The organism is Pseudomonas sp. CH61, from assembly GCF_059429415.1.
Map to the genome: position 1 here is coordinate 6,358,143 of NZ_CM182098.1, position 57,671 is coordinate 6,415,813.

Below are 57,671 nucleotides of genomic sequence, written 5' to 3' on the forward strand. Positions count from 1 at the left end.
GAATGCCGAGCATTTCTCCGGCCTGTAACTCGGCGGGCACTTCATTTGGCCACGCCAGACAGTAACCGCCGGGGCTGTGATTGATCACTGGCAACGCGTAAGTCGGATAGTGCGGCGCGGCGTCGGTGCTGCTTTCGTCTTCGACGAGGTGGTCGTACTGGATTTCTTCGTAGGGCAAAAACTGCTCATTGTTTTGCGGTGCCGCATCGAAGGCCTGGCTCCAGCTGTCCTTTTCACCTTTGGCCACGGCGTTGCTGAAATTCGCTGCGCGGGCGCCTGGATGTTTGAGCATGTCGCTGAAACTGCGCTCGCCGCCGAGGTAGAAGTGCAGGGCGCTCATGCCCACGCACACGGTCAGATTGCCTTGGCCGACCGTGCGTTGAAAACTGCGTTCGGCAGCCTGACCCCAGGCTGCATGCAAGTGCTGCAGGGTATCGAAGCTCAGCCCGGCCGCGACGGGCAGCGGCGTTGACGTGTCCTGATGCAGCAAATGCGCTTCGATGGCATTCACCAGTGGCTGTGGATCGAAGCCAAGTAATCCACGCTGTTGCTCGCTGCGAAACATGTTGCGGTAGCGGGGGCCGGCATCCAGTTCTGAGCTGATTGCCAACAGGCCAGCGTCCGGGCTTGCGGGGTGCAGTCTGAGCAATGCACTCCACGGCTCCAGCACTTCAGCCAGGCGGGCGATCTGGTTCTGCCGCAACTGATTGCAACGGGCGCTGCCCAGCAAGAGTGCGGCGATGTAAGTCTGTTCCAGGCTCAGCTCTGTTGTCAGGCTGGCCAGATCGTCGTGCACGCGGCGGTGTTGCAGTTGTAATTCAGCGGCGCTGCGATACAGCTGATGCAGTTCGAACCACAGGTGTTCCGGCGGCGAGCTGTATAACTGCGTGGCGCGCAGCAATTGGCCTTTGAACGCATGGGCTGCCCGTTGCAGGGCCATGCTGACCAATGCTGCGCGATCGTTGCGGTACTTCGGCGCGATCCGCAGCACGATCTGTTTGTAGCCGATCGCCAAATGACTTTGCAGGGCCTGACAGAGATTGCTGATCTTGCGCGAACGCTCGTCGAGCATGATCGCCTGATGCAGGAAATGTCGCTCCAGATGCTGGCAGACGAAATACACCTCGGGGCGTATCAGCTCCAGCAGGTTGAGGCGGTTATCGCTGGGCGTGAGCAACAGATTGAGTTCGCCCAAGGCTTGATAAAGCAGGCGGGCGGTTTCGCCGATGTTGGCCTTGGGCAGGTCGGCAATCCAGCGCTTGAGGTCACGCGGAGTCGCTTCGCAAAACGACAGGCGCGTTTGCGACGGAGTTGGCGCGCTCAGGAAGGCTTGGGGGCGAGACTCACTCATGCCGTAAATGGCTCCGGCGGCGAAATGGGCAATGCCCAAAACTCTAGCAGCTGTGGCTTGTTTCGCCGGATGGCGTCAGGTTTTTTGACCGCTGGTCTGCTGGCCGGATGCCATTTCACAAGCCCTACTAGTCTCTCAGGCGTGCGATCGGAAACGCACGGTTGCACGGCCTGCCGTCAACCTCGGGCAGGTCTCCCGAAACTTCAAGGAGATGAGGTTCATGTCTAAATATGCAGTGGCAAATCAATGGGGTGGCAGTTCGGCGCCGTGGCATCCGGGTGGGACCTGGGTGTTGGGTGGGCGGGACAACCAGAATGTCGTCGCAATCGAGATCAATTCGCGCGATGACGGTAAAACGTTCACCGGCACCATGACCTACGCCGGGGAAGGTCCCATTGGCTTCAAAGCGCAACGCACCGGTCAGAACCAGTACAACGTCGAGAATCAGTGGGGTGGCAATGATGCCCCATGGCATCCGGGCGGCAAGTGGGTGATTGGCGGCCGGGACAATCAGAACGTTATCGCGTTGAGCGTCACGTCCAGTGACGGAGGGAAAAACCTCAGTGGCACCAATACCTATGTCAACGAAGGCCCGATCGGCTTCCGTGGGCAGATAGAGTAACGGCACCACCGAGTCGTATCCGCCCTTTCGCAGACGTGCGAACGGGCGGATCAGTGGCTCACAGCATTCAGGTGTTTGGCAGCGCCAGGCCTTGGCCCATCTGCACTGGCGAACCGGCGACCAGTTCTTCAGCCCATTTCACCTGATCCGGCCCGAACAGCACGATCGCCGTCGAACCCAGCTTGAAGCGACCCAGTTCAGCACCTTTCTCCAAGTGGATCGGCGCACGGGCGGCTTCGTCGTAGCGGAAGGTTTTCAGTTCGCGCTTTGGCGGGGTGACCAGACCGGCCCATACGGTTTCGATCGAAGCGACGATCATCGCGCCTACCAGTACAACGGCCATCGGCCCGCGCTCGGTGTCGAAGATGCACGCCACGCGCTCGTTGCGGGCGAACAGTTCCGGGACGTTTTCTGCGGTGGTCTGGTTGACCGAGAAGATCCGGCCCGGGATGTAGACCATTTCGCGCAGGGTGCCGGCCAGCGGCATGTGCACGCGGTGGTAGTCCTTCGGCGACAGGTAGATGGTGGCGAAGTCGCCGCCCATGAACGGCGCTGCGTTGGCCGCATCTCCGCCGAGCAGTTCCAGCACGCTGAAGCTGTGGCCCTTGGCCTGGAACACGCGACCGTGCTCGATCGGGCCGAGCTGGCTGACCGCACCGTCGGCCGGGCTGAGGATCGCGCCCGGAGTTTCGTCCAGTGGACGCGCGCCGTCTTTCAGGGCACGGGTGAAGAAGGCGTTGAAGTGCTCGTAAGCGGTCAGGTCTTCGACCAGCGCTTGCGACATGTCCACCTGGTAGCGCTTGGCGAACCATTGGGTGAAGGCATTCTTGAACCAGCGCACGCGGCACTCGGCAATGCAGCCGGCCAGACGCGACAGCAGGTGATGAGGCAGCAGGTACTGACTGAGGATAAACAGACGCTCTTTCATTAGTTGTCCTTAAAAACCTTGAATCTCGACAGGCGTGTCAGGGTGGTTGCCCCATTCGCCCCAGGAACCGGCGTAGCCCTTGACCCGCGGATAACCGAGGGACTTGGCCACCAGATAAGTGAAGCCCGACCGGTGATGGGTCTGGCAGTGGGTAATGATTTCTTTGTCCTTGGTGATCCCGAGGTCGTCGAGGATCTGCGGCATGTCTGTGCGAATACGCAGTTGACGGGCCTTGTCCATGCCGGCGGTCCATTCGAAATTGACCGCGCCGGGGATGTGCCCGGCCTTGGCGGCCAGGACTTTCTCGCCGGAGTACTCCAGCGGACCACGCGCATCCCAGATCGCCAGATCGGCAGCACCGAGACGGCTTTGCAAGTATTCGCGGGTGGCAGTCGGCTCGTCGTGCAAAGTCAGCGCAATCGGGCCGCCAGCCGCTGGTGGTACCTGGATCGACATCGGCATGCCATCTGCCAGCCACGCCGGCAGACCACCGTCTATATAGTGGTACTTGTCGTGACCGATGACGTCGAGCAGCCAGATGAAACGTCCGGCCCAGCCGCCGCCTTCGTCGTCATAGACCACGTAGACCGCGTCTTTGCGATGGCCCAGTTCACCGAACAACGCCTCCAGATCAGCTTTCGCCGGCAGCAGGCCCGGCGCCGGCGGCTGGCCGAGCTGGGTGCGTTTCGGGTCGACAAAGCGTGCGCCGGGCAGATGACCTTCGGTGTAGCGGGCAGCGCTGGTCAGATCCACCAGAATCAGTTCAGGGGAATCGAGGCGCGGGAGCAGGTCGCTCGGCTCGATGACGAGCGGCAAGCCAGAGAAGTCAGACATGTGAGGTCTCCAGGGCACAAAGGGGAGGATTGTAGCGCAGCCTCATCGGCCACGGCTGCTAAAGCTGTGCAGGGCTTTCTCGATGCACTGCGCGGTTTTGCCAAAGGCTTGCACGGTGATGTCGGCGAACGGCCCGCCGCCCTGATCGGCAACCACAATCATGATCACCCGGCCGTTATTCACCAGTGAACGCAGGAACAGATGCTCGCCGCGAAACAGCGTGCGCAGGCTCGGTGGCAGCAGGGCAGAGAATTGTGCGTTGTTGTCCGGGGTAATCCGCACTTGCGCTTGTTGTGCCAACAGCCGTTGCAGCACGCTGCTCTGGCTGACGACAAAATTCAGCGCCGCCGCTTCTTTCGGCAGCCCGGCGGTTTGATTCACGCGCAGATTCGACTGCGTGCGGTCGGCCATCAGGATCATCACCCGGCGCATGCCGCTGGCGACCAGCGCATCGCGAGCGGCGACGGTCAGGCTCATCGCATTGGTGAAGCGGCTCGGTTCGGCGAGCAGTTCGGCGCATTGGCGGCGCCATTGGCCAAGGTCTTCAGCGCTCGGCGCAGCGGCCGGCAACATACCCGCCGGCAAACGGTGCGTGCCCCATGGCCACAGTAGCGAAACCGCCGGGTGCCACAGATCGGGCATTGCATGCTGGCGTGCACTGTTGGCAGCCTGCTGGTGCAGTTGTTGCTGCACTTCGTCCATCGGGATTTGCAGGTAAAGGCTGGTCAGGTACTGCCAGCGTTCGCTGTGTGGACTGTCCCAGGCTTGTTGTGCCGACAGCGCCAGACCGTTGGCCAGCAGCACGGTGTTGGCTGGCTGATTGAGCCAGCGGCGCAGGGTCGGATCATCGTCGAGGCGGTTTTGCTGGCGCAACGGATGCTCGCTGTCACGGGCGATGCGCAGGACTTTCACCAGTTCGCGCTGTTCACTGAGCAGCAATTTATAACCCTGCTGCACCCAGATCGGCAGATGCCAGGCCTGCACCAGCGCTTCTGCGATTTTCAGCAGGCGTACACCAAACAATTGTTTTTCGACTACGCGGGCTGACTCACCCTTGTGGATAACCCGCAGCTCCCATTCTTCGAGCAATTGCGGATACGTCAGCGCCAATGGCCACAGCGGCGACAGAAACAGCAGGCTGCCCCAATGAATGTCCTGCCACAGCCGTGCCAGGCGACTGGCGAAAAAACCGTTGGCCTGTTGTGTCGCGTGCTGGCTGATCATCTGCAACTGGCGCAGGGCCTTGGGGATTTGCATCTGCGGCTCGGCGGGCAACCGCGCCAGCAGTTCTTCTGTGCGCGCAAGGCCGAGGCGATTGATCGCCACTTCAAGATTTTCCGCCGGTGCGGCCATTGTGCCGTGGGTGTGACGATTCGCCTCACGGATAATGCTCAAGGCCAATGCCGGGCTGTCCTGCATCAGGTCGGCGATGTCACGCAACGAGCTGCGGTTATCACGAATCGCCCGACAAACCTTGTCGTGAGACTCTTGCGGCACGGGCAGTCGCACGCCATCGAGCAACTTTACCCAGCCGTCGAGGGTGGTCGGTTTTGCGTGTGGGACGTTCGTTTCATTAGCCATGTCTGGAGGTGATCTTCACTGACTGTAGACGCGCCCGGCATGGGCTAAATTGGCTTTTCGCCTGAACTGGCTATAGTCTGGCGCAGTTTTGCCGATAAGTAGAAGAAGAGATTTTTTAACTTCCGAATATGACCTTGAACCCGACTTAAATAAGTACTTTCTACCTATGGCTAAAATTATCGGCATCATCGTCGTATTCGCGAGCGTGCTCGGCGGATACGTGCTCTCCCACGGCAAGATTGCCGCCCTGATCCAGCCTTTCGAGGTGATGATCATCGGTGGTGCTGCACTCGGTGCATTCCTGCAGGCCAACCCCGGCTACATGACGATGCACGTGCTCAAGAAATCCCTGAGCATGTTCAGTTCGCGCTTCAGCCACACGTTCTATCTGGAAGTGCTCGGGCTGATCTACGAGATCCTCAACAAGAGCCGCCGCGAAGGCATGATGGCTATCGAAGGCGACATCGAAGATGCTGCCGCGAGCCCGATCTTCGCCAAGTACCCGGCCGTGCTCAAAGACGAACGCATGACCGCGTTCATCTGCGATTACCTGCGCATCATGTCGTCCGGCAACATGGCCCCGCACGAGCTGGAAGGCTTGTTCGACATGGAGCTGTACAGCCTTAAAGAAGACCTCGAGCATCCATCCCACGCGGTGAACGGCATCGCCGACGCCATGCCGGGCTTCGGTATCGTCGCGGCGGTACTCGGTATCGTGGTGACCATGGCTTCCCTGGGTGAGGGCGATCAGAAATCCATCGGTCTGCACGTCGGTGCGGCACTGGTCGGTACCTTCTTCGGTATTCTCGCGGCGTACGGTTTCTTCGGCCCGCTGGCGCATTCGCTGGCCCACGATGCCAAGGAAGAGCTGAACGTCTACGAAGCCATCAAGGCCTCGCTGGTCGCTTCGGCTTCCGGCATGCCACCGTCGCTGGCGGTCGAGTTCGGTCGCAAGGTGCTGTACCCGGCCCACCGTCCAAGCTTTGCCGAGCTGGAACAAGCTGTTCGCGGTCGCTAAGTCATGGAAAATAATCAGCCGATTATCATCAAGCGCGTCAAGCGCATAGCCGGCGGGCATCACGGCGGGGCGTGGAAAATCGCCTTCGCCGACTTCGCCACGGCGATGATGGCGTTCTTCCTGGTGTTGTGGCTGCTGTCCACCGCCACGCCGGAGCAGAAGATCGCCATCGCCGGTTACTTCAAAGACCCGGTCGGCTTTTCCGAAAGCGGTACGCCGTACATCATTGACCTGGGCGGTACGCCGACTCTGGCGCCGGAAAACACCCTCAACCCGGAAGTGAAGTCGCAACCGCAGCCTGACAAGGTCACGGTCGACACCGAGCAGGTTGAAGGCATGGCCGAGCAGGTCGAGAAGGAGCGTCTGGAACTGCTCCTGCAAGAACTGCAGAACAAGGTCGACGAGAACCCGCAACTGCAGAAGTTCAAGGACCAGATCCTCTTCGAGATCACCCCGAACGGCCTGCGCATCCAGATCATGGACGCCGAGAACCGGCCGATGTTCGACTCGGGTTCTGCACGCCTGAAACCGTACTTCGAAGACATCCTGCTGGCCATGGCCGACACCATCAAAGCGGTGCCGAACAAGATCAGCATCAGCGGCCACACCGACGCCAAGCCGTACACCGGCACCGGTGATTTCGGTAACTGGGAATTGTCGGCCAACCGTGCCAACGCTGCGCGTCGTGCCTTGATCGCCGGTAGCTATCCGGATGCGCAAGTGGCGCGGGTCGTCGGTTATGCCTCGTCGGCGCTGTTCGACAAGGAAAACCCGTTCAACCCGGTCAACCGCCGGATCGACATTGTGGTGCTGACCAAGAAAGCCCAGGCGGCCATTGAAGGTGCGCAAGGTGCGGATCCGGCGAAACCGGCGGATCAAGGTCAGAACGGCGCCGCTCCGGCAGCGCCGGTTGACCCGAATGCACTGCCGGCGGATCAGCAACCGGTGCCTGCGCACGAGCTGCGCGAACGCTTGAACCTGTTCGACGACGCTGCGCCGAAACCGCCTGAGCCGGGGAGTGCGGCGCCCGCGCCTGCTGCCCCTCCAGCCACTGTGCCGGCCCCCACGCCGAAACAGTGACCGACAAAAAGCCACGGTTACCGTGGCTTTTTTGTATCTGCCTGCGTCGCAATGACCAGTCGCAGTTTTCGCAATCACGGAAGATCAGTTAATGGAAAGACTCAAAGCCTATTTTCAACGGCATGGCAACGCACCCTTCAAATTTGGCGAGGGGCGGGTCAGTGGCTATATTTCCGCCACCCTCGGGCTGTTGAGCCTGCTGGCGGTGTTCTGCTTTCTGTTTCCCGAATGGCTGACCACGGCCGAACTGCGCAAAGTCTATGACGAGCAGTTCGCGCGCACCACGCTGTTGCTCGGTCTGGTGCTGTCGTTCAGCCTCGGCACCCTGAATATCCTGCTCAACAAGCGCAAACGCTTGGGGATTACCGGTCTGGTTGCATCGGGGCTGGCGGTGTTCCTTGGGGGCACTAACGTACAAGTCAGTTCGATCGGACAGACGCCTTATTCGCTGGGGTTGGACTGGTTTGTCCTGGCGCTGCTGGTGTCGGCCATCGTGTTCATTCCTCTGGAGAAGCTCTACTCCAAGGATCCCGAGCAAAACATCCTGCGCCCGCACTGGCGCACCGACCTGACCTATTTCTTCGTCAGCCACATGCTGGTGCAGTTCATCCTGATCTTCATCACCGCCTCGTCGAGTTACATCGCCGGTTGGGCGATGTCGCCGAGCGTGCAGACCAGCGTACAAAGCCTGCCGTTGCTGGTGCAGTTTCTGCTCGCGGTACTGGTCGCCGATCTCGGCCAGTATTGGCTGCACCGGCTCTATCACGTGGTGCCATTTCTGTGGCGCCTCCACGCGGTGCATCACTCCAGCACGCACATGGACTGGCTCGCCGGCTCCCGCGTGCATTTCATCGAAATCCTGCTGACCCGCACCGGTGTGCTGGTGCCGTTGATGCTGCTGGGCTTCGCCCCGCAAGCGTTGAATGCCTACGTGATTCTGGTCGGTGTTCAGGCGGTGCTGGCGCACGCCAACGTGCGGATTAACGGCGGCTGGCTGAATTACCTGATCGTGCTGCCGCGCTACCACCATTGGCACCACGCCCGACACAAGGATTACATCTACAAGAACTACGCGATCCACACGCCGCTGGTGGACATGCTGTTCGGCACCTTCAAATTGCCGCCGAAGGAGTGGCCAGTGCGTTACGGCGTGTTCGGCAAGGAATTGCCGGGCGGGATTGTGCGTCAGCATTTGTATGCGTTTCAGAAACCTGAGCCGAAGATGGCTACGCCAAAACCGCCCGCCAGCGCTTGAGGCAAAAAAAGCCGCGAGATGATCGCGGCTTTTTTGTGTCTGTTGAACTGCAGATCTTCGTGAAGGAAGTTTCTTTCCAGTTTTGAAGAATTACCCTACATCAATCAGTTTTTTACCTTGTTAGCGTGCCCGCCAGTTCTCGCGAGCACAGACCAAGGACGGTTTGAACGCCGCGCTTTTTTCCTCTTTGCTTAAGGATAAGCGTATGTTCCGGTCGGCCAACGCGGCGCATTTTGCGTTGCAGATTCCTGCTATCCGTCACGACTTCAAGGTGCTGGCCTTCAGCGGCACCGAAGCGATTAGCACCCTCTACGGTATCCATGTCGAACTGGTCAGCGAGCACCCGGATTTCGATCTGGAGAGTTTGCTCAGCCAACCAGCGTTTCTGCAATTTGGCCACAACGGTGAAGGCATTCATGGGCGTATCGAAGACGTCCTGGTCGGTGAGGCCGGCAAGCGCCTGACCCGCTATCACCTGACACTGGTGCCGGCGTTGTATTACTTGCAGTTCAGCCACGATCAGCGGATTTTCCAGCAGCGCACGGTGCCGCAGATCATCGCGCAGGTGCTCAAGAAGCATGGCATTCAAGGTGATGCATTCACCTTTCACGTTACTGCGAACCCGCCTCGTGATTACTGCACTCAGTACGCGGAATCAGATTTTGAATTCATCCAGAGGTTATGCGCCGAGGACGGCATCGCCTGGCATCACCAGCACTCGGTGGACGGGCACCTTTTGGTGTTCACCGATGATCAAGTGTTCCTGCCCACACTCGGTGCCACGCCCTATCAACAAGACTCCGGCATGGTCGCCGAGCACTCGGTGGTCAGCCGCTTCAGTGTGCGAACCAGCACCCGCACCAGCACCGTCACCCGCCGCGACTATGACCTCAAACGTCCGAGTCTACTGCTCGAAAGTAGATTCACCGCCGAGTTCACCCCGGTGCTGGAGGACTACCGATACCCGCTACTGATCGAGAACGAAAGGCGCGGCAAGCAGTTGGCCCGACAGGCGCTGGAACGCCATCGTAGCGACTACGAATTGGGCGAAGGTCATAGCAATCAAGCGAACCTGCGTAGCGGGCACCTATTCGAACTGACCGAACACCCGCGTAAAAACTGCAATGACTTATGGCTCTTGCTCGCCGTGTCCCACGACGGCCGGCAGCCCCAAGTGCTGGAAGAGTCAGTCACCAGCGACGTCAACGCCGCCGACGGTTTCACCCAAGGCTATCGCAACACCTTCAGCGTGATTCCCGCCGAGGTGGTGTTTCGCCCACCGTTGCCAGCACCACGTCGGCCGCTGGTCTGTCAGACCGCCCGCGTCACCGGGCCGGCCCATGAGGAAACGGATTGCGATGAGTTCGGCCGCATTAAGTGCGAGTTCAATTGGGACCGCGCCGAACACAACAGTGAACGTAGCAGTTGCTGGATTCGGGTGTCGTCGAGTTGGGCCGGCGAAGGCTTCGGTTCAGTGACGATTCCGCGCATCGGCATGGAAGTCGTGGTGACCTTTCTCGAAGGTGATCCGGACAAGCCATTGATCACCGGTTGCGTGCCCAACAAGGTCAAGTCCCCGCCCTACGCCTTGCCCGAGCACAAGACCAGAACCGTGCTGCGCAGCCAAAGCTCGCCGCATACCGGCGGCTACAACGAACTGATGATCGAGGACCGTGCCGGCCAGGAAAAAATCTACCTTCGCGCCGAGCGTGATTTCGAACAACTGATCCTCAATGACAGCCACAGCCTGATCCGTCATGACCGCATCGAACAGGTCGACAACCACAGCACCAGCCTGATCAAGGCTGATGAGCGGCACACCACTGAGGGTATGCGTAACACCGTCATCGGCACCGACGACGTGCTCAGCATCAGTGGCAACAGCAGCACCACGGCGGACGGCACGCTGGTGGTTCAGGCTGGCCTGCATGCGCGCGTTACGGCCAGCCAAGTGGTGATTGATGCCGGCACGAGCCTGACGCTGACTGCTGGCGGCCATCACATCGTCATCAATTCGGGCGGGATCTTCAGCAGTGTCGTCATCGTCGAGGGTGGCGCGCCAGTGGCCGGTGTGCCGGCGCAGACGGCGTTGTCGGCAGCAGCCGAGGATATTGTCGTTGAAGCGATCCCGATGGAGGCACTGCTCAAACAAGCCATCGTCTTTCGTGAGGCGGATACCGGCATTTGTCCGGTATGCGATGCCGCCGAGAGGGCTGAAGCATGAAGTCAGATAGCCCGAACAAAGGATTGCTTCTGATCGACGGTTCTCAATATAAGGACGGCGCTGGTTGGCTTCACGAGCACTACGGTCCCGACCATCCGCAGTCGCTGTTCAACCGCACCGCTTACGAGCCAATCAGCGCTTGCGGGCCGTTTTTGCTTAACGCCTCAATCGGCAGTGCGACCCATGCCGCGTGGTGGAGCGGCGCGGATCTGCAACACGGCGTATGGCTGGCAACGTCTAAAACCACCCAGCAATTGCTGTCGATTCTGCAGCGCCGCTTACGGATCGTTGATGAGCAACAACAAGAATTCTGGTTGCGTCTGGCTGACGGCCCGGCGTTGACCCGTGCTTGGCTGGCAGAAGCGCAATGGCCGAAAGGTTTCTGGTTTGGCGTCGACAGTGTCTGGCTGAGACACGGAAACGGGCCTGTCTGCGCTTGGGAAAACCAGCATCCGGAATACGATTCGGCGCCACAGTCCAACGGGCTAACGGCGCAAATAGCCCTGTCTGAGTCACTGCTGCTGGCGCTCAGTCTGCCGGCCAATCCGGAGACAAACCCATGAGCGTCCGCAACAAAAATCGCTTTGGCACTTGTCCGCTGTTTGCCGCTGTTCTGCCATTACGTTACGCCGTCGGCCCGACGGCCTCTGTCGCCACCGATGCTCATGGTTTACCTGCGCTGAAGGGACAGTTTCCAGAGCTTGGGCCGCGCCATCCTGACCTCACTGAACACCCGCTCAACTACACCGCCCGTTTACTGCGTGACGGTTGGCTCTACGTCTGGGAAAGCAAGCCATCCAAATTGGTGGAATATCAGGTCGAAAAAGCATTGCTCACGCAAACCCCGCGTGCGGGCAAGGTGATCGATACCCGAGTCAAACCGCATCTGCTGCTGCGGGCCGGTGATCCTGCCGCATTGGTGTGGTCGCCCGTGCGCTGGAGCGAGCCGCAATATCTTTCAGCCAAAACCGATGCCGCCGTGCGTAAGCGCATCATGCGCAGTCTTGTCCCGGGCGTCGCACCGTTCAGCGGCTCGGTCGAAACCGTCGCCAAACAGATCGGCGAATATGTCGATGCAACACTTTACGGCTGGAGCGCTCAGCCTGAAACGGAGCACGCGCCTGACTGGTTGAAGGTGCAGCGGCAGATGAAGGCATGCGAGCAACAGACCTTCGCACTCATTGATGATCCGTGGGGCGTGCTGTTTGACCTCGCTGCGCTGATCCGTGTGCGCAAAACCGCGTTCGACAGCTATCAGGAGCATCATGCCGAAGAATGGGCGATAGCCGGAGTTCTCAAGTCCTTGAGCGAAAGCGACCCTCAGTTGCATGCGCAACTGCCGTCCATTACTCGCTACGACGAACTCCAGCGGACATGGAAGGATCAAGAGGCGCAGAACGAGCGATATACCGCCGACGTTCGGCGTCTGGCTCAACTCTGGGTGGCATGGTTCAACACCCTGCAAGCGACCGGCCCGTCGAGCATGGACACGGCTTGCGGCCACTTCGACATTGCCCAGGCGATTGCCCGAGAAGCCTTGGAGCTGCATTTCGCCGAAGCCTGCCTTGGGCCGGCCAATACCAGCATCGGCGCCGAGGCCATCACCTTCAACCTGGAAGGTGACAAGGCCGGCAAGCCATGGCTGCTCTGGGCGTTACTCGGGTTACCGTCGCGGCTGAGCATTGGCGAAATCAAATACATCGTGGACTTCGGCGACCTGACGCGCGACAACAAAGCGGTTGTTCAAGAGAGCGCCGACAAATTGGCCAGAGCCTTTGCCCATGCCGAAGGGCTGAACAAAGCCGCCGACAAGCTCAAGCAACACAATCCGGCGGCCAGTCTTGAAACATTGTTCTTGTCCCTCGCCCCCGTCGCCGCGCTGCAACTGCATCAGGCCGACAATGCCACGAGCAATGCCGGGCGCCTGTACATGGCGGCAGCATTGGCCCGCAGCGAGCAGCGCATTCAGACGTTGGCTGTTACGTCGCGTCATTTGGGTGAGTGGTACAGCGACTTGATGGGCACTCGGCAGACACCGCCCGCGCATTTGAATGTTGCTTCGCTTGCCAGCGGCGTGGCGGCGGGGATTCCTTTCATGCATCTGGTGCCGGCCAGCACCAAGCTGCCGCCGTTGCCGGTGAATCTGGCGGCTGGGGTTGAGTTGAGTGGTGTGTTTGATTTGAAGGGGGCGTTGAGTAAGGCGCCGGTGAAGGTTTTGGTGACGTTGGTGGCAGCGGGGAATTTTGTTTGGGCGGCGGGGCAGTTGGTTGAGAGCGGAACAACCAAAAAATGGGTGGGAGCATCTGGTGCGACGTTCGGAGTTGCTGCCGCAGGTGCGGCTGTTCTTCAGCGGGTAGCAGAGGTCGATTGGGCTTCAGCCGTTCGACAAAGCAGCAATACCTCAATTTCATCGCGTCTGCTTTTAACAAAAGCCTTAGGACGTGCAGCCGCTGCTTCAGGGTTGCAGATTGCTGTGCTAGCTGTAGACGTTGTGCTTTACGGAATAGAAGCCTTCGAGGCGTATCAAAAAGGCGATTTCGACACTATGAGGGCGAATTTGGCAATTATCAGTGCCGAGGTGTCTAGCATTGTTCTCTATGTAAAGCTTTTCCGAATTTACCGTGCCGCCCAAGCGGCCGTGTTGGCCGGCGAGATGTCAGCCATTGCAGCGGGGATGAATGTTGCACCGCATATCGCCATAAAAATACTTGGCTTTACTGTAGTAGTGGTCGCAGGTGTGGTGGCCCGACTCTACACAACAGACACGCCCTTGGAGCAGTGGGTAAAACACAGTCGTTTTGGCATCCGCCCGGACGAGACCTGGTCGAGCAGCTATGCCCAGTCCATGGACAAGTTGTATCCGATTCTCTTCCCCATCAGTTTTGAAGCTCAGCGGCTGTCGGAAATGAACCCATATCAAGGGCAAGTCACATCCACGTACCTGATGCTGAAACTGCCCGGGGAAAATGTATCGCTGACTGAAGGAATGATTCATTTCAAGGGCATCGAAGTCTGGGGCGATACCCTTGGCTACCATCCAGAGAAAACCAAAAAGGTCGAATGGACGGGTAACGACTTTGCTCTGCATATCGGCAGCCGCATTCCTGTATCACACGGCACTACTCCGTATCGCCGTGTGTACCATGAGGACGGCGTGCGGGATTTGATGCGCATCGAGGGTGAGTTGATCTATTCCCCACAAGAGGGACTGACGCTGCCCGCAGTCACCATCATGGAACGAGCATGGATATGAACAAGCCGGAACAAACTCGAAGCAGTACTTCATCCGCCGTGATCCTTGATGCAAGTATCGCCACGGGCGAGCAGCCAATGGAGCTGTTTATTACAGATGAGCACACTGAACATTACTTGGCGTTGCAATCAGGGGGGGATTCGGATCGGGGATTATGGACTGGAATATTAGGTGGAGTGGGTGGAGTCACCTGTATAGGCCTTGCCGTATTGCTGATGCTTAACGGGAAGTGGCAAGGAGTACCTACTGGTCTGATTATGTCGGCGGCATTTTTCCTGGTGCCCTTCCTTTGGGAAACACTCCGGCCGCTGCCTCTACCCATCCTGTTCAATCGCCGTACGCGGGAAGTCTATTTCGATCAAGATGGTGAACTGTTCCACACGCCTTGGGATGGAATTTTAGCTGTGGCGAATGAGTTCCAACTCGTCGGCACCCATATTGGTGGTATGCAAAGCGCTTCGCTGGAAATCCGGATGTGGAAATTTGAAGAACCGCAAATGGCCCTGATGGTCAGCCTTGGGTCACCCTTCGGTAAAAACCTGGAGATGCAAAAAGGCTTTTGGGAGTACATCCGCTCCTACATGAACAACGGCCCTTACTTTGATGAACACGGTAATCACAGTGAGTCTGATGCTTTTGTAAAAAGCCAACTCGCGGCTCGCTTCAAAATGAGCGACAGCTTCAAACAAACACTGGCAGACATCAGACAAGCTAGAAAAGACGCTGGGGGAAAGAATTATTTAAGCGGCAGCGACATGGCCAAACTGATCTTCGAGCCCATGCTCTATCCCACCGATCGGATTAAAGAATTTACCTACAGCGTTGCCAAACGTCGCTCCCGAAACCTGTGGTCAGCGCTGGTCACTGAACGCCTTAAGGACGACGGCCCCAAGACTCGGTTAGTGGATTTGGAGCAATCAAGCGCGAAGGGATGACCCCCCCCAATCAATAACTGGCGAACGAGGCAATTTCTCGGACTGCTGTAGGACGGCTCCGAGACGTATAAAGCGGGTTTTACTTCACCCATCGGCTCGCCTATAGTTCGCCCGTCACCGACGAATCGGTGATCGACTTTAGCCGGTCGTAACAGATGATGCACAAGCGCCCGTGTTGACGCGGCGCTTTTTGCTGCCTGGTATTTTGATGTCTATGGTGGCTGTGCGTGGGACACCCTCGGGTGTGCCGGATTCATCTGTCCGGTCGGCTAACCCGCGTACAGCTACCACCCAGTTTTCGTTTAGCCGCGGAAGGGAGGGAGCTTCACTTATCAGATGAGATAAAACCATGCCCGATTTTCATCCCCTTCAAGGCAATATCAGCACCACTCCCACGCTCTACATCGACACCGAAGCCAAGGCCTCGGCCCTTCTCGAAACCGCAAAGCATCGTTTGAACATCCTGCGCAACATGCTCAACAGCGTCAGTTGCCTGTGCGTCAAAGACGCCGAAGGCCATGATCTGGAACATTTCGCCAGTGTCGCGCATCTCCTGCTTCAGGACGGCTGTGACGCGCTGGATGCGTTGGGCTGGAAACTGGATAGAGTCGCGCCCGGACTTTGAAAGTAAAAAGCCGCGAGTTTCGCGGCTTTCCGATGGCAGGAGGTTTTCGATTATATTCGTGGCGTCACGAATATGATCAGATCTGATCAAAACCCCCGTCGAATCCGGTTTTTCAGTTGATCATGGAATATCTCGGCGTTGCGCTTATAGGTGCCGCTGAAAGATTCATTACTGGAGTCCAGCGTCATCGAACGCTTGCTCGACACCTCCTCACGATACGCATCGATAAAGAAATTCAGATCTTTATCCGTGCTCAACTTCGGCCACTTGTCCAGGTACAACGGCAATTCTGCGGGGCCGGTCTTGAACGAGCAGATTCGCCGATTGCTGATAGTCGCCTCACCAATTTCGAACGGCACCCACCACGACAACGCGGTTTTCTCCGAGACCACCGCCAGCAAGTGCGTGCACTCGGTGATGTTGCGGGTGATGACGCCGGTGATGTCATCGGTGGTTTGCGATTCAGGATCCAGCACGTCGAGGTAGGTTTTGATGTTGGCCTGAATCAGGCGGCTGTTGATGGCGATGGCGTGGGCGCGATCCATGTGGCGGTAGCTGATGAAGACGGGCATCAGAAGTGTCCTTTGAGGGCGAGTTCGCGGTAGTAGGCGCCGAGCGCGGTGAGGCGGCAGCCGGTGGAGTTGATGGCGGCGTAGTACATGTGTTCGGCGTCCACGGGCTCGATCAGGCTGTGGCGATTGCACATTTGCAGTTGCTTGAAGATGTCACCGTGCTCGGGATCGAACAGCGCTTCGGTGGGCTCGTAGCTGGGGTCGAGTCTGAAAACGAAGCTCGGTTCCGGGAACCAGTCCTTGAGTTTGCGCAGGGTTTCTTCGGCGATCAGCGGCGCGACTTCGCGTAGCGGCACAAACTGCGAGACATTGGTCTTGAATACCGGACGCTGTTCCCAGGCTCCCAGCGCATTGTCGACAAACGAATAGACGCTACCGGGGGTGACCTTGCCGAGCACGTTGGCAGCGCCACCATGCAGCGCTTGCAGCAACAGATCCGTGAATACACCGTGACCGCGGCTTTCCAGGGCGTACTGTTCTTTTTTGCAGGCGGTGAGAATGGTCACGCCTTCGCCGATCACACTGCTGCCACCGCGCAGGTTGCGCAAGGCGCCTGCTGCACCGGCCTGGCAGCAATCGAGAATGATGATTTTATTCTTGATGTGCGGGGCCTTGTCCGCCCATTCCAGAATGTCGCTGATACGGATACCGTCTCCGCCAGGCTGATAGTCCTGGGGAATCAGTAGTCCTTCGTCGATGCTGGTGTCGAACTGCCCATGACCGGCGAAGTACAGCAGTGCCACGTCACAGTCGCCTGAGAACAGGCTCTGGATCTGCTGTTTCATGTGTTTGAGCGTGAGTTGTTCTTCGGCCGACGTCAGCACTTTGCTGCTGAAGTTCGGGCGCCCGTTGGCGTGACGTTCCAGCACCGAAGCCATGGCCATTGCGTCGTTGTTACAACCGCTCAATGGCGAGACGTAGTCGTAGTGGTTGATGCCGATAAACAGTCCCTTGCGCATGGTTACACCGCCGTATGCAAGCGAATCGCGCTAACGATGCTGTTGGTGTTCCATGCGCATTCGGCGTTCGCGGCGTTGCGCACGACCGTGGAAATACGCTCGGCGCCGAATGGTTTGATCGCGATGATCACCTTGCCCATACGCTTGGCGATCTCGATTTCCTTGTTGATCCACTTGCTGTAAGTCGAGTACATGCCAGCCATGATCAGCACCGCCGAGCAAGGACGGATCTTGTTCTCGATGGCTTCTTCGAGCTGCCTGTCGGTCTGCGCGCCCATGATCGGGTTATGTGGCGGCACGGAAAAATTCTTGAAACTGAAATCCGGTTGCGCGCCGAGCAGACGGACCAGATTGTCGTGGGCGTGGGAGTAGTTCCACGAGTGGCTGATGAACAGGTGATAGGTCTGCATGGGGTTCCTCGAAGGTCGCGAAGGTGCGAAGGAGGACCCCAATCTAGGCATCTGGAGCTTGCCTACAAGGGTTGGGCGGTGAAAGAGAAATGTCCTGCAAGCAGGCGTGTGCGGGTCTGTCAGAAAAGTCTGACGTTTAGCGGAGTCGGGGGTTTGTCAGGCGCGGTCCGACATCCGGCAGCCCTCGGGCGAGGTGCTGCCGGTGCAGATGTTTAGTAGCCGTTTTCCGGCAGGCTAGCGATGATCGAGCGGTAGCTGTTCATGCGCTGCTGCTGCACGCGGCCATCTTCCAGGGCCTTGAGCAGTGCACAGCCCGGCTCACGGTCGTGCTTGCAGTCGCGGAAGCGGCAGGTGCCGAGCAGGTCATTGAACTCGATGAAACCGGCTTCAACGTCGGCGCGGCTGACGTGACCCAGGCCGAATTCACGGATACCCGGGGAGTCGATCAGTTCGCCGCCGCCGGGGAAGTGGAACAGGCGCGCGGTGGTCGTCGTGTGCGTGCCCTGGCCCGACAGCTCGGACAACGGCCCGACGCGGGTTTCAACCTCAGGCAGCAGGCTGTTGACCAGCGACGACTTACCGACGCCGGACTGGCCGACGAATACGCTGATGCGGCCGTCGAGCTGCTGTTGCAATTGTTCCATGCCGTTGCCGTGGTGCGCCGACACTTCCAGTACCGGATAGCCGAGGGTGCGATAAACCGCCAGCAGGGCATTGAGCGCCGGGGCGTTCTGCTCGTCGATCAGGTCGAACTTGTTCAGCAGCAGCAGCGGACGGATGCCGGCGTGTTCGGCAGCAACCAGATAACGGTCGATCAGGTTGGCGTGAGGCTCGGGCAGCGGTGCGAAGACGATGACGATCATGTCGACGTTGGCGGCTACCGGTTTGAGCTGGCCACGGCTGTCCGGGCGGCACAGTTCGGTGGTACGCGGTAGTTGCGCGACGATCACACCAATGCCCTGATTGCCAGCACGCCAGACGACGGTGTCGCCGGTTACCAGCGCGGGCAGGTTGGCGCGCAAGTGGCAGCGGAAGACCTGGCCGGCCTGATCACCGTCAACAGCTTCGACCTCGACCTGTACACCGAAGTGGGCGATCACCAGACCTGTTTGTTCCGGGCCCAGATCGCCGCCCTCAAGGGCTTCGACAGCCGAGGACTCGCGTTTGGCGGCGCGTGCGGCGCGCTCGCCCTGAATCTTTTCGATGCGCCAGTTTTGACGACGATTGAGTTGGCGTTTGGCCATGGGTGTTCCGTCTGAAGAATGCAGCGATTAGGTAAAACGGCCGCGAGTTTAGCACGCCCGGCCACCGGCCTAGGCTAAACTGCGCAGCATTGCTTAGGAGCCGAAATATGCCAACCCCGCAGAACCTGATCTGGATCGACCTGGAAATGACCGGTCTGGATCCGGAAAACGACGTCATCATCGAGATGGCCACCATCGTCACCGACAGCGATCTCAACACGCTGGCCGAAGGCCCGGTGATCGCCATTCACCACAGCGACGAAGTGCTCGCCCGCATGGACGAGTGGAACACTCGCACCCACGGCAACTCCGGCCTGACCCAGCGCGTGCGAGACAGCCGCATCAGCATGGCCGAGGCAGAAGCCGAAACCATCGCCTTCCTGGAAAAATGGGTACCGAAGGGCAAATCGCCGATCTGCGGCAACAGCATCTGCCAGGATCGCCGCTTCCTTTATACGCACATGAAGTCGCTGGAAAGCTATTTCCACTACCGCAACCTCGACGTCTCCACGCTCAAGGAACTGGCCGCGCGCTGGGCGCCGGACGTGCGCGACAGCTTCAAGAAGGGCAGCACGCACCTGGCGCTGGACGATATCCGCGAATCGATCGCCGAGTTGCAGCACTACCGCAAGCATTTCATCAAGTTTTGATGTGGTTTGTGCAGGAGCTGCCACAGGCGGCTCCTGCATTGGAACGTGTCGCTCGCACGCCGTCTTGCCAAAGCGAAATGGCTGGGTTGCGCTTACCCTGATCGACGACATCTGTTGCAATGATATTACGCTGTTCTTCCGAAGCTAACTTTATGTCGGTGTTATTGCTGCACCCGTCTGATATTAGATGTTGTGCCTTTATCTAATGTTTTCGAGCGGGCAAGCCAGTATTGATTGCCATTCGATTGAGTGAGGAAGTGGCTTTGGTGTGTTGTAACCAAGTACGCCATTCATGTTAACGCTGTGATTGCAATTTTTGTTTTCTCTTACACTTTGGGTGAGAGATCTTTCTTGGTGCATGTTATTACTGGTGCTCTATGTCTCGAACCACGGAGTGTTCGAGTTAATATCTGTCAAGGAAGAATTTTATGAGTAAAATATTGAATGCGACACCAGATCGGTCCGATGAGTCAGGTGTTGCAGATAGTATCGGTAGTTTTACCGTAAAGTTTGATGTGGGCGCATCCAGTCGCAGCAAAGTGCTATACGCCAATGGGCGCATGCAGGTTAAGGTCCAGGTTGTAGTGGCGGGTCTGGATCGCGATGGTAACGTCGTTGCTGTTTCCGATGAGGTCATGGAGAGTATTCGTCTTGTTCACTATGACAGCGGCAAAACCTTGCGCAATGGTTGGCGGGCCAGCACGGAACAGGGCCGTTTCACCTTGGCGGTAGCGCACACAGCCACTGTTATGGAGGATGATGGAAACGAGGATCCTTCGGGCCCGCGCCGGGTACGCACGTTCTGGGTGTCCAGCGAAAATGTTGAAACCATCCAGATCGGTGCTTCCATAAAGTTTGATAACACAGTCATCCGTAGTAACGGCACAACACTGTCGAGCAGGCATGACAGCAGTATCAGTCTTGAGGCCGTCCTGCCGGTCACCTATGCGATTGAGCAATTCCGTTGGGAAAATGTCTGGTATGACGGCGGGTTTAAAAATCAGCGTATTTATAAATATTACCTTGGTTTATATCCCCATGCGCAACAAGTAAAGTTGCTGGACTGGATTGCTGAGGATTCTGATGAGAACGCTGTATTTGCCTTCGGCAATGACGTCGATGGATGGAATGCAGCGTTTCAGGCAGGTATTCTGATCCGCCCGGACCGGCACACATTTAACATGTCGTTACCGTTTGTCGAGGCTTCCGGTGTGACGCCAGAGTCCATCAGTTTTATTTATCACGAGAAGGACTATGAGGTTAAAGTCAACGACCGCATCGGAGAACTGACTGTTGTCCAGGCACTGTCCCCAGCAGCACGAAATCAACCGCGCGTCGCTAGATCGGAAGTCTTCCGCTTCACCGTTCTGGATCAATTTGGCACTGAACATGCTCTGGCTATCCGCACTGACTTTAAAGAACGAAGCTTCAGGCTGGAACGAGGCTGATACTTTGATTTTTTCTAAAAGTATCGAATAGACAAATCTGCCTGTAAGCATTTGCACAAGAAACCCCGCAGTTGCAGATTTGTAGCTGTGACTCTTGATCCAATTTGTCGATTCGAAGTGACGCTGGTGGTGACTACGGCTCCCCGTTCTTTTATCAAGGACGGCGGTTTTAAATTGGTGCGAGGTTAGCGTCATCTCTGTTGGTGCCGGCGCGTAGTGGCTAAACTGCGCGCCTCATTGCCAGGATTGCCACCATGTTGCTGATGCTCTATCTGATCGCCATCACCGCCGAAGCCATGACGGGCGCCCTCTCTGCCGGGCGACGCGGCATGGACTGGTTTGGCGTAGTGCTGATCGCCTGCGTGACAGCTTTGGGCGGTGGTTCGGTGCGCGATGTGCTGCTCGGGCACTACCCGCTGACTTGGGTCAAACACCCGGAATACCTGGTGCTGACCTCGGTCGCGGCGATGTTCACCGTGTTCACCGCGCGCTGGATGCGCCATCTGCGCTCGCTGTTTCTGGTGCTCGACGCCGTCGGCCTGGTGGCGTTCACCCTGATCGGCTGCATGACCGCGCTGGAAATGGGCCACGGCATGCTGGTGGCGTCGGTCAGCGGCGTGATCACGGGGGTGTTCGGCGGCATCCTGCGCGATATCTTCTGCAACGACATTCCGCTGATCTTTCGCCGCGAACTGTATGCGAGCGTCTCCTTCGCCGCAGCGTGGTGCTACATGCTGTGTCTTTATCTGAATGTGCCCGGTGAGCAAGCCATTCTGATCACCCTGTTTGGCGGATTTTTATTGCGTCTGCTGGCTATTCGATTTCATTGGGAAATGCCCAAGTTTGTTTATAACGATGAGCATTGATACGTGTCGCAGTCCGGTGCTGTTTTGCTGAAAGTTCGCTGATGGGCTAGTGGCTTGCAAGTGTATGTTTCTTACATTTTTCACTTTGCTGTTTATTTGAAAGGTATGTAGATTTTTTGTTGGCAGCTTTCCACTGCCACTATTTAATTATATCTCTTGAAGGTAATGCATTATGAGTGAAAGCATGGACGCTACACCCGATCAGCAAACCAATCTGCCCGTTCTTGCAGGCCTTTCCAGTATGAAGGTCAAGTTTGATGCCAACGACAGTACTCGCAGCAAATCGCTGTTCGGTAATGGCCGGATGCAGCTGAAAGTACAAGTTCTGGTTTCCGGGGTAGACGCAAATGGCAACGCCATGCACGTACCGGCAGATGTAATGGAAAGTATCGAACTGATTCATTACAGCACTGGCAAGACGTTGCGCGACGGCTGGGCCGCGAGCACCGTGCAAGGGCGTTTTACCATTGAGGCACGACCTTCACTGACTGCCGGCGAGGTTCACGACGATGACCTGGAAAATGACAGCGTCCATCCTCAGGTTCGCACGTTCTGGGTATCCTCATCGAGCGCCGGGACGACCCAGGTCGGTGCGCGCCTGACTCTGAACGGTGAGAGGATTCTCAGTAACGGAACCACACTTTCCAGTGTCCACGACAGCAGCGTAACCATCGAAGCACAACCTCCTTCGGCGTATTCCATGGAAGAATTCCGCTGGTATCAAACCCGGCGCGGCAATGAATTGCCCGGCAATCGCATCTGTAACTATCGTCTGGGGCTGTATCCGCGGGGGCAGCAGATCAAGCTGATCGATTGGGTTGTAGACGGAGTCGAGGAAGGCGTTAACCATAACTTTGCGGGCGGCAACCGATTGAATGAAGCAAAAACCAATTATATGGATGTCATTCTTGTTCGCCCTGAACAACAAAATGTGACGGTGACCTTGCCGGCTAACGGAGATCCTTTTGTTTTCGCTTTTTTTCCTGACGCCCATACATGGGGTAGTGAGCATTATGGTGTAAAAATTCAGAGCGACGGAGAGTTAACGGTTGTACAAGCCCTGTCCGAGTACTCGACAAACGGGGGGAAATACAAGTACGGAAATAAACTTTATTTTGTCGCCATTGATGAGCACGGTACAGAGCATAAATTGGCGATTCGCGTGGACTTCTCTGAGCGTAATTTATATCTGGAACGAGGCTAAGTATCACTTTCACTGATGCAATTTCGGTGGATGTAGTAGATGTATATACTTTTTGCTATAGCAACTAGCGATAAGCTGTGGTGTTCACTTATCAGGTAATCGCGCCCGAAGTGCTTTTACTTATATCGATTGTTGGCCCTTCAGTTACGTAGGGCCAACACAACCACATCTCAAGGATGAGTCGTCATGACTGGCAAACCGCCAAAGGTCAAGCCTGCACCTGCCCCAACCAAAATTCGCGATTTCAGTGTCGAAGGCATTCATCGCCCACCTTCCGTTGCTTCAGCAGTGCCCCAACCGCCCAAACCGCATCGCCTGGAACCCTTGCATCCGTCCTTCGAGCCTGAATCGGTCGCAGTGACACCAGCGATCAGGGTGAGTGTGAACCCGAGGGCCTCCGCAATCGGCGAGTTCGCGAAGCATACCGCGAAGTCCTCACTGGCGGATTACTGGGTACCTGCGCACAAAAGCCTTGGCGAGATTGATGCGCAAGGCATTTGGGTAGTGCAGCAGCGTCAGTATGTCGCCGTAGCCGATGACCAGATCGTGCAAGTGGTGCTGGACGCCAAGAGTGGCCTGTTTCGCGCCACGCTGGCCAGTGAACTCAACCCCTCCGGCCCGCTATTGAAGCCGGACCGCGAGGGCCGATTCTGGGTCCCGCTGGACAGCGATGTTGCCAGCTTCACTGATTCGATATCAGTACAAACCGCACAGCTTTTTCGCCGGATGGGCCGTTCCGTGGCGCAGTTTGCCGACGCCACGGTTGCACGCCTGCTGGCAGTGAGCGGGGTCAATGAATCAGTGCTGCGCGATGTGCTCGTCAATGATCGTCCTGCGCCATTTTTACTGGAGGACAGCATCAGGCGATTCCAGCTTGATCAGATGCTTCAGGCGCAAGGACGCGGAGCCGCGCCTGAGCGGTTTAAGCGGTTCAAGGATCTGGAGGATGCCTTTGAATCCGATTGCGATGAAAACACTTTGCGGATGCGCCGGGTGTTTCCACATCTACCGAAAACGGCTGCGCTGGCGATATGGCGCAATACGAGCGCTGCCGAGCGTTTGTACATGCACAACCAACCGGGTATGCCACAGCGAGTGGCGAAAGAGGCACTGGTGGCGCTGCGAGAGATTCGCTTGGCGAGGGCCGCAGAAGGCATTTATTTAGAGGCAATAACCAACCCGGACAGTGATCGGTTAGTCCTGCATATGCTCGGAAATCTGGCGAATTGGCCGCGGCAAATGCGTATCGAGATTCGCCAAGGGGCGATGGACGGGGAGGTCCTCAGTGCTATTGGCGATGCCCGATCGCCGTTTCGTCACATACTGATTCGACAGGGTCATGGCTATGTGATTCGGAGCCGCGACGCCCAATCCCCTCAGGGATCGAAGGATCTGTATTCAACACTCTGGTTTCTGTTGTTGACCAGGGATCGTCAGTTGCTGGGTGTGACAGAAGGCGCAGGTGCGGCGTTGCAACAGTTGATCCGTGCTCAACCGTTGCCGTCACGCCAAAACGTGAGTGAATTGTTGGGGCTCGCGCCGCTGCCCGTTTTCGTTGATCCTGCCAGCGCTCAATTCAGACAAACGGGGCAATTGCGGGGGGGAGGTGACAACGATCCGGTATCGCCAAAATCCGTGGTAAAGCGTGTACGTGATCTTTATCCGCAGATTTCGGATGAGGAGATGACGACGTTTACCAAAGAACGTTTGAAGAGTGATGCCTCCGGCGTATTGACTCGCCTGGAAACAGAGCTTGCAACGTTGCGAGATGAGCTTGCGATATGGACTGCTGAAGGGGCATCACCTCATGCGCAGACGTCGGAACCAGAAGGCGCGCCTACACACGCCGAGCGACGCCAGGCTCGCGAGAAGTTCAGCGCAAAGTTGCAGGATATCTGGCAGCGCAAGTCGGTTTCGAGGTGGGGGGAAGGGGACGATCAATTTTCTCACTATGTCGATTTTTCGGGTGAGTTACCAAGGTTGTCCACGCGATTTGAGGATGTAACAGAGTTATTATTAACCGCCAATGAACCGGGTGCACGGTTAGGTGCGTTTCTTGACAGCTTCCCCAATATTCAATGTTTGGGAGTCTTTGGCATAAAAACGGAGGAATTCCCGTCAGGAATATTTCAAATGCGCCAGTTAAGCGAGCTTACGCTGGACGGGTGCTCGCTGAAACTATCCGAGGTCACAGTAGAAGGATTGTCCAGAATCGAAACGCTGACCCGGTTGAATCTGGCAAACAACCCTCTGACAGTTGCTCCGCATGTAGGCTACATGCCAGGTTTAACCGGATTGATGCTAAGCAACGCAAATCTTTCCAGCGTTCCTTCAGGTATAGATAAGCTCAGGAAACTGGGTGTCGTGGCATTGCATGATAATAATATTTCCGACGTAGGATATGAGTTGATCGAGATTCCGGATACACAGGATCTGTTCGTTGGTTTATTGAATAATCCGCTGAGTGTCGCGTCAAGGCAACGGATTAGTAATTATCTGGAAAGCGCCAGTATGGATCGAAAGGTGGAAATCCAGACGGACGATGTGGTTTCAGAGTCTGACTTGGATAGTGAGTCCTCGGAGAGCGGATTTTCGACAGGTTCAGACAGTGACTGAATATTGGTGAAAGTAACGATTCCTTTGTTTGTCAAACATAGCCAGACAAGAAATAAACCGCTCGAAGGCTCCCCTTCTGATTATTTTCAGTCTAGCTCGGAAGGGGAGCGATCATTGAGTGCTGGAACCAAAGGGGAGAATGAACGTTGTTACGCTCGGCATCATAAAGTTCACGGTTTTTGGAAGTGTTAGTGTTTATGTTGGTTATTTAGGGTGGTGTTAAAATGTTGCCTCCTCACAATTTGTCGAATGTCGCAGCTATTTTTATTTAAATCGAACCTCAATACTTTGCTGAGCCCTTAAAGGGCGAAATCTATTAATCAGCAAGGTATTGTTAAATGCTCGATGATCAAGTTGGTATTTCCCGTATTGAGGTAAAACTCGACGCAACACGGTCTGGTCAGCATAAAGTGCTTTATGCCAACGGTCGCATGCAAGTGCGTGTGTTGGTGCTGCTGCACGGGATCGATAACAATGGCGACGGCGCATCGCTGTATGGGCATCCGGCTTTGCAATCACTGCGGTTGATTGCCTATAACGGCGCTCGGCCTCTGGAGGGTGACTGGAGTGTCTCGCTGCAGGAAAATCGTTACGCCCATGAAATGTCGGGTGGTGCACCGCGGATTGCCGAAGTTCCACGTGCCACGCACAACCGGATAAGTGACGACTCTGATCCGGTGCAGATTTTCCAGTTTTGGGTTTCGGCCACCATGCCCGGGATCATGGAAGTGGCCGCCGAAATTCTCATCGATGGTGTGTTATTGCGAAGTAACGGAATCGGCTTTGACAGCAGTATTACGCTGGAGGCAGTTCCACCTAATGAATATTCGCTGAAGAGCTTTACGTTCAACGAATATGGTGGCAAGCAGCAGAAAGCGCAATATGACTGGCTTCAACGTTTTCATATCGGGCTGTATGCGCAGGGCAGACAGATTCACCTGCTTGACTGGTACAGCAGCGAGGTGAAACTTGATCCTTATGATTCCGAAGATGCGGTGCAGGTCTATGCCTCCGGAAACATACCCGGCACTCAGGATGGGCGCAGAAATTTTTACGGCTACATGGCACCCATCTACGGGTTGAAAGCAACGTTTCGCAGTCCCCTTGGCACGATGCTCGCGCCGATTAACAACGTGCCCGGACAGTTGACGTTTATTCAATACACTTCCGCGGACCTGCAAGTAGGGCGAGAAAGCGAAGGTGCATTCGAGTTTGCTGTGATTGATGAATTTGGTACGAAGCACAGGCTGTGTATCGAAGGTGATAAAGAACAGCGCGCTTTTATTCTGAGTGATTCCAAGCGGCCAATGAAACAGGTCATCTGAATTTACGATGTGGTCAGCGCTTTTTAGCTGGCCAACTTGACTTGCCCCTATCTGCATCTGGAATAAAGGAGATTTTTTCTATGGAAAGTAATTCATCTTCCGCTGTTCATTCAAACGCTTTTAACTTTGGTGAGTTTGTTTCCGGAGGCGTTGATCCGCGCACGGGCATGTACACGTGCTCTTTTTCGTTGGGAAAGTTGCACTCGGCGGATCTCAATGGTCCTGAGCTTACACTTTCAATAGGCTTCAATCCGCTCAATCAGGCGGACTCCGGTTTGGGCATTGGCTGGTCGTTGACCCTGACAAATTACGACCTGCGCAGCAAAGTCATGACATTGTCCAACGGCGAGCGTTACAGGGCTGTCGAGACGTCTAGCGGTCTGAAGTTCAAGGAAATGAAACTGCAAACGGCAAAGGTGTCAGTGACTGGAGCCGGGCGCTATGAAGTTCGATACAAGGATGGTCGGCGTGAGCTGCTCAAAGTTCTGGCTGGCACTCAAGTCGCCGTAGCGGAAAAAATAATCGCCGCGAACGGTGTAAGCATCGCGTTGAAGCACGAGTTGTTCAACCAGTTCCCCAGGTTGAGCGAAGTCCGTGACGCGAAACGATGCCTGTTGAGAATCACCCGCAATGCAGGCCAGGTCACATTGACCCGGCATCCCGATACCTCTTCCAGTTCCGCCTACAAGTTGATTTTGAAGAACGCTCGGGTAACGGCGATCGAGCTTCCGGTCGGTAAAGGTTGGGAGCTGGAATATGAAGTTATCGATGAGGCCAGCTATTTGCACCGCGTCGTCAATCCATTGCGCGGCGTGGAAATCATTCGCTACAAGCGCCAAGGTCATAGGTTCGTCAATGGCGTGGAACAGACACTGCCGTTTGTTATCGCTCACGATATCTATCCTGGCCGCGGTCAACCCAGACTCTGCAAGACCTACGCGTACTCCGACCATAACTTCCTTGGGCAGGGCCTGCTCCCGGCCAGGGATAATGACCTGGATCCGCTCTATCTGGCGCCCGGCAACTACGTCTACACCTCGGACGAGCAGTTGTTACTGAGCGGCAACGTGCATACGCGCATTAAACGCACTTACAACAAATTCCATCTGTTGGTGGCTGAGGTTACAACCTGTGGCGACGCCCAGATCGCCACCGCCACCGAGTATCACTGTTCCGTCACCAAGCCTTTCAATGAGCAGGTGGCTCAGTTCCGTATGCCGAAAGTCCATACGGTGACTCACCTTGATCGGCGCACCCAACAGCAGCGTGTGGAAACCACCGTCACCGAGTTTGATGGCGAAGGAAACTTGCTCAAGCATATTGAGCCAAGTGGGGTGATGACTTCGACGGAATTTTATCCGGCAAGTGGTGGCGATAATTGCCCGGAGGATCCGCTGGGTTTTTCCAGGTTTCCGAAAAAGAGGACGGTCACCGCTGCCGCGTCGGGTGGTACTCCGACAGTCACGTACTACGACTATGCCCTGCATCCCGCGCTGGAAGGCGCGGAACTGGCCTTCGTGTTACCGGTTGGGGAACGTTTTTTCGAAGTTGTAGAAGGTGTTGAAGTCTTGCGTTCGAAAACCGAGCGCAGTTATCTGAACTCGCCAAAGGACCCGCTCAAGCACGGGGCCACGAAAGAGCAAAGTGTCATCCTCAATGACAAAAAAACATCTCTCGAGTTTTCCTATGAGCTTGAGGGCGACAGGTTACGGGTCAAGTCCAGCACACGCGGGTTTGACGATGCGCTGCAGAGCAGTGAGAAAGTGCTTTCGACGCTGAGCGGATTACTGGTTTCAGAGGTCGGTGTCGATGGCGAGCACATCGAACATGAATACGACGCCATCGGCCGGGCAGTGCGCAAAACGGTTGCTTCCGGGAGCCCTTATGCGGCCGCTACCCAGTGGGCCTATCTGGCCGCCAGTAAACAGCAGCCGGCCACAATGGTGACCACCGATCCCGTCGGCGGTGAGCAACGAGTGAACTATGACGGCCTGGAGCGGGTGATCATTGTTCAGGAAAAGGACTGCGACCATCCCGACAAGGACGGGCTGATGCAGGCTCGCACGATTTATTCTGCCCTGCATGATCCGGTCGGTCACACGGTGAAAGTGACGCTGACCGATTGGCGTGATGGCCAGTCTTATCCGGTCAGTACCCGCTACGAGTTCGATTCCTGGGGTCAGGTCAGCAAGACGCTGCATGCCGATGGGCGTATCGAACACAGTGAGGCGAATCCGGTCCTTCGCCAGCAAACCAACTGGATCGAGGGGATGGGCAAGACACTCACCCTCGTCAATGAGTTCGGTAAACCGCTCAGCGTCGAGCGCTTCAATCGGAAGAGCAAGAGTCTGGGCAAAACCGTTTACACCTATGACGGGTACGGGCGCACAACCAGCGAAACAGATCCTGTCGGCAATACCACTCGATATGAGTACGACGTTTTTGACCGGGTAATTCGCACTGTCTTGCCTGACGCCAATGCGGTCGTGACCGAATACGCCGAGCATAGCGATGAAGGGCTATCGATCGGTATCAAGGTCGGTGACAAAGTGTTGGGGCAGCAAACTTATGACGGTTTGAGTCGTTTAATACAAAGTACCGTGGGCGGACGAAAGTCCGAGGCGGGTTATGAAGCGGGCTTCACTCAGCCACAGTGGTACAAGAGTGCTGATGGCAAAAAAACCGAATTCACTTATTTGCGCGATCTGGGCGGTTTACTGACGGAGCGCAAGGCAGGGGAGCTGGTCACCACCCTGACTTATGACAACGTCAGTGGTAATCCCTTGACCTGTACCGAAAGCGGCAGGCAACGCAGTTTTTCCTATTACCCCTCCGGGCGCGTCAAATCCGAAACCACGACCTTCGGCACGATCACCAAAGCAACGACCAGTACCTGGTCCCTGCAGGGGCGACCGATCAGCCATGTCGATGTACTCGGCTCCGAAAGCAGATCCGAATACGATAACCACGGCCGCTTGCTATCCACCTCGCACGGCTCGCTGAAAACCGAATTCCACTACGCCATCCAGACAGGTTTGCCGGACTGGACGAAAACCGAAGACACGTCGATCAAGCGGCAGATGATCACCCGGTTTGCCTATGACGATATCGGTCGTGAAACCCGCCGTACATTCGAGATTCAGGGGCAGCCTGACCAGACGCTGGAATCGATTTACACCCTCGCTGGCAAACTGGCGCAGAAAGTCTCCAGGCGTGGCACGCAACTATTGCGCGATGAACAATTCGCCTACGATGCGCGCGGGCGTCTGATCCAGTACGACTGTACCGGCAGCCAAAAGCCCCGCGATCCGTATGGCAAGGAAATTGTCCGGCAGACGTTCACCTTCGATGCGCTGGACAACATGCTTACCGTGCAGACCAGGTTCCCGCTGGGCGTGAATCTGACCACCTTCAGTTATGACAATCCCGATCCTGCACAGCTCAGCGCAGTCAAACATTCCCATGTCGACTATCCATCGGCAGTGACGCTGGAATACGACGCCAACGGCAGGATGATCAAGGACGATCAGGCGCGGACTCTGGCCTATGACGCGTTCGGGCGTCTTGAGCAATTGTCCGGCGCAGGCGGATCCGTCATTCGTGGCTACCATTACGACGGTTTCGATGATCTGGTTGAACTGTCGCAACCCGGGAAGGTGACTGCGCAGCGTTACTACTACTCAGGCCGGGTCGCCAATGAGGTGAGTGGTGAAAATTCATCCAGTGTTGTGCGTCACGGTGGAACGCTTGTGGGGCAACAGCAACTCGGTTTGAACGCCGGCGCGCAGCTGTTTGGTACCGATCAGCAGCAAAGCGTGCTGGCAACGCTGGGCAAGGAACAGCTCACCGATTGCGCCTACAGCCCGTACGGGCATCGTCCTGCCGAAGGTGGCTTGTTCAGCCTCGCTGGGTTTAACGGCGAGCAGCTGGATCCGGTGACCGGGCTGTATCTGCTGGGCAACGGTTACAGAGCCTATAGCCCGACATTGATGCGATTCCTCTCCCCCGACAGCATGAGTCCGTTCGGCGCGGGCGGATTGAATGCCTACAGTTATTGCCTCGGCGACCCTGTCAATCGTGTCGACCCTACCGGGCATATATCCTGGCAATCGATCCTGGGCATCGGGCTCGGTGTTCTCGGGGTTGTTGCCAGCGTGTTGACGATGGGCGCGGCGACGCCATGGGCAGCGGCGGCATTGGGGCTGGCGGTGACTTCAGGTCTGGCGGGTATTGCCAGCGAGGTGATCAATGAGCTGGCACCGGGTTCTCAAGCAGGCGAGATATTGGGCTGGATCAGCTTCGGTCTTGGGCTGGCTTCGCTCGGTGCAGGTTTGGCGGCGGGTGCAAAAGCTGCTGTGAATGCTGGCAGGAGGATGGCTTCGGCCTTTAGCAAAGGTCTAAGTCCCGAGGGCAAGGACACAGCCAAGGCGGCAAAACATTTCAAGAAGCCTGGAAAGGGCGCCAAGGCTGCGGCCAAAAAAGCCAAGGCGCCCGGGGAGTCAGTGCCGGATGAACCTTGGCAATTGATTGGGGCCGAGGTAGAGAATGTGCATAAAAATCATCAACCAATGGCCTTGGAATTCTACAAGCGCGTGGAAAGCAACATGTCCCCCAGACAAGCAGCGGGCTTGACCGAAATGTATTACGAGGAGTTCGGCGCAGCCGGTAATGGAAGAAAAGTAACGCATGTTTTTTTTGCGAGGTCGAAAGGACGTGGGGAGCGTATTTACCTTCTAGAGGACAGTAATACGCGAGTTTGCAAAGTCCTCCAGGCGGGCGGCCATTGGTCCGACGGGCAGACCAACGCAATAATGAGATCGGCGAAAAGTATGGATACAACGCGTATATGAGCTGCCTGAGTACTTTGCCTGCCCTTTACGGGTTTGAAGGTCTGGAGTGCCGTTCCAGTGCCCACTCTACATGCTCTCTAACCAACTCTGACGGATAATCCCGTCGCGCCTTCAACGCTTCCAGCACCGGAATCGTTGAAGGCGCGTTGCCCAGCCCCACCGCCAGATTCCTCAACCAACGCTCATACCCCGCACGCCGCAACGGCGAACCTTCGGTGCTGCTCAAGAACTTCTCCTCATCCCACAAAAACAACTCGGCCAACTCGGCGTTATCGAGGTTGTGCCGTGGCTTGAAATCGCTTTCCCCTGAAGGCTTGGCGAAACGGTTCCACGGACAGCAAATCTGACAGTCATCACAGCCGAACACGCGATTGCCGATCAGCGGTCGCAAATCCTCGGGAATGGCGCTTTTCAGTTCAATGGTCAGATAGGAAATGCAGCGCCGCGCGTCCAGCACATACGGGCCGACGAAGGCGTTAGTCGGGCAAATGTCCAGGCACGCGGTGCAGCGGCCGCAATGTTCAGTGCTGTGCGGCTCATCCACCGGTAACGCTAGATCGACAAACAACTCGCTCAAGAAAAAATAACTGCCAGCCTTACGGTTCAGCACCAGAGTGTTTTTACCGATCCAGCCCAGCCCGGCCTGTTCGGCGATGGCTTTTTCCAGCACCGGGGCGCTGTCGACAAACGCGCGGAAACCGAACGGACCGATCTGCGCCTGAATCTTGTCGGCCAATTGCTGCACACGTTTACGGATCAATTTGTGGTAATCGCGGCCCAGGGCATAACGCGACACGTAAGCTTTTTCCGGTTGCGCGAGCATTTGCGCCATTTGTGTGTCGCCGGGCAGGTAGTCCATGCGCAGCGAAACGACGCGCAACGTGCCCGGCACCAGCTCTTCGGGGTGCGAGCGTTTGCTGCCATGGGCGCCCATGTAGTCCATTTCGCCGTGGTAGCCGGCCTCGAGCCAGCGCGCGAGGTGCTGCTCATGCTCGGCCAGATCCAGGCCACTGATGCCGACTTGCTGAAAGCCCAGCTCGCGGCCCCAATCCTTGATCGATTGGGCGAGGGCGGGCAGGTCTGTGGTGATGGCGGACATGAGGCGAGAGAAACCGGAGCTGAGGTGCGTATAATTCTGCCAGACATCGGAGCCCGAAGACGCATGCCGCACACGAAAGATCAATTACCCGACGCGCTGTATGGCGCCGCACAGGTGCGCGAACTCGATGCACGGCTGATTGCCGCCGGTACGCCGGGCTTCGAATTGATGCAGCGCGCCGCGCATGCGACGTGGCGCGCGCTGGTTCGGCAATGGCCTTCGGCGACTGAACTGACGGTGCTGGCCGGGCATGGCAACAACGCCGGTGACGGTTATCTGGTCGCAACCATGGCGCAGCGAGCCGGTTGGCGAGTGCGGGTGTTGGCGGTCGGCGATCCGCAGCGTTTGCAAGGCGATGCCGCGCTGGCCCATGCCGAGGCATTGGCTGAAGGTGTTGCGGTGCAGGGCTGGCAGGCTGAACGCGAATTGCGCGGGGTCATTCTCGATGCATTGCTCGGCACGGGTCTGAGCGGGGATGTGCGCGAGCCTTACGTGTCGGCGATCAAAGCAATCAACGCCAGCGGTTTGCCGGTGATAGCCGTTGATATCCCTTCAGGTCTGAGCGCCGACTCCGGGCATGTTCTGGGCGCCGCTGTGCAGGCTGATCTTACGGTGACCTTTATCGGGCTGAAAATCGGTCTGTTCACCGGCGACGCGGCGGATCATGTCGGCCAATTGGTATTTAACGATTTGCAGGCCAGCGCCGACATTTATCGTGACATTCCTGTCATCGCCCAACGGCTCAACACGGCTAATCTTCCGAGGTTGGCGGCGCGCGCACCGACTTCGCACAAGGGCCGTTTTGGCCATGTGCTGCTGATCGGTGGCGATCACGGGTTTGGCGGAGCGATCCTGCTCAGCACCGAAACGACCTTGCGCAGTGGCGCGGGGATGGTGTCGCTGGCGACTCGTCCTGAACATATCCCCGCAGCGCTGAGTCGAGTGCCGGAAGCCATGGCGCTCGGCGCGTCTTCTGCCAATCAGTTGATGGGTTTGCTGGAGAAGGTTTCTGTGCTGGTGGTCGGCCCGGGACTGGGGCAGGCCAGTTGGGGCCGCGCACTGTTGTCGGCGGCCGCCAACGCAGCACTGCCACAAGTATGGGACGCCGACGCATTGAACCTGCTGGCCAGCGGTTTCGTTGAGTTGCCCAAGGATTGCGTGATCACCCCGCATCCGGGCGAAGCCGCGCGTTTGCTGGGAATCAGCACCGCACAAGTGCAAGCGGATCGTCCGGCGGCAGCGTTGGCATTGAGCAAAAAATATACAGCGGTTGTGGTGTTGAAAGGCGCCGGCAGCCTGATCGCGCATACCGATGGACGCCTGGCGCTGTGTCATCAAGGTCATCCCGCCATGGCCACAGCCGGGTTGGGTGATGTGCTGGCCGGTTTGACCGGTGCGCTGCTGGCGCAAGGCATGGACGGTTTTGATGCCGCGTGTCTGGCGGTCTGGCTGCACGCCAATGCCGGTAGGCAACAAGGAAAATTCGGCCGTGGGCTGGCGGCCAGTGATCTGATTCCAGCCATTCGTCAGTTGTTGGAGGAGCAAGCACCGTGTCTGAAGTAACCCTGTACCTGGCCGATGAACAGGCCATGAGCGACTTTGGCGCACGGATCGCCCGCGTGACCCAGGGCCATGGCCTGATTTTTCTCGAAGGCAACCTGGGCATGGGCAAAACCACCCTGTCGCGGGGCATCATTCGTGGCTTGGGCCACGTTGGTTCGGTAAAAAGTCCGACCTTCACTTTGGTCGAACCTTACGAAATCGGTGACATCCGCGCCTTCCACTTCGACCTGTATCGCCTGGTCGATCCGGAAGAGCTGGAGTTTCTCGGCATCCGCGACTACTTCGAAGACGACGCGATGTGCCTGATCGAATGGCCCGATAAAGGTGCAGGCTTTTTGCCAAAGCCTGACCTGACCATTACCATTAGCCCGCAAGACAGCGGGCGTTCGCTGAAAATTTTATCCCAGGGCTCGCGTGGCGAGGCCTGGTGTGCCGCTTTGGCATTGGAATCCAATTAAATGATGGGGTTAGGTATGCGCTTTCGCGCGTTGGTGGCTGCCGCTGGACTGTTGTTGATGGCAGTAACCGTCAACGCTGTGGCCGATTCGAAGGTCAACAGCGTGCGCCTGTGGCGGGCGCCGGACAACACGCGACTGGTCTTCGACCTGAGCGGCCCGGTGCAGCACAGCGTCTTCACCCTGACCTCGCCGGACCGGCTGGTGATTGACATCAACGGCGCCACCCTCGGCGCACCGCTGAATGTGCAGACCGCGAACACGCCAATCACCGCAATGCGTTCGGCCCAGCGTACGCCGACCGACCTGCGCGTGGTCATCGACCTGAAGAAGGCCGTCACGCCGAAAAGCTTCTCGCTGGCGCCGAACGCGCAGTATGGCAACCGTCTGGTGGTCGATCTGTTCGACAACCCGGCCGACGCCGCACCGCCGCCTGCGCCAACGCCGCAGGTGGCCACCGTGCCAGCGGTGCCGGTAACCCCGACCGAACCGGCGATCAAGCTGCCGCCAGCTCCGGCCGGCAAGCGCGACATTATTGTCGTGATCGACGCCGGCCATGGTGGCGAAGACCCGGGTGCGTCCGGCTCGCGCGGTCAGCGTGAAAAAGACGTGGTACTGCAGATCGCCCGCGAGTTGCAGCGTCAGGTCAACGGCATGAAAGGCTTCCGCGCCGAATTGACCCGTACCGGCGACTACTTCATCCCGTTGCGCGGCCGTACCGAGATCGCCCGCAAGAAGGGCGCCGACCTGTTCGTCTCGATTCATGCTGACGCCGCGCCGTCTGCGGCCGCCTTCGGCGCTTCGGTGTTTGCCCTGTCTGATCGCGGCGCAACTTCCGAGACCGCGCGTTGGCTGGCCGACAGCGAAAACCGTTCCGACTTGATCGGTGGTGCCGGCAACGTCAGCCTCGACGACAAAGACCGTATGCTCGCGGGCGTGTTGCTCGACCTGTCGATGACCGCTTCGCTGACCTCCAGTCTCAACGTCGGCCAGAAAGTCCTGACCAACATCGGTCGCGTCACGCCACTGCACAAACAGCGTGTGGAGCAGGCCGGGTTCATGGTGCTGAAGTCGCCGGACATCCCGTCGATCCTGGTCGAAACCGGCTTCATCTCCAACGCCAACGAAGCAAACAAACTATCGGCCTCGAGCCACCAGCAAGCGCTGGCGCGTTCGATCAGCAGCGGCGTGCGTCAATTCTTCCAGCAGAACCCGCCACCGGGCACCTATATCGCCTGGCTGCGTGATTCCGGCAAGATCGCCCAAGGCCCGCGCGACCATCGCGTTGGCCCGGGTGAAACGCTGGCGATGATCGGCGTGCGCTATCAGGTGTCGCCGGCCACGTTGCGCGCGGCCAACAACCTGAAAAGCGATGAGTTGAAAGTCGGTCAGCACCTGACCATTCCAGGCACCGAACTGGCGTCCAAAGAATGAACGAAGTGCTGAACGCGGCTGCCCGCATCGAACTGCTCAGCCCACGGCTGGCGAACCAGATTGCCGCGGGTGAGGTGGTTGAACGCCCGGCCTCGGTAATCAAGGAATTGCTGGAAAACAGCCTCGACTCCGGCGCCAAGCGCATCGATGTCGATGTCGAACAGGGCGGGGTCAAGCTGCTGCGTGTGCGCGACGATGGCAGCGGAATTTCCGCCGACGACCTGCCGCTGGCGCTGGCCCGTCACGCCACCAGCAAGATCCGTAACCTCGAAGACCTTGAACAGGTGATGAGCCTCGGTTTCCGTGGTGAAGCACTGGCGTCGATCAGCTCCGTGGCGCGTCTGACCCTGACTTCGCGTACGCGCGATGCCGATCAAGCCTGGCAGGTGGAAACCGAAGGCCGCGACATGGCGCCTCGGGTTCAGCCGGCAGCGCATCCGGTTGGCACCTCGGTGGAAGTTCGCGACTTGTTCTTCAACACCCCGGCGCGGCGCAAATTCCTCAAGACCGAAAAAACCGAATTCGATCACCTGCAAGAAGTGATCAAGCGTTTGGCGCTGGCGCGTTTCGACGTGGCGTTTCATCTGCGCCACAACGGCAAGACCATCCTCAGCCTGCACGAGGCCCACGATGATGCGGCCCGCGCCCGGCGTGTGGCGGCGATTTGCGGCTCGGGTTTCCTCGAACAGGCGCTGCCGATCGAGATCGAGCGCAACGGCTTGCACTTGTGGGGTTGGGTCGGTTTGCCGACGTTCAACCGTAGCCAGGCGGATTTGCAGTATTTCTTTGTGAACGGCCGGGCGGTGCGCGACAAACTGGTCGCCCACGCGGTGCGTCAGGCTTATCGCGATGTGCTGTTCAATGGTCGCCACCCGACCTTCGCACTGTTTTTCGAGGTTGATCCGGCGGCGGTCGACGTCAACGTCCACCCGACCAAACACGAAGTGCGCTTCCGCGACGGGCGCATGGTGCATGACTTCCTTTACGGCACCTTGCACCGCGCGTTGGGCGATGTGCGTCCGGAAGATCAGCTTGCCGGTTCCGTGACCACAGCCGTCGTGCGGCCGACAGGACTTGATGCCGGTGAGTTCGGCCCGCAGGGTGAAATGCGTCTGGCGGCCAATGCGCTGCTGGAGCAACCGCAGGCGCAACCGGCGTTCAATACGTCGTCCGGTGCCAGCGCTGGCGGGGCTTATCAGTATCAATACACGCCGCGCCCGCAATCGGCGGTGCCGCCGGCGGCTGAGGCTCAAGCAGCGTATCGCGAGTTTTTCGCGCCGCTGCCTGAGGCCAATGCCAACGCATTGCCGGCCGGTCAGGAAGATATTCCGCCACTCGGTTACGCACTGGCGCAACTCAAGGGCATCTACATTCTTTCCGAAAACGCCCAAGGGCTGGTGCTGGTGGACATGCACGCCGCTCACGAGCGGATCATGTACGAACGACTGAAAATCGCCATGGCCAGCGAAGGCCTCAGTGGTCAGCCATTGCTGGTGCCGGAGTCGCTGGCGGTCAGTCAGCGCGAAGCCGATTGCGCTGAAGAACACGCCGCATGGTTCCAGCGTCTGGGCTTCGAGTTGCAGCGTCTGGGCCCGGAAACCCTGGCGATCCGGCAGATTCCAGCCTTGTTGAAGCAGGCCGAAGCCAACCGCCTGGTCGGCGACGTACTGTCGGACCTGATGGAATACGGCACCAGCGACCGGATTCAGGCGCACCTCAACGAACTGCTCGGCACCATGGCCTGTCACGGCGCGATTCGCGCCAACCGACGCCTGGCCCTGCCGGAAATGAACGGCCTGCTGCGTGACATGGAAAACACCGAACGCAGCGGTCAATGCAACCATGGCCGACCGACCTGGACCCAGTTGGGTCTGGACGATCTGGACAAACTGTTCTTGCGCGGTCGTTGATGAGCCAGCTCCCTCCAGCGATATTCCTGATGGGCCCGACCGCTGCGGGCAAGACCGATCTGGCCATCGAGCTGACCAAGGTGCTGCCGTGCGAGTTGATCAGTGTCGATTCGGCGCTGGTTTATCGCGGCATGGACATCGGCACTGCAAAGCCTTCGAAAGAGCTGCTGGCCGAATATCCGCACCGCTTGATCGATATTCTCGACCCGGCTGAGGCTTATTCGGCTGCGGATTTCCGTCGCGATGCCCTGCAAGCCATGGCCGAGATCACCGCGCGCGGAAAAATTCCGCTGCTGGTCGGCGGCACAATGCTCTATTACAAGGCTTTGGTCGAAGGCTTGGCAGACATGCCGGCCGCCGATCCCGAGGTCCGTGCGCAGATCGAAGAAGAGGCTGCACGCCTTGGCTGGCAAGCCTTGCACGACCAATTGGCGGTCATCGATCCGGTATCAGCGGCGCGGATTCATCCGAACGATCCGCAGCGCCTGAGTCGCGCACTGGAAGTTTATCGAGTCAGCGGTCAGAGCATGACCGAGCTGCGCCAGCAACAATCTGCGCAAAGTACTGAAGCAGCCGCTTCGGGGCTGCAACAATTGCCCTATACTGTCGCGAACTTGGCCATTGCCCCGGCGAATCGTCAGGTACTGCACGAGCGCATTAAACAAAGATTCACAAATATGTTGGAACAGGGGTTCATCGACGAGGTCGTAGCCCTGCGTAAAAGAAGTGACCTGCATTCAGGGTTGCCGTCTATACGTGCGGTAGGCTACCGCCAAGTCTGGGACTACCTGGATGGCAAGCTGACGTTAGCCGAAATGCAGGAGCGCGGCATCATCGCCACGCGCCAGTTGGCCAAACGCCAGTTCACCTGGCTGCGCAGCTGGGAAGATCTACACTGGCTGGACAGTCTTGATTGCGACAATCTGCCACGCGCCTTGAAATACCTTGGGACCATCTCCATATTGAGCTGAGTCCTTGCAATTGCCGTCTATCCTTGGGGGTGTGACGGCCAAAGCCATCTGAATTACCTATTTTTATTATTGAATCCTTAAAGGAGTGCGGCACATGTCAAAAGGGCATTCGCTACAAGACCCTTACTTGAATACTTTACGTAAAGAGAAAGTTGGGGTTTCCATCTATCTGGTCAACGGTATCAAACTGCAAGGCACGATCGAGTCGTTCGACCAGTTCGTGATCCTGCTGAAAAACACCGTAAGCCAGATGGTTTACAAACACGCTATCTCGACAGTAGTGCCGGTTCGTCCAATTCGTCTGCCTAGCGCAACCGAATCCGAAGCAGGTGACGCTGAGCCAGGTAACGCCTGATAGGAGTCTCCTTTGTTCTTTGAGCGCCACGGTGGTGGTGAGCGAGTGATCCTCGTTCACTTGGATGGACAGGACCCTGAGGCGCGCGAAGATCCGCAGGAGTTTCAGGAATTGGCTAATTCGGCCGGCGCCGAGACCGTTGCGTTTTTTAACGTGCCGCGTCATCGGCCAACCGCCAAATATCTGATCGGCAGCGGCAAGGTCGAGGAACTGCGCGACCTGGTCAAGGCTGAAGAAGCCGATCTGGTGATTTTCAATCACATCCTCACGCCCAGTCAGGAACGTAACCTCGAACGTGTTTTCGAGTGTCGCGTGATCGACCGTACGGGTCTGATTCTCGATATTTTTGCCCAGCGCGCCCGCACCCATGAAGGCAAGCTCCAGGTTGAACTGGCCCAGCTTGACCACATGAGCACGCGGCTGGTTCGCGGCTGGACTCACCTTGAGCGTCAGGGTGGCGGTATCGGCATGCGCGGTCCGGGTGAAACCCAGCTGGAAACCGACCGCCGTTTGCTGCGGGTCCGCCTGCGCCAGATCAAGGGCCGGCTGGAGAAGGTGCGCAGCCAGCGCGAGCAATCGCGACGCGGCCGTTCCCGTGCCGATATTCCGACCGTGTCTCTGGTGGGATATACCAACGCCGGTAAGTCCACACTCTTCAACAACGTGACGAAATCCGACGTCTACGCGGCCGACCAATTGTTCGCCACGCTGGACCCGACCTTGCGCCGTCTCGACATTGACGACCTGGGACCGATCGTTCTGGCGGACACGGTGGGCTTCATTCGTCACTTGCCGCACAAGCTGGTCGAAGCATTTCGGTCTACCCTCGAAGAGTCGAGCAATTCCGATCTGCTGTTGCACGTGATCGATGCGGCTGAACCGGATCGCATGTTGCAGATCGAGCAGGTGATGGTGGTGCTGGGCGAGATTGGTGCCCAGGACTTGCCGATCCTCGAGGTCTATAACAAACTCGATTTGCTTGAAGGCGTTGAGCCACAAATCCAGCGCGACGAAAACGGCAAGCCCCAGCGGGTCTGGCTGTCGGCGCGTGATGGCAGCGGTCTGGAATTGCTTGAACAAGCCATTGCTGAATTACTTGGCAGTGATTTGTTCATCGGTACCTTGCGCTTGCCGCAACGATTCGCGCGACTGCGTGCGCAGTTTTTCGAACTCGGTGCGGTGCAGAAAGAAGAGCATGACGAAGAAGGCATCAGTCTGCTGGCCGTTCGTTTGCCCCGTGTCGAGTTGAATCGACTGGTAAGCCGCGAAGGATTGCAGCCGATGGAGTTCATCGAGCAACACACTTTGCAATAAAAGCCTGACAAAGCGGTTGTGCCGCAACGGCAGGCATTCTGTAGCATTGGTCGGCGCGCCGTGGGTGCGTCTTTGCTTTATCAGATGGAGAGCGCTATGGCTTGGAATGAGCCGGGTGGCAACTCGAATAATCAGGATCCTTGGGGTGGCAAACGCCGCAATAACGGCGACCGCAAGGGGCCACCGGATCTCGACGAGGCCTTCCGAAAGCTGCAGGAAAGCCTGAACGGGTTGTTCGGTGGTGGTAAGAAACGTGGTGATGACGGCGGTGGTTCGGGCAAGAGCAGTGGCGGCTTCGGCGGTCTGCTCGGCATCGGCCTCGTCGTGCTGGCGGCTGTCTGGCTGTACAGCGCGGTCTACGTGGTGGACGAGCAGGAGCAGGCCGTGGTGCTGCGCTTCGGCAAGTATTACGAGACTGTCGGCCCGGGCCTGAACATCTACTTCCCGCCGATCGACAAGAAGTACATGGAAAACGTCACGCGTGAGCGTGCCTACACCAAGCAGGGCCAGATGCTGACCGAAGACGAGAACATCGTCGAAGTGCCGCTGACCGTGCAGTACAAGATCAGCAACCTGCAGGACTTCGTGCTGAACGTCGATCAGCCGGAAATCAGCCTGCAGCATGCGACCGACAGCGCCCTGCGCCACGTGGTGGGTTCCACCGCCATGGACCAGGTGCTGACTGAAGGTCGTGAATTGATGGCCAGCGAAATCAAGGAGCGTCTGCAACGTTTCCTCGATACCTATCGCACCGGCATCACCGTCACTCAGGTCAACGTACAGAGCGCAGCGGCACCGCGTGAAGTGCAGGAAGCCTTCGACGACGTGATCCGCGCCCGTGAAGACGAGCAGCGCTCGCGCAACCAGGCTGAAACCTACGCCAACGGTGTCGTGCCGGAAGCGCGTGGCCAGGCCCAGCGCCTCCTTGAGGATGCCAACGGTTATCGTGACGAAACGGTTTCGCGCGCCAAGGGTGAGGCTGATCGCTTTACCAAACTGGTTGCCGAGTACCGCAAGGCACCTGAAGTTACCCGCCAGCGTCTGTACCTGGACACCATGCAGGAAGTCTTCAGCAACACCAGCAAGGTACTCGTGACCGGCAACAAAAACGGCCAGAGCAACCTGCTTTACCTGCCGTTGGACAAAATGATTCAGAACAGCTCGGGCAGCAATGCACCGGTTACCGGTTCGGCTGCCGCCAGCAACAACACGGACGCCACGCCGCATGTCACTGACCTGCCGCAGTCGCGCACAAGGGAGACCCGCTGATGAGCAATAAATCGCTGATCGCCCTTATTGTTGGCGTCGTTGTCGTGCTGGTGGGCTGGAACTGCTTCTACATCGTCGCTCAGACCGAGCGTGCGGTACTGCTGCAATTCGGTCGTGTGGTTCAGGCGGATGTTCAGCCAGGTCTGCATGTGAAAGTGCCTTACGTTAACCAGGTGCGTAAATTCGACGCGCGTCTGATGACGCTGGATGCACCGACACAGCGTTTCCTGACCCTGGAAAAGAAAGCCGTGATGGTCGACGCTTATGCCAAGTGGCGCGTGAAAGATGCCGAGCGCTTCTACACCGCGACTTCCGGCCTCAAGCAAATCGCCGACGAGCGTCTGTCCCGTCGTCTGGAATCCGGTCTGCGTGACCAGTTCGGCAAGCGCACCCTGCACGAAGTGGTGTCGGGTGAGCGTGACGCGTTGATGGCTGACATCACCGCATCGCTGAACAAAATGGCGGAAAAAGAGCTGGGTATCGAAGTGGTCGATGTCCGGGTCAAGACCATCGATCTGCCTAAAGAAGTAAACCGTAGCGTGTTCGAACGTATGAGCACCGAGCGTGAGCGTGAAGCTCGCGAGCACCGCGCCAAGGGTAACGAGCTGGCTGAAGGCATCCGTGCCGACGCCGATCGTCAGCGTCGCGTGTTGCTGGCTGAAGCCTATCGTGAATCCGAAGAGATTCGCGGTGACGGCGACGCCCAGGCCGCTGCGATCTACTCCAAGGCCTACGGTCAGGATCAGGAGTTCTACAGTTTCTATCGTAGCCTGCGCGCCTACCGTGAAAGCTTCGCGAACAAATCCGACGTATTGGTCCTCGACCCAAGCAGCGACTTTTTCCATTACCTGGAAAAAGCCAAGCCTTGATACGCCGTTGACCTGAATCATTCCGCCCGGCGGCTAAAACCTCGGGCGGGGTGATCCTTTGGGAAAACGTGTGTATGATGCGGCAGCCGGGAAATTCCCGGCTTTTTTGCGTCTGCACGTTTGATTGCTGTTTTTTGTTGCAGGCATCGGGTTGAATGGCCCGAGAGTATTTCGAGGAAAATGATGGGCGAAGCCGGTAACAGGCCTTTCGCCGCGTCGTTCATGCGCGTGCGTTTTGAACGGTTCAGTCATTTTCTGCTTCACTCAAGGCTCGCCCGCAGGCTGGCCGCCCGGATCAAAGGGGAATGGCGTAATGGCAACGGTAGACCGCTGGCTGCTGCCAGATGGCATCGAAGAAGTACTGCCACCGGAAGCGGCGCGCATTGAAGTCGCGCGTCGTCAGGTGTTGGATCTGTTCCAGAGCTGGGGTTACGAGTTTGTCGTGACTCCCCATATCGAGTACCTGGAATCCCTGCTGACCGGCGCGGGCCGGGACCTGGATCTGCGTACCTTCAAGGTCATCGACCCGCAATCGGGTCGGCAGATGGGTTTCCGTGCCGACATCACGCCGCAAGTGGCGCGCATCGATGCGCATACCCTGCGTCGCGAGGGCCCGAGCCGTCTGTGCTACGCCGGCAGCGTGCTGCATGCCCAGCCGCGAGCACTGTCGTCCTCGCGCAGCCCGATCCAGTTGGGTGCCGAGTTGTACGGCGACGCCAGCCCGAGCAGCGACGTTGAAGTCATCAGCCTGATGCTGGCCATGCTGCAACTGGCCGATGTGCCGGATGTGCACATGGACCTTGGTCATGTCGGTATCTATCGTGGTCTGGCGCGTGCCGCCGGTCTGTCCGGTGAAGTCGAGCAGCAGTTGTTCGATGCATTGCAACGCAAGGCCATCGACGAGGTCATTACCTTGACCGAAGGCTTGCCGGCCGACCTGTCCGGCATGCTGCGGGCGCTGGTTGATCTGTGCGGCGGCCGTGAAGTGTTGAGCGCTGCCCGCGAGCGTCTGGCCAATGCGCCGGCGCCAGTTCTGGCGGCACTGGAAGATTTGCTGGCAATCGCCGAGCGTCTGTCGGCGCGCTTCCCGGCGCTGCCTTTGTACTTCGATCTGGGCGAGCTGCGTGGCTACCACTACCACACCGGTGTGGTGTTCGCGGTGTTCGTGCCGGGCGTTGGCCAGTCCATCGCTCAGGGCGGTCGTTACGACGACATCGGTGCCGACTTCGGTCGCGCCCGTCCAGCGACAGGCTTTTCCACCGATTTGAAAACCCTGGTGACCCTGGGGCGTGCTGAGATCGAGCTACCGTCTGGCGGTATCTGGATGCCTGACAGTACGGATGCGGCACTCTGGCAGCAGGTTTGCCAGTTGCGCAGTGAGGGTCAGCGTGTCGTTCAGGCGTTGCCTGGGCAACCTTTGGCCGCCGCCCGTGATGCGGACTGCGACCGGCAATTGATTCAGCAGAACGGGCTTTGGCAAGTATCGCCACTGGCTTCTTGAGTTTTCCTGCCGGCCATCGCCGGCACCAAGTTTGCGCGAATGAGGACAAGTGTTATGGGTAAGAATGTCGTAGTCCTGGGCACCCAATGGGGTGATGAGGGCAAAGGCAAGATCGTTGATCTGCTGACCGAACATGCTGCAGCCGTAGTGCGCTACCAAGGTGGCCACAACGCTGGCCACACACTGGTGATCGACGGCGAGAAAACCGTCCTGCACCTGATCCCGTCGGGCGTGCTGCGCGAAGGCGTGCAGTGCCTGATCGGCAACGGCGTGGTGGTTGCACCAGACGCCCTGCTGCGCGAGATCACCAAGCTGGAAGAGAAAGGCGTACCGGTGCGCGAGCGTCTGCGTATCAGCCCGTCCTGCCCGCTGATCCTGTCCTTCCACGTGGCGCTGGACCAGGCCCGTGAAAAGGCCCGTGGCGAGCTGAAGATCGGTACCACCGGTCGCGGCATCGGCCCGGCGTACGAAGACAAGGTTGCGCGTCGTGGCCTGCGTGTTGGCGACCTGCTGAACATGCCGCGCTTCGAAGACAAGCTGCGTGAACTGGTGGATTACCACAACTTCATGCTGGTTGGTTACTACAAAGAGCCGGCCATCGAGTTCGAAAAGACCCTGGCCGAGTGCAAGGAATACGCTGAGCTGCTGAAGCCGCTGATGCTCGACGTGACGGCTGAGCTGCACGACCTGCGTCGTGCCGGCAAAGACATCATGTTCGAAGGCGCCCAGGGTTCGTTGCTCGACATCGACCACGGTACCTACCCATACGTGACCAGCTCCAACACCACCGCCGGTGGCGTCGCGACCGGTTCGGGCGTTGGCCCGATGTTCCTGGATTACATCCTGGGCATCACCAAGGCTTACACCACTCGCGTTGGTTCGGGCCCGTTCCCGACTGAGCTGTTCGACGACGTCGGTGCGCACCTGGCCAAGCAAGGTCACGAGTTCGGTGCGACCACCGGCCGTGCTCGTCGTTGCGGCTGGTTCGACGCCGTTATCCTGCGTCGCGCTATCGATGTGAACAGCATCTCGGGTATCTGCCTGACCAAGCTGGACGTGCTCGACGGTCTGGAAACCATCAACATCTGCGTCGGCTACAAAGATGCCGAAGGCAATGCCGTTGCCCCGACTGATGCTGACAGCTACGTAGGCCTGCAGCCTGTGTACGAAGAAGTGCCGGGCTGGACCGAATCGACCGTGGGTGCCAAAACCCTGGAAGAGCTGCCAGCTAACGCTCGTGCCTACATCAAGCGCGTTGAAGAGTTGATCGGCGCGCCGATCGACATTATTTCGACGGGCCCGGACCGCAACGAAACCATCGTTCTGCGTCATCCGTTTGCTTGATAAGTCGTTGATGTAAAAACACAAAGGCCCCTTCATCGGGGCCTTTGTCGTTTATGCCTGTTGGACGGCATGACCTTTGCTGTGAATCTGTCTACAAGAGTGCCATCAAATTAATGGCGTCAGAAGTAGAGGTATTCACAGTGTCGGCCGTTCTCTCACTGTTACAAAGCCGTTTGTTGCGGCCCGTGTTCGTTACCCTTGGTATCGCCCTTTTGGTGCAAGTGTTGGTGGCGGTCGCCCTGACGCGGAGCACCGTCACGGCGCTGGAAGCTGATTTGGCGGTGCGTCTCGGCGCCGACAGCCAGAAACTCTCCGGCGAGCTGGAGCAGGCCGGGCGTGAAGTCACCTCGAGTCTCGATGCCTTGTCTGCCAGTACCCGTCAGCGGCTGACTGCCGGCCTGTCTTCGCGACTGAAAGACGAGCAGGCGCAATTGCGTGCGACGCTGGAAAAGGATCTGAAGGATTCGGCCAATGACATGGCGCAATTGCTCGCATCCGTGGCACCGCGTGCCATGTGGGACAGCGACGTACCGACCCTGTCCGAGTTCGCCCGGCGGGCCCAGCGCAATCCCAACGTGCTGTTTGTGGTGTACGACGATGCCACCGGTCAGCACCTGACCCGTTATCTCAATCGCGAAAATCCGATCAACAAGGCCTTGCTGGAAAAAGGCCAGGGCGAGCGCGCGCTGGATAAAGTGCTGGATGCGGCGAAAAACGATCCATCGGTTTACTACCTCGAGGCATCGATCAATCCCAATGGCGTGGAAATCGGCAAAGTGCTGATGGGTGTGTCCACGGCCTCGGTGGAAACCGATCTGGCGGCACTGGACAAGCGCTTCTCGGCGTTGATCGCCAGCAGTGATCAGTTGGTCGGCGACAGCCTCAAGGGCGCCGCAGCGGACAGCGCCAAAGCCATGCAGGCGCGCCTGCAATCGGCGCAGTCAACGGCTGTCGAGATGAAAGCCAACACCACCAATACCGTTCAGGAAGCAGCAGCAACGTTGCGCTGGCGGGTCGGCATGGGCCTGGCGCTGGTCGGTTGCGGCGTGCTGCTGTTGCTCGCGGTCGTGCTCGGCCATCGCGTGGTCAATCGGCTGAAGATGCTCAATGCCGCGATGGATGATCTGGCGGCGGGCGAGGGCGACCTGACCAAGCGAGTACAGATCAACAGCAAGGATGAAATCGGCGACATGGCTTCGGCGGTCAATCGCTTTGTGGATAAGTTGCAGCCGATCGTGCGCGAGGCGGGCGATGTTGCGCAGCGCACCGGCGTGGAAATCGGCGCGATGACGCTGCGCAATGCCGGTGCGGATGCAGCGGCAGGTATGCAGCGTGATGAAGTAGCGGAGAGCCTGCGCGCGCTATCGCAGATGGCCGATGAGGCGCAATCGGAAAGCCACGCGATGCAGGCGGCGTTGAAGCAAGTGGTGGATATTCGTCAGGCTACTGATGAAAACACCCGCACCTCCGCCAAGGTCGGCAGCCTGATCGAGGCGCTGGCGGGGCAGGTTGATACCGGGGCAAAAGTCATCGAGCGGCTGGCGCAGCAGAGCGAGCAGATTGAAGTGGTGCTGACGGTGATTCACGGGATCGCCGAGCAGACCAACTTGCTCGCATTGAACGCCGCTATCGAGGCGGCACGTGCCGGCGAAACCGGGCGCGGCTTTGCGGTTGTGGCCGACGAGGTGCGGGCGCTGGCGAGCAAGACGCAAAGCTCCACCGGCGATATTCAGGCGCACATCGTCGCGTTGCAGCAGGGCGCGCGTGAGGCGGTCGAGGCAATCGGTCAGGCCGGGCGCCAGGCCAGCGAAGGTTTGCTGGTGTTGCGCGACAGTGCGCGGTTGCAGCAATCGGTGCAGGCGTCGGTCGAGCAGGTGCATGCGGCGATTGGTCTGGCGACGCAGGCGGCTGCGCATCAGGCGCAAGGTGCGCAGGCAGTGCGTGGGCGAGTCGAAACGATTCATGCACAGGCCGAGAAAGCGGCGCAGGCGGTGGTGGAGACCACGGCGAGCGGCAAGGTGCTGGATGGTTTGGCGGCGCAGCTGAAGGCCAGCCTGGGGCAGTTCAGGGCTTGAGGTTGTCTGGGCGGGCCTCTTCGCGAGCAGGCTCACTCTTACAGGGGAAACGCATTCCAATGTAGGAGTGAGCCTGCTCGCGATAGCTGTTTCAGCGGCTCAGATACATCCGAGTTGTCAGTAAATAAACCGGCAATCCCGATACCAAAATCAACAACGCCGCATAAGGCGCCGCCGCCGCAAACTCAACATTCGCGGTGTGCGCCCAGACCTCGGTCGCCAACGTGTTCAGCCCGGTCGGACTCAGCAGCAACGTCGCCGTCAATTCCTTCATCGCATCCAGAAACACCAGGGCAAACGCCGCGCCTAATGCCGGGAAGATAATCGGCAACGTCACCCGGCAAAACGCCGTAAACGATGAAGCGCCCAGCGTACGCGCAGCCTCTTCCAGCTGCGGCGCAGCCTTGTTCAGCGCCGTACGAATCGGCGCCTGCGCCAGCGGTAAAAACAGCAGCGCATAAGCAATCAGCAACAACCCCGAAGTCTGGTACAGCGCCGGCACGTAATGCAGGGCGAAATACACCAGCGTCAACGCAATCACCAATCCTGGCAGTGCATGCAGCAGATACGGCAGGCGCTCGGCCCAGATTGCCAGTTGGCCTTTGTAACGCACCACCAGCAAGCCGACCGGCACGGCCAGCACCAGGCACAATGCCGCACCGCCTAGAGAAAGCGCCAAAGAAGAAAGCAGCGCTTCAGTAATCGCGGCCACCGGAAAAGCCGCCGACGAACCGACCGCCAGCCAATACGCCAGCATCCCCAGTGGAATCCCGCTGCCAACCACCGCCAGCATCAGGCAGTACAACTGGCCGACCGCTGCCCATGGTCCGAGTCGAACCTGTTCAGCCTGCCGCGCTGCACCTTGCCCGGTACGTACATGTCGACCTTTGCCGCGTACCCGCAACTCCAGCCACAGCAGCACCAGACACAGCGCCAAAAGCACGGCCGACAGCATCGCCGCGTTGGCGTTGCTGAATGCCAGTTCGAATTGCTGATAGATCGCGGTGGTGAAGGTTTGCAGGCCGATGATCGACAGCGCGCCGAACTCCACCAGCATGTGCAAGGCAATCAGCAACGAACCAGCCAATAGCGATGGCCAGAGCAAAGGTAAGGTGACGCGGAAAAACACGCCCCAGCGATTCTGCCCGAGGGTGCGGGCCGATTCTTCAAGGGACGGATCGAGATTGCGCAGCGTCGCCGCCACCGGCAGGAAAATCAGCGGGTACTTCGACAGGCTCATCACCAGAATCGCCCCGCCGAGCCCTTCGAACTGCGCGCTCAAAGAGACCCAGGTGAAACTGCTGACAAATGCTGGTACTGCGAACGGCAGGCACAGAATCACGCCCCACAAGCGTCGCCCCGGTAAGTTGCTGCGCTCCAGCAGCCAGGCCAGCGACAGGCCGATCACGCCGCACGTGAGGGTTACGCCAACCATCAAGGCCAAGGTGTTGCGCAGCAGGCCGAATACATACGGGCGCCACAGCAAATGCAGCGCCTCGGCCCAGCCGGCCTGCCAGGCTTTGAGCCCGACATAGGCCAGCGGCAACAGGCTCAGCACCACCAGCAACAACACCGGCAGCACCAGCCAGATCGATGGCCGCTTGCGCTTTGGTACGTAACCCCCGCGCGCGGCGGGGGCGGATAACGATGCGGTCATCAGTTCAAGCCAACTTCGCGTTCCAGCTCCAGTGCTTCTTCGGCATTGCCCAGATCGGCTGGCGTGACGTTCGGCGCTTCCAGTTCGCTGAACGGCTTGAGTCCGCGATCCGATTCCATGCCTTTGTGCAGCGGATACTCGGCGGTGGTCTGAGTGATCACGCGCTGGCCTTCTTCGCTGGCCATGTAGGCGAGGAATTGCTGGGCTTCTTTTGGATGTTTGCTGGATTTCAGCACGGCAGCGCTCGATACAGTGATCAAGCCGCCAGCGTCGCCGCCGGTGAAGTAATGCAGTTTCGAATCCAGTTTGCCTTTCTCGCGCTGCAGGGCGAACCAGTAGTAGTTGTTCACCAGCACGGTAGCGACTTCGCCGTTTTCCACGGCTTTGAGGGCAACCATGTTGTTGCTGTAGGTCTTGCCGAACGCGCGCAGGCCGGTCAGCCATTCTTCAGCAGCATCGCGACCGTGCATCTTGATAATGGCTACGGCTTGTTCCTGGAAGGCGCCGCTGGTCGGTACGAAACCGACTTTGCCTTGCCATTGCGGATCGGAGAATTCCATCACCGATTTCGGCAGGTCTTTTTCATCGACCAGTTTCGGGTTGTAAGCGACCACGCGAACGCGCGCCGTCACGCCGATCCAGGTACCGTTACCGGCGACATATTTTTCCGGAAGCACAGCCAAAGTGGCGTCGTCGGTCTTGGCCAGCAAGCCCAGTTCGCCAAGATTGTTCAGTGGCGGCGACTCTTCGGTGTAGATCACGTCGGCAGGGGAACGGTCGCCTTCTTCGATGATCTGGCTGGCGAGCTGATTGCTGCTGCCTTTGCGCACGTTGACGTGAATGCCGGTCTTGGCTTCGAAGGCTTTGGCGATCGCGTCGCCGACTTCCTTGTGCTGGCCGTTGTAGAGAGTCAGGGAAACTGCGTCGGCAGCCTGGGTGAGGGGAGTGGCGAGCGCCAGGCCGAGGAGGGTGAAGGTCAGGCCTCGGCGCAGGGTATTTCGAAACGTCATTCGCAGGGTTCCTCACTGTCGCATTGCAAAAACTTGCAACAATGATAAACGATATTGTTTCTCAAGTGCGCCTTGCGAGAGGTTCTGCGTTCCTGTAGGGGGGATTCAGGAGGCCAGAAACGCAAAAACCCGCTTTCGCGGGTTTCTGTGAAATCCAAGGTCGTAACCTTGAATTTGAATTGGTGCCCAGAAGAAGACTCGAACTTCCACGACCGTAAGGTCACCAGCACCTGAAGCTGGCGTGTCTACCAATTTCACCATCTGGGCAATCATCGCTAGCGTTGCCGCTGTTGATGTGGCGCACTATACGGAGCGCCTTTTGATCTGTAAACCCCTGATTTAATTTTAATAAATCAGTTTTAAGAAAACCCGGGCTTAGAATGCAAAAAACCCGCTTTCGCGGGTTTTGTGTGAGCCTTGAAACTGATCTAGTCTCAAACTCGAAATTGGTGCCCAGAAGAAGACTCGAACTTCCACGACCGTAAGGTCACCAGCACCTGAAGCTGGCGTGTCTACCAATTTCACCATCTGGGCAGTATCGGCAACGCTGTGCGTCGTCGATGGCGCGCACTATACGGAGCGTCTTTTTAACTGTAAACCCCTGTCAGCAAAAAATATGATTTTTTTTACCAGCGGTGGTCAAAACGGCGTTCGGGCGTCGATACAGACCCTCAGTTGGGCCTTATATAGTCGGAAATTTCCCGTTTCATGGCGCCTATGCCAAACTAACCCGCATATAGACAAGGTGAAAACTCTCTAATGGCCGATTGGCAGTCCCTCGATCCCGAGGCCGCTCGTGAAGCGGAAAAATACGAAAACCCTATTCCTAGCCGCGAACTGATCCTGGCGCACCTCGCCGATCGGGGTTCGCCTGCTGCCCGCGAGCAACTGGTCGAAGAGTTTGGTCTGACCACAGAAGACCAGATCGAAGCCCTGCGCCGCCGTCTGCGCGCCATGGAGCGCGACGCTCAATTGATCTACACCCGCCGTGGCACTTACGCGCCGGTCGACAAGCTCGACCTGATCCTCGGCCGCATCAGCGGTCACCGTGACGGTTTCGGCTTCCTGGTGCCGGACGACGGCAGCGATGACCTGTTCATGAGCCCGGCGCAAATGCGTCTGGTGTTCGATGGCGACCGTGCACTGGCGCGTGTTTCCGGTCTCGACCGTCGCGGTCGCCGCGAAGGCGTGATCGTCGAAGTGGTCTCCCGTGCCCACGAAACCATCGTCGGCCGCTACTTTGAAGAAGGCGGCATCGGCTTCGTCGTCGCCGACAACCCGAAGATTCAGCAAGAAGTGCTGGTGACGCCGGGCCGCAACGCCAACGCGCAGATCGGTCAGTTCGTCGAGGTGAAAATCACCCACTGGCCGACGCCGCGCTTCCAGCCGCAAGGCGATGTGGTCGAAGTGGTCGGCAACTACATGGCGCCGGGCATGGAAATCGATGTCGCCCTGCGCACCTACGACATTCCGCACGTCTGGCCTGAAGCCGTTCTGAAAGAAGCCGCCAAGCTGAAGCCGGAAGTCGAAGAAAAAGACAAAGAGAAGCGCGTCGACCTGCGCCATCTGCCGTTCGTCACCATCGACGGCGAAGATGCCCGCGACTTCGACGATGCGGTTTATTGCGAAGCCAAACCGGGCAAGCTGCGCCTGTTCTCCGGCGGCTGGAAGTTGTACGTGGCGATTGCCGACGTTTCCAGCTATGTGAAGATCGGTTCGGCGCTGGATAACGAAGCGCAAGTGCGCGGCAACTCCGTGTACTTCCCGGAGCGCGTCGTACCAATGCTGCCTGAGCAACTGTCCAACGGCCTGTGCTCGCTGAACCCGCACGTCGATCGTCTGGCCATGGTTTGCGAGATGACCATCTCCAAGTCCGGCGAGATGACCGACTACTGCTTCTATGAGGCGGTGATCCACTCCCACGCTCGTCTGACGTACAACAAAGTCAGCGCGATGCTGGAAACGCCGAAAATCACCGAGGCGCGTCAGCTGCGCGGTGAGTACAACGACGTTCTGCCGCACCTTAAACAGCTGTATGCGCTGTACAAGGTGCTGCTGGCCGCCCGTCACGTCCGTGGCGCGATCGATTTCGAAACGCAGGAAACCCGGATCATCTTCGGTACCGAGCGCAAGATTGCCGAGATTCGTCCGACCACCCGCAACGACGCGCACAAGCTGATCGAGGAGTGCATGCTGGCGGCCAACGTGGCCACTGCCGAATTCCTCAAGAAGCACGAAATTCCTGCGCTGTACCGCGTCCACGACGGTCCGCCACCGGAGCGTCTGGAAAAACTGCGTGCGTTCCTTGGCGAGCTCGGTCTGTCCCTGCACAAAGGCAAGGACGGCCCGTCGCCGAAGGACTATCAGGCCTTGCTGGCGAGCATCAAGGACCGTCCGGATTTCCACCTGATTCAGACCGTGATGCTGCGTTCGCTGAGTCAAGCGGTGTACAGCGCTGACAATCAGGGCCACTTTGGCCTGAATTACGAAGCCTATACCCACTTCACTTCGCCGATCCGTCGTTATCCGGACCTGCTGACGCACCGCGCGATCCGCAGCGTGATCCACTCGAAACAGGACACCCCGCACGTTCGCCGTGCCGGTGCGATGACTATTCCGAAGGCGCGCATCTATCCGTACGACGAAGCGGCGCTGGAGCAGCTCGGCGAGCAGTGCTCGATGAGCGAGCGCCGTGCCGACGAGGCGACCCGCGACGTGGTGAACTGGCTCAAGTGCGAGTTCATGAAGGATCGCGTGGGTGAGTCGTTCCCGGGCGTGATCACCGCAGTGACCGGTTTTGGCCTGTTCGTCGAGCTGACCGATATCTACGTCGAAGGCCTGGTGCACGTCACCGCGCTGCCGGGCGATTACTACCACTTCGATCCTGTGCATCACCGCCTGGCGGGCGAGCGCACCGGTCGCAGCTTCCGTCTCGGCGATACCGTTGAAGTGCGCGTGATGCGCGTTGACCTCGACGAGCGCAAGATCGATTTCGAGATGGCCGAAAAAACCATCAGCGCGCCGATCGGTCGGAAAAAACGTGGCGCCGAAACCGCTGCGCCTGCTGCCAAGGCTTCGGAAGAAAAGGCTCCGGCAAAAACCGCTAGCCGTCGTCCGGCCAAGGAAAAGGCTGCCGAAGCCTATCGCCCTAGCGATGCCGTGGCGAAAAACGCCGAGCTGCGCAAAAGCCGTGAAATGAAGAAAGCGCTGCTTTCCGACGCGAAAAACGGTGGTAAAGCGGCGTCCGGGGGAAAGACCGGACGGTCGGCGCCTGAAAAGGCCTCCGGCGGCAAGCCAGCCAAACCGAGCAAACATCGTAAAGGCCCGCCAAAAGCGGGTTCTGCTCCAGCCAAAAGTGGCGGGGCACGTAAACCGAAGGCGAAGTCATGAGTCAGTTGGAAAAAATCTACGGCGTTCACGCGGTAGAAGCGTTGCTGCGTCACCACCCGAAACGCGTCAAGCAGATCTGGCTGGCGGAAAGCCGCAACGATCCGCGTGTGCAGACGCTGGTTGAATTGGCCAACGAGAATCGTGTTCAGGTAGGTCAGGCCGAGCGTCGCGAAATGGACGCTTGGGTTGAAGGCGTGCACCAGGGTGTGGTCGCGGAAGTCAGCCCGAGCCAGGTCTGGGGCGAAGCCATGCTCGACGAGCTGCTCGATCGCACTGAAGGTGCGCCGCTGTTGCTGGTGCTCGACGGCGTGACCGATCCGCACAACCTCGGCGCCTGCCTGCGTTCGGCCGATGCGGCCGGTGCGCTGGCGGTGATCGTGCCGAAAGACAAGTCGGCAACCTTGACGCCGGTCGTGCGTAAAGTCGCTTGCGGCGCGGCAGAAGTGATTCCGCTGGTGGCGGTAACCAACCTCGCGCGTACGCTGGAAAAGCTTCAGCAGCGCGGTCTGTGGATTGTCGGCACGGCAGGTGAGGCTGAAGTCAGCATTTACGACCAGGATCTGACTGGCCCGACCATTCTGATCATGGGCGCCGAAGGCAAAGGCATGCGTCGCTTGACTCGCGAACACTGCGACTATCTGGTGAAACTGCCAATGGCCGGTAGCGTCAGCAGTCTGAACGTTTCCGTAGCCACTGGCGTGTGCCTGTTCGAAGCGCAGCGTCAGCGCGGCGCCAAAGCCAAGGCTGCCGCGAAGAAATCCTGAGTCGTACACGATTCAAATGTGGGAGCGAGCCTGCTCGCGAAAGGGGTGTGTCAGACGACAATAATGTTGCCTGATATATCGCATTCGCGAGCAGGCTCGCTCCCACAGTGTTTTGTGGTGTGGCATAAATGGGTGATTGTTCAAATAATCACCAATTGCCTTGCACGTCCTCTATCCCTTCTCTACAATTGCGCCCCTTGCTGTGACGGCAGGCACGCATGTGCCCCGCGCCAGCAAGTCCATAAGTGTCATTCACTCCTTGTCTGACCGTTTTTGAGCGGCAGGCTACAACCCGTAAGGAGCATTCATGCGTCATTACGAAATCATCTTTTTGGTCCACCCGGATCAAAGCGAGCAAGTCGGCGGCATGGTTGAGCGTTACACCAAGCTGATCGAAGAAGACGGCGGCAAAATCCACCGTCTGGAAGATTGGGGCCGTCGTCAACTGGCCTACGCAATCAACAATGTTCACAAGGCTCACTACGTGATGCTGAACGTTGAGTGCACTGGCAAGGCCCTGGCCGAGCTGGAAGACAACTTCCGCTACAACGATGCAGTGATCCGTAACCTGGTCATCCGTCGCGACGAAGCTGTTACTGGCCAGTCCGAGATGCTCAAGGCTGAAGAAAACCGCAGTGAGCGCCGTGAGCGTCGCGATCGTCCTGAGCACGAAGGCGCTGAAAGCGCTGAAGGCGAAGAGAACGACAGCGATAACGCTGACGAGTAATCCACGGACCTTATTAAGGAGCCTATCAAATGGCACGTTTCTTCCGTCGTCGTAAATTCTGCCGTTTCACCGCTGAAGACGTGAAAGAGATCGATTACAAAGATCTCAACACTCTGAAAGCTTACGTATCCGAGACCGGCAAAATCGTTCCAAGCCGCATCACCGGTACCAAAGCTCGTTATCAGCGTCAGCTGGCCACCGCTATCAAGCGCGCCCGCTTCCTGGCCCTGCTGGCCTACACCGACAGCCACGGCCGCTGAGACCGGGCAGTCGACAAGTAGCAAAGGATTGAATGCATGCGTGCCTTAGCTGAGTTCATCATGCGAGGCCGTATGCAGGCCACTCTCGTGGTGGCCGGATGTGCAACATTGCCGTTGTTGTATTGGTTGGGCGCTGCCGCCGGGAGCCTTGTGCTGCTGCGGCGCGGACTGACGGACGCCCTGGGTGTTCTGTCTCTGGGGCTGCTGCCGGCATTGATCTGGTGGCTGTATGCCGATGACCCACGGGCACTTCTGGTGCTGCTGGGGTCTTCGGGACTTGCGTTGGTTTTGCGCGCAAGTGAGTCCTGGGTTCGCACGCTGCTGGTCAGCGTAGTGATTGGAGTGGTGTTTTCGGTGGTGCTCGGGGCTGCGTTTGCGGCCCAGATCGAGATGCTCGCGCAGGCCTTGATAAAGGTCATGCCAGCGCTTCTCGGTGAGACCTACAAGCAATTGTCGGTCGATGAGCAAGCGCGTTTCGCGTCCCTGATTGCACCGGTCCTGACCGGACTGATTGCGGCTTTGTTGCAAATCGTCAGCGTGCTGAGCCTGATTGTCGGGCGGCATTGGCAGGCGTTGTTGTACAACCCGGGTGGTTTTGGTCGCGAGTTTCGCGCCATCCGGATCCCGCTGGGGCCGGCGATGTTACTGCTGGCGTTGATGCTTCTGGGCCCGAATCTCGGTGCACAGATGGCCATGTTGACGCCGTTGTGCAGTGTACCGCTGGTGTTCGCCGGACTTGCCCTGATTCACGGGCTGGTCGGGCAGAAGCGACTGGCCGGTTTCTGGCTGGTGGGGTTGTACGTCACGCTGCTGCTGTTCATGCAGCTGATCTATCCGTTGCTCGTGGTCCTGGCCATTGTCGACAGCCTGATTGATTTTCGCGGTCGTCACGTGTCGAAAGACACCGATAACGCGAACGGTGAAGGTTAAAAGTTAAGAGGATTTCCACATGCAACTGATCCTTCTGGAAAAAATCGCCAACCTGGGCAACCTGGGCGACAAAGTAAACGTTAAGGCCGGTTACGGCCGTAACTACCTGCTGCCTTTCGGCAAAGCTACCGCTGCGACCGCTGCCAACCTGGCTGCGTTCGAAGAGCGTCGTGCTGAGCTGGAAAAAGCTGCCGCAGACCGTAAAGCATCGGCTGAAAGCCGTGCTGCCCAACTGGCCGAGCTGGAAGTGACCATCACTGCCACCGCTGGCGACGAAGGCAAGCTGTTCGGTTCGATCGGTACTCACGACATCGCTGACGCACTGACCGCCTCCGGCGTTGAAGTTGCGAAAAGCGAAGTTCGTCTGCCGAACGGCACCATCCGCAACGTGGGTGAATTCGACGTGGCTGTGCACCTGCACGCCGAAGTTGAAGCCACCGTACGCGTTGTCGTGGTAGCAGCTTAAGTAACACCTGATCGGCTGGCGGCTTGTCCGTCAGACGGTTAACATCGGGCACGATCCTGTTTACAGGTCGTGCCCTTTGTCTTTCTGAATTCCCTGTTTTTCCAAACAACACAAGTGGCCATGAACGATATCTCCGCTCCCGAGCAATACGATCTGCAAACCGCTGCCCTGAAGGTGCCGCCGCATTCCATCGAAGCCGAACAGGCTGTACTCGGTGGTCTGATGCTGGACAACAACGCCTGGGAACGCGTGCTCGATCAAGTCTCCGACGGCGATTTCTATCGACATGACCACCGTCTGATTTTCCGCGCGATCGCCAAACTGGCCGATCAGAACTCCCCGATCGACGTCGTGACCCTTGCCGAGCAATTGGACAAGGAAGGTCAGACCTCGCAAGTCGGTGGCCTCGGTTACCTCGGCGAGCTGGCGAAAAACACGCCATCCGTCGCCAACATCAA

46 protein-coding genes and 2 tRNA genes (2 of these 48 cut by a window edge) are annotated in these 57,671 nt (G+C 58.2%); 35 read left to right on the plus strand and 13 right to left on the minus strand.

Translation table 11 applies throughout. The features are described from left to right. A protein-coding gene (locus tag AC5SEM_RS28600) for a cyclic-di-GMP receptor FimW-related protein (protein ID WP_495471782.1) crosses the window boundary here: on the minus strand, window positions 1–1,351 show its 5' portion. The gene continues 401 nt to the left of window position 1, outside the view; only the first 1,351 of its 1,752 coding nucleotides appear in the window; it begins with the start codon at window positions 1,349–1,351; its stop codon lies off the left edge, out of view. 220 nt (window positions 1,352–1,571) lie between these two features. On the opposite strand from AC5SEM_RS28600, the gene AC5SEM_RS28605 reads away from it, so the two are divergent. Beyond that, window positions 1,572–1,973, plus strand: coding sequence for a lectin OAA family protein (locus AC5SEM_RS28605; protein WP_038360321.1), 402 nt, complete (start codon window positions 1,572–1,574; stop codon window positions 1,971–1,973). Between the two features lie 67 nt (window positions 1,974–2,040). Here AC5SEM_RS28605 and asd read toward each other — a convergent pair whose 3' ends face one another. The 3 genes from asd to AC5SEM_RS28620 are packed head-to-tail and all read right to left on the minus strand — an operon-like array spanning window position 2,041 to window position 5,316. Continuing rightward, window positions 2,041–2,901, minus strand: coding sequence for an archaetidylserine decarboxylase (gene asd, locus AC5SEM_RS28610; RefSeq protein ID WP_495471783.1), 861 nt, complete (start codon window positions 2,899–2,901; stop codon window positions 2,041–2,043). A gap of 9 nt (window positions 2,902–2,910) precedes the next feature. Further along, complete coding sequence (gene rhdA, locus AC5SEM_RS28615; RefSeq protein ID WP_495471784.1) at window positions 2,911–3,735, minus strand: thiosulfate sulfurtransferase; 825 nt, start codon at window positions 3,733–3,735, stop codon at window positions 2,911–2,913. Window positions 3,736–3,777: 42 nt separating this feature from the next. Beyond that, window positions 3,778–5,316 carry an HDOD domain-containing protein gene (locus AC5SEM_RS28620; protein WP_495471785.1) on the minus strand — a complete coding sequence of 513 codons (1,539 nt, stop codon included), beginning with the start codon at window positions 5,314–5,316 and terminating at the stop codon, window positions 3,778–3,780. Between the two features lie 166 nt (window positions 5,317–5,482). Between AC5SEM_RS28620 and motA the strand changes: the two genes are divergently transcribed. The 8 genes from motA (at window position 5,483) to AC5SEM_RS28660 (ending at window position 15,706) form a co-directional block, all read left to right on the plus strand. Beyond that, window positions 5,483–6,334 carry a flagellar motor stator protein MotA gene (gene motA / locus AC5SEM_RS28625; RefSeq protein WP_007952169.1) on the plus strand — a complete coding sequence of 284 codons (852 nt, stop codon included), beginning with the start codon at window positions 5,483–5,485 and terminating at the stop codon, window positions 6,332–6,334. Between the two features lie 3 nt (window positions 6,335–6,337). Beyond that, window positions 6,338–7,414 (plus strand): flagellar motor protein MotB, encoded by a 1,077-nt coding sequence (gene motB / locus AC5SEM_RS28630; protein ID WP_495471786.1) that lies wholly within the window; start codon window positions 6,338–6,340, stop codon window positions 7,412–7,414. Between the two features lie 91 nt (window positions 7,415–7,505). Beyond that, complete coding sequence (locus tag AC5SEM_RS28635) at window positions 7,506–8,669, plus strand: sterol desaturase family protein (RefSeq protein WP_495471787.1); 1,164 nt, start codon at window positions 7,506–7,508, stop codon at window positions 8,667–8,669. Window positions 8,670–8,874: 205 nt separating this feature from the next. Continuing rightward, entirely contained in the window at window positions 8,875–10,893 is a 2,019-nt protein-coding gene (gene tssI / locus AC5SEM_RS28640; protein ID WP_495471788.1) for a type VI secretion system tip protein TssI/VgrG, read from the plus strand. Then, window positions 10,890–11,456: a DUF4123 domain-containing protein gene (locus AC5SEM_RS28645; RefSeq protein WP_495471789.1), complete on the plus strand. Its 567-nt coding sequence runs from the start codon at window positions 10,890–10,892 to the stop codon at window positions 11,454–11,456. Before tssI ends, AC5SEM_RS28645 begins: the two co-directional genes overlap by 4 nt. Then, window positions 11,453–14,146, plus strand: a complete 2,694-nt coding sequence (locus AC5SEM_RS28650) for a toxin VasX (protein WP_495471790.1) — start codon at window positions 11,453–11,455, stop codon at window positions 14,144–14,146. Before AC5SEM_RS28645 ends, AC5SEM_RS28650 begins: the two co-directional genes overlap by 4 nt. Next, window positions 14,137–15,081 carry a hypothetical protein gene (locus AC5SEM_RS28655; RefSeq protein ID WP_495471791.1) on the plus strand — a complete coding sequence of 315 codons (945 nt, stop codon included), beginning with the start codon at window positions 14,137–14,139 and terminating at the stop codon, window positions 15,079–15,081. Before AC5SEM_RS28650 ends, AC5SEM_RS28655 begins: the two co-directional genes overlap by 10 nt. 349 nt (window positions 15,082–15,430) lie before the next feature. After that, a complete protein-coding gene (locus tag AC5SEM_RS28660) occupies window positions 15,431–15,706 on the plus strand; it encodes a hypothetical protein (RefSeq protein ID WP_495471792.1) in 276 nt (91 codons plus the stop codon). 86 nt (window positions 15,707–15,792) lie between these two features. Here the strand turns inward: AC5SEM_RS28660 and AC5SEM_RS28665 are convergent, their stop codons facing one another. The 4 genes from AC5SEM_RS28665 to rsgA all read right to left on the minus strand — a co-directional run bounded on the left by AC5SEM_RS28665 (window position 15,793) and on the right by rsgA (window position 18,891). Next, on the minus strand, window positions 15,793–16,278 hold the full coding sequence (locus AC5SEM_RS28665; protein ID WP_495471793.1) for a toll/interleukin-1 receptor domain-containing protein: 486 nt from the start codon (window positions 16,276–16,278) through the stop codon (window positions 15,793–15,795). After that, window positions 16,278–17,237, minus strand: a complete 960-nt coding sequence (locus AC5SEM_RS28670) for a caspase family protein (RefSeq protein ID WP_495471794.1) — start codon at window positions 17,235–17,237, stop codon at window positions 16,278–16,280. The genes AC5SEM_RS28665 and AC5SEM_RS28670 overlap by 1 nt, the downstream gene beginning before the upstream one ends. A 2-nt stretch (window positions 17,238–17,239) precedes the next feature. Then, the gene (locus AC5SEM_RS28675; RefSeq protein ID WP_116031963.1) at window positions 17,240–17,647 is read right to left on the minus strand and encodes a TIR domain-containing protein; all 408 of its coding nucleotides are present in this window, start codon (window positions 17,645–17,647) and stop codon (window positions 17,240–17,242) included. 212 nt (window positions 17,648–17,859) lie between these two features. Continuing rightward, complete coding sequence (gene rsgA / locus AC5SEM_RS28680; protein ID WP_016985702.1) at window positions 17,860–18,891, minus strand: small ribosomal subunit biogenesis GTPase RsgA; 1,032 nt, start codon at window positions 18,889–18,891, stop codon at window positions 17,860–17,862. Between the two features lie 107 nt (window positions 18,892–18,998). Here rsgA and orn point away from each other — a divergent pair, with 107 nt between their 5' ends. The 7 genes from orn to AC5SEM_RS28715 all read left to right on the plus strand — a co-directional run bounded on the left by orn (window position 18,999) and on the right by AC5SEM_RS28715 (window position 31,850). Further along, entirely contained in the window at window positions 18,999–19,541 is a 543-nt protein-coding gene (gene orn / locus AC5SEM_RS28685) for an oligoribonuclease (protein WP_495471795.1), read from the plus strand. 428 nt (window positions 19,542–19,969) lie between these two features. Next, the gene (locus AC5SEM_RS28690; protein ID WP_495471796.1) at window positions 19,970–20,989 is read left to right on the plus strand and encodes a hypothetical protein; all 1,020 of its coding nucleotides are present in this window, start codon (window positions 19,970–19,972) and stop codon (window positions 20,987–20,989) included. A gap of 254 nt (window positions 20,990–21,243) precedes the next feature. Continuing rightward, window positions 21,244–21,855, plus strand: coding sequence for a trimeric intracellular cation channel family protein (locus AC5SEM_RS28695; protein WP_137217697.1), 612 nt, complete (start codon window positions 21,244–21,246; stop codon window positions 21,853–21,855). 172 nt (window positions 21,856–22,027) lie between these two features. Next, window positions 22,028–23,059, plus strand: coding sequence for a hypothetical protein (locus AC5SEM_RS28700; protein WP_495471797.1), 1,032 nt, complete (start codon window positions 22,028–22,030; stop codon window positions 23,057–23,059). Between the two features lie 186 nt (window positions 23,060–23,245). Continuing rightward, window positions 23,246–25,675, plus strand: a complete 2,430-nt coding sequence (locus AC5SEM_RS28705; RefSeq protein ID WP_495471798.1) for a leucine-rich repeat domain-containing protein — start codon at window positions 23,246–23,248, stop codon at window positions 25,673–25,675. A gap of 338 nt (window positions 25,676–26,013) precedes the next feature. After that, window positions 26,014–27,000: a hypothetical protein gene (locus AC5SEM_RS28710; RefSeq protein WP_137217694.1), complete on the plus strand. Its 987-nt coding sequence runs from the start codon at window positions 26,014–26,016 to the stop codon at window positions 26,998–27,000. An 80-nt stretch (window positions 27,001–27,080) separates the two neighbouring features. Further along, window positions 27,081–31,850, plus strand: coding sequence for an RHS repeat domain-containing protein (locus AC5SEM_RS28715; RefSeq protein ID WP_495471799.1), 4,770 nt, complete (start codon window positions 27,081–27,083; stop codon window positions 31,848–31,850). A 25-nt stretch (window positions 31,851–31,875) separates the two neighbouring features. On the opposite strand, the gene queG is transcribed toward AC5SEM_RS28715, so the two are convergent. Next, entirely contained in the window at window positions 31,876–32,949 is a 1,074-nt protein-coding gene (queG, locus tag AC5SEM_RS28720; RefSeq protein ID WP_495471800.1) for a tRNA epoxyqueuosine(34) reductase QueG, read from the minus strand. Window positions 32,950–33,012: 63 nt separating this feature from the next. On the opposite strand from queG, the gene AC5SEM_RS28725 reads away from it, so the two are divergent. The 12 genes from AC5SEM_RS28725 to AC5SEM_RS28780 all read left to right on the plus strand — a co-directional run bounded on the left by AC5SEM_RS28725 (window position 33,013) and on the right by AC5SEM_RS28780 (window position 48,009). Continuing rightward, window positions 33,013–34,512, plus strand: coding sequence for an NAD(P)H-hydrate dehydratase (locus AC5SEM_RS28725; RefSeq protein ID WP_495471801.1), 1,500 nt, complete (start codon window positions 33,013–33,015; stop codon window positions 34,510–34,512). After that, a complete protein-coding gene (gene tsaE / locus AC5SEM_RS28730) occupies window positions 34,500–34,970 on the plus strand; it encodes a tRNA (adenosine(37)-N6)-threonylcarbamoyltransferase complex ATPase subunit type 1 TsaE (protein ID WP_116031930.1) in 471 nt (156 codons plus the stop codon). Before AC5SEM_RS28725 ends, tsaE begins: the two co-directional genes overlap by 13 nt. Window positions 34,971–35,027: 57 nt before the next feature. Then, a complete protein-coding gene (locus tag AC5SEM_RS28735) occupies window positions 35,028–36,401 on the plus strand; it encodes an N-acetylmuramoyl-L-alanine amidase (RefSeq protein WP_401044867.1) in 1,374 nt (457 codons plus the stop codon). Between the two features lie 8 nt (window positions 36,402–36,409). Continuing rightward, window positions 36,410–38,311, plus strand: a complete 1,902-nt coding sequence (mutL, locus tag AC5SEM_RS28740) for a DNA mismatch repair endonuclease MutL (protein WP_175559558.1) — start codon at window positions 36,410–36,412, stop codon at window positions 38,309–38,311. After that, window positions 38,311–39,282 carry a tRNA (adenosine(37)-N6)-dimethylallyltransferase MiaA gene (gene miaA, locus AC5SEM_RS28745; RefSeq protein WP_110719572.1) on the plus strand — a complete coding sequence of 324 codons (972 nt, stop codon included), beginning with the start codon at window positions 38,311–38,313 and terminating at the stop codon, window positions 39,280–39,282. Before mutL ends, miaA begins: the two co-directional genes overlap by 1 nt. Before the next feature lie 94 nt (window positions 39,283–39,376). Then, complete coding sequence (gene hfq, locus AC5SEM_RS28750) at window positions 39,377–39,637, plus strand: RNA chaperone Hfq (protein ID WP_007902656.1); 261 nt, start codon at window positions 39,377–39,379, stop codon at window positions 39,635–39,637. Between the two features lie 12 nt (window positions 39,638–39,649). Then, window positions 39,650–40,951 (plus strand): ribosome rescue GTPase HflX, encoded by a 1,302-nt coding sequence (gene hflX, locus AC5SEM_RS28755; protein ID WP_077570632.1) that lies wholly within the window; start codon window positions 39,650–39,652, stop codon window positions 40,949–40,951. 96 nt (window positions 40,952–41,047) lie between these two features. Next, window positions 41,048–42,220, plus strand: a complete 1,173-nt coding sequence (gene hflK / locus AC5SEM_RS28760; protein ID WP_077570634.1) for an FtsH protease activity modulator HflK — start codon at window positions 41,048–41,050, stop codon at window positions 42,218–42,220. Further along, window positions 42,220–43,089, plus strand: coding sequence for a protease modulator HflC (gene hflC, locus AC5SEM_RS28765; protein ID WP_077570635.1), 870 nt, complete (start codon window positions 42,220–42,222; stop codon window positions 43,087–43,089). The genes hflK and hflC overlap by 1 nt, the downstream gene beginning before the upstream one ends. Window positions 43,090–43,402: 313 nt before the next feature. Continuing rightward, window positions 43,403–44,590, plus strand: coding sequence for an ATP phosphoribosyltransferase regulatory subunit (locus tag AC5SEM_RS28770; protein WP_495471802.1), 1,188 nt, complete (start codon window positions 43,403–43,405; stop codon window positions 44,588–44,590). Between the two features lie 54 nt (window positions 44,591–44,644). Then, entirely contained in the window at window positions 44,645–45,934 is a 1,290-nt protein-coding gene (locus tag AC5SEM_RS28775) for an adenylosuccinate synthase (RefSeq protein WP_007915835.1), read from the plus strand. A gap of 140 nt (window positions 45,935–46,074) precedes the next feature. Next, complete coding sequence (locus AC5SEM_RS28780; RefSeq protein ID WP_495471803.1) at window positions 46,075–48,009, plus strand: methyl-accepting chemotaxis protein; 1,935 nt, start codon at window positions 46,075–46,077, stop codon at window positions 48,007–48,009. Window positions 48,010–48,100: 91 nt separating this feature from the next. Here AC5SEM_RS28780 and AC5SEM_RS28785 read toward each other — a convergent pair whose 3' ends face one another. The 4 genes from AC5SEM_RS28785 to AC5SEM_RS28800 all read right to left on the minus strand — a co-directional run bounded on the left by AC5SEM_RS28785 (window position 48,101) and on the right by AC5SEM_RS28800 (window position 51,210). Next, window positions 48,101–49,666: an ABC transporter permease gene (locus AC5SEM_RS28785; protein WP_495471804.1), complete on the minus strand. Its 1,566-nt coding sequence runs from the start codon at window positions 49,664–49,666 to the stop codon at window positions 48,101–48,103. Beyond that, entirely contained in the window at window positions 49,666–50,676 is a 1,011-nt protein-coding gene (locus tag AC5SEM_RS28790; RefSeq protein ID WP_007915841.1) for an extracellular solute-binding protein, read from the minus strand. Before AC5SEM_RS28790 ends, AC5SEM_RS28785 begins: the two co-directional genes overlap by 1 nt. Window positions 50,677–50,856: 180 nt before the next feature. Continuing rightward, window positions 50,857–50,943 (minus strand) — tRNA-Leu (locus AC5SEM_RS28795). Window positions 50,944–51,123: 180 nt separating this feature from the next. After that, window positions 51,124–51,210, minus strand: a tRNA-Leu gene (locus AC5SEM_RS28800). 225 nt (window positions 51,211–51,435) lie between these two features. Here AC5SEM_RS28800 and rnr point away from each other — a divergent pair. The 7 genes from rnr to dnaB all read left to right on the plus strand — a co-directional run. Next, the gene (gene rnr, locus AC5SEM_RS28805; RefSeq protein ID WP_137217687.1) at window positions 51,436–54,066 is read left to right on the plus strand and encodes a ribonuclease R; all 2,631 of its coding nucleotides are present in this window, start codon (window positions 51,436–51,438) and stop codon (window positions 54,064–54,066) included. Continuing rightward, window positions 54,063–54,830: a 23S rRNA (guanosine(2251)-2'-O)-methyltransferase RlmB gene (gene rlmB / locus AC5SEM_RS28810; protein WP_016983783.1), complete on the plus strand. Its 768-nt coding sequence runs from the start codon at window positions 54,063–54,065 to the stop codon at window positions 54,828–54,830. The genes rnr and rlmB overlap by 4 nt, the downstream gene beginning before the upstream one ends. Window positions 54,831–55,137: 307 nt before the next feature. Continuing rightward, complete coding sequence (rpsF, locus tag AC5SEM_RS28815; RefSeq protein ID WP_007915844.1) at window positions 55,138–55,557, plus strand: 30S ribosomal protein S6; 420 nt, start codon at window positions 55,138–55,140, stop codon at window positions 55,555–55,557. A 29-nt stretch (window positions 55,558–55,586) separates the two neighbouring features. After that, window positions 55,587–55,817: a 30S ribosomal protein S18 gene (rpsR, locus tag AC5SEM_RS28820; RefSeq protein WP_002551829.1), complete on the plus strand. Its 231-nt coding sequence runs from the start codon at window positions 55,587–55,589 to the stop codon at window positions 55,815–55,817. A 36-nt stretch (window positions 55,818–55,853) separates the two neighbouring features. Further along, window positions 55,854–56,747 carry a hypothetical protein gene (locus AC5SEM_RS28825; protein ID WP_016983782.1) on the plus strand — a complete coding sequence of 298 codons (894 nt, stop codon included), beginning with the start codon at window positions 55,854–55,856 and terminating at the stop codon, window positions 56,745–56,747. A 19-nt stretch (window positions 56,748–56,766) separates the two neighbouring features. Continuing rightward, the gene (rplI, locus tag AC5SEM_RS28830) at window positions 56,767–57,213 is read left to right on the plus strand and encodes a 50S ribosomal protein L9 (protein WP_003186385.1); all 447 of its coding nucleotides are present in this window, start codon (window positions 56,767–56,769) and stop codon (window positions 57,211–57,213) included. A 120-nt stretch (window positions 57,214–57,333) separates the two neighbouring features. Continuing rightward, window positions 57,334–57,671: the start of a replicative DNA helicase gene (gene dnaB / locus AC5SEM_RS28835; RefSeq protein ID WP_008078305.1), read on the plus strand. Its footprint extends 1,060 nt past the window's final position; only the first 338 of its 1,398 coding nucleotides appear in the window; it begins with the start codon at window positions 57,334–57,336; its stop codon lies off the right edge, out of view.

Coding starts and splice junctions, on each gene's coding strand:
- AC5SEM_RS28605 (WP_038360321.1), top strand. CDS start 1,572: ATGTCTAAATATGCAGTGGCAAATCAATGGGGTGGCAGTTCGGCGCCG.
- asd (WP_495471783.1), bottom strand. CDS start 2,901: ATGAAAGAGCGTCTGTTTATCCTCAGTCAGTACCTGCTGCCTCATCAC.
- rhdA (WP_495471784.1), bottom strand. CDS start 3,735: ATGTCTGACTTCTCTGGCTTGCCGCTCGTCATCGAGCCGAGCGACCTG.
- AC5SEM_RS28620 (WP_495471785.1), bottom strand. CDS start 5,316: ATGGCTAATGAAACGAACGTCCCACACGCAAAACCGACCACCCTCGAC.
- motA (WP_007952169.1), top strand. CDS start 5,483: ATGGCTAAAATTATCGGCATCATCGTCGTATTCGCGAGCGTGCTCGGC.
- motB (WP_495471786.1), top strand. CDS start 6,338: ATGGAAAATAATCAGCCGATTATCATCAAGCGCGTCAAGCGCATAGCC.
- AC5SEM_RS28635 (WP_495471787.1), top strand. CDS start 7,506: ATGGAAAGACTCAAAGCCTATTTTCAACGGCATGGCAACGCACCCTTC.
- tssI (WP_495471788.1), top strand. CDS start 8,875: ATGTTCCGGTCGGCCAACGCGGCGCATTTTGCGTTGCAGATTCCTGCT.
- AC5SEM_RS28645 (WP_495471789.1), top strand. CDS start 10,890: ATGAAGTCAGATAGCCCGAACAAAGGATTGCTTCTGATCGACGGTTCT.
- AC5SEM_RS28650 (WP_495471790.1), top strand. CDS start 11,453: ATGAGCGTCCGCAACAAAAATCGCTTTGGCACTTGTCCGCTGTTTGCC.
- AC5SEM_RS28655 (WP_495471791.1), top strand. CDS start 14,137: ATGGATATGAACAAGCCGGAACAAACTCGAAGCAGTACTTCATCCGCC.
- AC5SEM_RS28660 (WP_495471792.1), top strand. CDS start 15,431: ATGCCCGATTTTCATCCCCTTCAAGGCAATATCAGCACCACTCCCACG.
- AC5SEM_RS28665 (WP_495471793.1), bottom strand. CDS start 16,278: ATGCCCGTCTTCATCAGCTACCGCCACATGGATCGCGCCCACGCCATC.
- AC5SEM_RS28670 (WP_495471794.1), bottom strand. CDS start 17,237: ATGCGCAAGGGACTGTTTATCGGCATCAACCACTACGACTACGTCTCG.
- AC5SEM_RS28675 (WP_116031963.1), bottom strand. CDS start 17,647: ATGCAGACCTATCACCTGTTCATCAGCCACTCGTGGAACTACTCCCAC.
- rsgA (WP_016985702.1), bottom strand. CDS start 18,891: ATGGCCAAACGCCAACTCAATCGTCGTCAAAACTGGCGCATCGAAAAG.
- orn (WP_495471795.1), top strand. CDS start 18,999: ATGCCAACCCCGCAGAACCTGATCTGGATCGACCTGGAAATGACCGGT.
- AC5SEM_RS28690 (WP_495471796.1), top strand. CDS start 19,970: ATGAGTAAAATATTGAATGCGACACCAGATCGGTCCGATGAGTCAGGT.
- AC5SEM_RS28695 (WP_137217697.1), top strand. CDS start 21,244: ATGTTGCTGATGCTCTATCTGATCGCCATCACCGCCGAAGCCATGACG.
- AC5SEM_RS28700 (WP_495471797.1), top strand. CDS start 22,028: ATGAGTGAAAGCATGGACGCTACACCCGATCAGCAAACCAATCTGCCC.
- AC5SEM_RS28705 (WP_495471798.1), top strand. CDS start 23,246: ATGACTGGCAAACCGCCAAAGGTCAAGCCTGCACCTGCCCCAACCAAA.
- AC5SEM_RS28710 (WP_137217694.1), top strand. CDS start 26,014: ATGCTCGATGATCAAGTTGGTATTTCCCGTATTGAGGTAAAACTCGAC.
- AC5SEM_RS28715 (WP_495471799.1), top strand. CDS start 27,081: ATGGAAAGTAATTCATCTTCCGCTGTTCATTCAAACGCTTTTAACTTT.
- queG (WP_495471800.1), bottom strand. CDS start 32,949: ATGTCCGCCATCACCACAGACCTGCCCGCCCTCGCCCAATCGATCAAG.
- AC5SEM_RS28725 (WP_495471801.1), top strand. CDS start 33,013: ATGCCGCACACGAAAGATCAATTACCCGACGCGCTGTATGGCGCCGCA.
- AC5SEM_RS28735 (WP_401044867.1), top strand. CDS start 35,028: ATGGCAGTAACCGTCAACGCTGTGGCCGATTCGAAGGTCAACAGCGTG.
- miaA (WP_110719572.1), top strand. CDS start 38,311: ATGAGCCAGCTCCCTCCAGCGATATTCCTGATGGGCCCGACCGCTGCG.
- hfq (WP_007902656.1), top strand. CDS start 39,377: ATGTCAAAAGGGCATTCGCTACAAGACCCTTACTTGAATACTTTACGT.
- hflK (WP_077570634.1), top strand. CDS start 41,048: ATGGCTTGGAATGAGCCGGGTGGCAACTCGAATAATCAGGATCCTTGG.
- hflC (WP_077570635.1), top strand. CDS start 42,220: ATGAGCAATAAATCGCTGATCGCCCTTATTGTTGGCGTCGTTGTCGTG.
- AC5SEM_RS28770 (WP_495471802.1), top strand. CDS start 43,403: ATGGCAACGGTAGACCGCTGGCTGCTGCCAGATGGCATCGAAGAAGTA.
- AC5SEM_RS28775 (WP_007915835.1), top strand. CDS start 44,645: ATGGGTAAGAATGTCGTAGTCCTGGGCACCCAATGGGGTGATGAGGGC.
- AC5SEM_RS28785 (WP_495471804.1), bottom strand. CDS start 49,666: ATGACCGCATCGTTATCCGCCCCCGCCGCGCGCGGGGGTTACGTACCA.
- AC5SEM_RS28790 (WP_007915841.1), bottom strand. CDS start 50,676: ATGACGTTTCGAAATACCCTGCGCCGAGGCCTGACCTTCACCCTCCTC.
- rnr (WP_137217687.1), top strand. CDS start 51,436: ATGGCCGATTGGCAGTCCCTCGATCCCGAGGCCGCTCGTGAAGCGGAA.
- rlmB (WP_016983783.1), top strand. CDS start 54,063: ATGAGTCAGTTGGAAAAAATCTACGGCGTTCACGCGGTAGAAGCGTTG.
- rpsF (WP_007915844.1), top strand. CDS start 55,138: ATGCGTCATTACGAAATCATCTTTTTGGTCCACCCGGATCAAAGCGAG.
- rpsR (WP_002551829.1), top strand. CDS start 55,587: ATGGCACGTTTCTTCCGTCGTCGTAAATTCTGCCGTTTCACCGCTGAA.
- AC5SEM_RS28825 (WP_016983782.1), top strand. CDS start 55,854: ATGCGTGCCTTAGCTGAGTTCATCATGCGAGGCCGTATGCAGGCCACT.
- rplI (WP_003186385.1), top strand. CDS start 56,767: ATGCAACTGATCCTTCTGGAAAAAATCGCCAACCTGGGCAACCTGGGC.